Annotated in this window: 55 protein-coding genes (1 of these 55 only partly in view); 26 read left to right on the top strand and 29 right to left on the bottom strand. The window is 66.7% G+C overall.

Annotated elements, in window-relative coordinates; genetic code table 11:
* The first annotated feature begins 211 nt into the window (after nucleotides 1–211).
* A complete protein-coding gene (locus KBY96_RS07970; protein WP_315859481.1) occupies nucleotides 212–502 on the top strand; it encodes an IS1096 element passenger TnpR family protein in 291 nt (96 codons plus the stop codon).
* A 124-nt stretch (nucleotides 503–626) separates the two neighbouring features.
* Here the strand turns inward: KBY96_RS07970 and KBY96_RS07965 are convergent, their stop codons facing one another.
* From KBY96_RS07965 to KBY96_RS07955, 3 genes are all read right to left on the bottom strand, one after another.
* Complete coding sequence (locus KBY96_RS07965) at nucleotides 627–944, bottom strand: nucleotidyltransferase family protein (protein ID WP_254978824.1); 318 nt, start codon at nucleotides 942–944, stop codon at nucleotides 627–629.
* Between the two features lie 82 nt (nucleotides 945–1,026).
* A complete protein-coding gene (locus tag KBY96_RS07960; protein WP_254978823.1) occupies nucleotides 1,027–1,698 on the bottom strand; it encodes an HD domain-containing protein in 672 nt (223 codons plus the stop codon).
* 57 nt (nucleotides 1,699–1,755) lie between these two features.
* On the bottom strand, nucleotides 1,756–4,092 hold the full coding sequence (locus KBY96_RS07955) for an AAA family ATPase (protein WP_254978822.1): 2,337 nt from the start codon (nucleotides 4,090–4,092) through the stop codon (nucleotides 1,756–1,758).
* Between the two features lie 354 nt (nucleotides 4,093–4,446).
* Here KBY96_RS07955 and KBY96_RS07950 point away from each other — a divergent pair, with 354 nt between their 5' ends.
* Nucleotides 4,447–5,049: a hypothetical protein gene (locus tag KBY96_RS07950; RefSeq protein ID WP_254978821.1), complete on the top strand. Its 603-nt coding sequence runs from the start codon at nucleotides 4,447–4,449 to the stop codon at nucleotides 5,047–5,049.
* 30 nt (nucleotides 5,050–5,079) lie between these two features.
* Here the strand turns inward: KBY96_RS07950 and KBY96_RS07945 are convergent, their stop codons facing one another.
* From KBY96_RS07945 to KBY96_RS07895, 11 genes are all read right to left on the bottom strand, one after another.
* Nucleotides 5,080–5,916: a M20/M25/M40 family metallo-hydrolase gene (locus tag KBY96_RS07945; RefSeq protein WP_254978820.1), complete on the bottom strand. Its 837-nt coding sequence runs from the start codon at nucleotides 5,914–5,916 to the stop codon at nucleotides 5,080–5,082.
* A gap of 49 nt (nucleotides 5,917–5,965) precedes the next feature.
* Complete coding sequence (locus KBY96_RS07940; RefSeq protein ID WP_254978819.1) at nucleotides 5,966–7,666, bottom strand: hypothetical protein; 1,701 nt, start codon at nucleotides 7,664–7,666, stop codon at nucleotides 5,966–5,968.
* A 66-nt stretch (nucleotides 7,667–7,732) separates the two neighbouring features.
* Entirely contained in the window at nucleotides 7,733–8,305 is a 573-nt protein-coding gene (locus KBY96_RS07935) for a 3'-5' exonuclease (RefSeq protein WP_254978818.1), read from the bottom strand.
* Between the two features lie 118 nt (nucleotides 8,306–8,423).
* The gene (locus tag KBY96_RS07930; RefSeq protein WP_254978817.1) at nucleotides 8,424–8,708 is read right to left on the bottom strand and encodes a DUF4258 domain-containing protein; all 285 of its coding nucleotides are present in this window, start codon (nucleotides 8,706–8,708) and stop codon (nucleotides 8,424–8,426) included.
* Between the two features lie 82 nt (nucleotides 8,709–8,790).
* Nucleotides 8,791–9,486 carry a hypothetical protein gene (locus KBY96_RS07925; RefSeq protein ID WP_254978816.1) on the bottom strand — a complete coding sequence of 232 codons (696 nt, stop codon included), beginning with the start codon at nucleotides 9,484–9,486 and terminating at the stop codon, nucleotides 8,791–8,793.
* A gap of 171 nt (nucleotides 9,487–9,657) precedes the next feature.
* Nucleotides 9,658–10,359, bottom strand: coding sequence for a macro domain-containing protein (locus KBY96_RS07920; protein ID WP_254978815.1), 702 nt, complete (start codon nucleotides 10,357–10,359; stop codon nucleotides 9,658–9,660).
* Nucleotides 10,356–10,970 (bottom strand): DarT ssDNA thymidine ADP-ribosyltransferase family protein, encoded by a 615-nt coding sequence (locus tag KBY96_RS07915; protein WP_254978814.1) that lies wholly within the window; start codon nucleotides 10,968–10,970, stop codon nucleotides 10,356–10,358. The genes KBY96_RS07920 and KBY96_RS07915 overlap by 4 nt, the downstream gene beginning before the upstream one ends.
* Before the next feature lie 30 nt (nucleotides 10,971–11,000).
* Complete coding sequence (locus tag KBY96_RS07910) at nucleotides 11,001–11,708, bottom strand: hypothetical protein (protein WP_254978813.1); 708 nt, start codon at nucleotides 11,706–11,708, stop codon at nucleotides 11,001–11,003.
* Nucleotides 11,701–13,836 (bottom strand): CHAT domain-containing protein, encoded by a 2,136-nt coding sequence (locus KBY96_RS07905; protein ID WP_254978812.1) that lies wholly within the window; start codon nucleotides 13,834–13,836, stop codon nucleotides 11,701–11,703. Before KBY96_RS07905 ends, KBY96_RS07910 begins: the two co-directional genes overlap by 8 nt.
* A gap of 1 nt (nucleotide 13,837) precedes the next feature.
* Nucleotides 13,838–14,971, bottom strand: coding sequence for a hypothetical protein (locus tag KBY96_RS07900; RefSeq protein ID WP_254978811.1), 1,134 nt, complete (start codon nucleotides 14,969–14,971; stop codon nucleotides 13,838–13,840).
* Nucleotides 14,968–16,254 (bottom strand): hypothetical protein, encoded by a 1,287-nt coding sequence (locus KBY96_RS07895; RefSeq protein ID WP_254978810.1) that lies wholly within the window; start codon nucleotides 16,252–16,254, stop codon nucleotides 14,968–14,970. Before KBY96_RS07895 ends, KBY96_RS07900 begins: the two co-directional genes overlap by 4 nt.
* Before the next feature lie 249 nt (nucleotides 16,255–16,503).
* Between KBY96_RS07895 and KBY96_RS07890 the strand changes: the two genes are divergently transcribed.
* The 8 genes from KBY96_RS07890 (at nucleotide 16,504) to KBY96_RS07855 (ending at nucleotide 25,836) form a co-directional block, all read left to right on the top strand.
* The gene (locus KBY96_RS07890) at nucleotides 16,504–19,683 is read left to right on the top strand and encodes a CHAT domain-containing tetratricopeptide repeat protein (RefSeq protein WP_254978809.1); all 3,180 of its coding nucleotides are present in this window, start codon (nucleotides 16,504–16,506) and stop codon (nucleotides 19,681–19,683) included.
* A 73-nt stretch (nucleotides 19,684–19,756) separates the two neighbouring features.
* On the top strand, nucleotides 19,757–20,479 hold the full coding sequence (locus KBY96_RS07885; protein ID WP_254978808.1) for a hypothetical protein: 723 nt from the start codon (nucleotides 19,757–19,759) through the stop codon (nucleotides 20,477–20,479).
* Nucleotides 20,480–20,487: 8 nt separating this feature from the next.
* Nucleotides 20,488–20,694, top strand: a complete 207-nt coding sequence (locus KBY96_RS07880; RefSeq protein ID WP_254978807.1) for a hypothetical protein — start codon at nucleotides 20,488–20,490, stop codon at nucleotides 20,692–20,694.
* A gap of 210 nt (nucleotides 20,695–20,904) precedes the next feature.
* Entirely contained in the window at nucleotides 20,905–23,484 is a 2,580-nt protein-coding gene (locus KBY96_RS07875) for a CHAT domain-containing tetratricopeptide repeat protein (RefSeq protein WP_254978806.1), read from the top strand.
* Nucleotides 23,485–23,595: 111 nt separating this feature from the next.
* The gene (locus tag KBY96_RS07870; RefSeq protein WP_254978805.1) at nucleotides 23,596–23,793 is read left to right on the top strand and encodes a hypothetical protein; all 198 of its coding nucleotides are present in this window, start codon (nucleotides 23,596–23,598) and stop codon (nucleotides 23,791–23,793) included.
* A gap of 78 nt (nucleotides 23,794–23,871) precedes the next feature.
* Nucleotides 23,872–24,138 (top strand): hypothetical protein, encoded by a 267-nt coding sequence (locus tag KBY96_RS07865; RefSeq protein ID WP_254978804.1) that lies wholly within the window; start codon nucleotides 23,872–23,874, stop codon nucleotides 24,136–24,138.
* Nucleotides 24,139–24,288: 150 nt separating this feature from the next.
* Nucleotides 24,289–25,266: a hypothetical protein gene (locus tag KBY96_RS07860; protein WP_254978803.1), complete on the top strand. Its 978-nt coding sequence runs from the start codon at nucleotides 24,289–24,291 to the stop codon at nucleotides 25,264–25,266.
* A 60-nt stretch (nucleotides 25,267–25,326) separates the two neighbouring features.
* Complete coding sequence (locus KBY96_RS07855; protein ID WP_254978802.1) at nucleotides 25,327–25,836, top strand: hypothetical protein; 510 nt, start codon at nucleotides 25,327–25,329, stop codon at nucleotides 25,834–25,836.
* 42 nt (nucleotides 25,837–25,878) lie between these two features.
* On the opposite strand, the gene KBY96_RS07850 is transcribed toward KBY96_RS07855, so the two are convergent.
* Complete coding sequence (locus tag KBY96_RS07850) at nucleotides 25,879–26,202, bottom strand: hypothetical protein (protein WP_254978801.1); 324 nt, start codon at nucleotides 26,200–26,202, stop codon at nucleotides 25,879–25,881.
* Nucleotides 26,203–26,282: 80 nt separating this feature from the next.
* On the opposite strand from KBY96_RS07850, the gene KBY96_RS07845 reads away from it, so the two are divergent.
* Nucleotides 26,283–26,606: a helix-hairpin-helix domain-containing protein gene (locus tag KBY96_RS07845; RefSeq protein ID WP_254978800.1), complete on the top strand. Its 324-nt coding sequence runs from the start codon at nucleotides 26,283–26,285 to the stop codon at nucleotides 26,604–26,606.
* A 74-nt stretch (nucleotides 26,607–26,680) separates the two neighbouring features.
* Here the strand turns inward: KBY96_RS07845 and KBY96_RS07840 are convergent, their stop codons facing one another.
* The 3 genes from KBY96_RS07840 to KBY96_RS07830 form a co-directional block, all read right to left on the bottom strand.
* Nucleotides 26,681–27,046 (bottom strand): AbrB family transcriptional regulator, encoded by a 366-nt coding sequence (locus tag KBY96_RS07840; protein ID WP_254978799.1) that lies wholly within the window; start codon nucleotides 27,044–27,046, stop codon nucleotides 26,681–26,683.
* A 115-nt stretch (nucleotides 27,047–27,161) separates the two neighbouring features.
* Entirely contained in the window at nucleotides 27,162–27,833 is a 672-nt protein-coding gene (locus tag KBY96_RS07835) for a thermonuclease family protein (protein ID WP_254978798.1), read from the bottom strand.
* The gene (locus tag KBY96_RS07830) at nucleotides 27,830–28,489 is read right to left on the bottom strand and encodes a hypothetical protein (RefSeq protein ID WP_254978797.1); all 660 of its coding nucleotides are present in this window, start codon (nucleotides 28,487–28,489) and stop codon (nucleotides 27,830–27,832) included. The genes KBY96_RS07835 and KBY96_RS07830 overlap by 4 nt, the downstream gene beginning before the upstream one ends.
* Nucleotides 28,490–28,586: 97 nt before the next feature.
* On the opposite strand from KBY96_RS07830, the gene KBY96_RS07825 reads away from it, so the two are divergent.
* The 4 genes from KBY96_RS07825 (at nucleotide 28,587) to KBY96_RS07810 (ending at nucleotide 30,126) form a co-directional block, all read left to right on the top strand.
* Entirely contained in the window at nucleotides 28,587–29,117 is a 531-nt protein-coding gene (locus tag KBY96_RS07825; protein WP_254978796.1) for a DUF4236 domain-containing protein, read from the top strand.
* Nucleotides 29,118–29,419: 302 nt separating this feature from the next.
* Nucleotides 29,420–29,662, top strand: coding sequence for a hypothetical protein (locus KBY96_RS07820; RefSeq protein WP_254978795.1), 243 nt, complete (start codon nucleotides 29,420–29,422; stop codon nucleotides 29,660–29,662).
* A 46-nt stretch (nucleotides 29,663–29,708) separates the two neighbouring features.
* Complete coding sequence (locus KBY96_RS07815; RefSeq protein ID WP_254978794.1) at nucleotides 29,709–29,891, top strand: hypothetical protein; 183 nt, start codon at nucleotides 29,709–29,711, stop codon at nucleotides 29,889–29,891.
* Between the two features lie 88 nt (nucleotides 29,892–29,979).
* Nucleotides 29,980–30,126: a hypothetical protein gene (locus tag KBY96_RS07810; protein WP_254978793.1), complete on the top strand. Its 147-nt coding sequence runs from the start codon at nucleotides 29,980–29,982 to the stop codon at nucleotides 30,124–30,126.
* A 25-nt stretch (nucleotides 30,127–30,151) separates the two neighbouring features.
* Here KBY96_RS07810 and KBY96_RS07805 read toward each other — a convergent pair whose 3' ends face one another.
* The 4 genes from KBY96_RS07805 to KBY96_RS07790 form a co-directional block, all read right to left on the bottom strand.
* Nucleotides 30,152–30,388 carry a chlorophyll a/b-binding protein gene (locus KBY96_RS07805; protein WP_254978792.1) on the bottom strand — a complete coding sequence of 79 codons (237 nt, stop codon included), beginning with the start codon at nucleotides 30,386–30,388 and terminating at the stop codon, nucleotides 30,152–30,154.
* Nucleotides 30,389–30,636: 248 nt separating this feature from the next.
* Complete coding sequence (locus KBY96_RS07800; protein ID WP_254978791.1) at nucleotides 30,637–30,780, bottom strand: chlorophyll a/b-binding protein; 144 nt, start codon at nucleotides 30,778–30,780, stop codon at nucleotides 30,637–30,639.
* 117 nt (nucleotides 30,781–30,897) lie between these two features.
* Nucleotides 30,898–31,164 (bottom strand): DUF1651 domain-containing protein, encoded by a 267-nt coding sequence (locus KBY96_RS07795; protein ID WP_254978790.1) that lies wholly within the window; start codon nucleotides 31,162–31,164, stop codon nucleotides 30,898–30,900.
* Nucleotides 31,165–31,171: 7 nt separating this feature from the next.
* Nucleotides 31,172–31,447: a galactose oxidase gene (locus KBY96_RS07790; protein ID WP_254978789.1), complete on the bottom strand. Its 276-nt coding sequence runs from the start codon at nucleotides 31,445–31,447 to the stop codon at nucleotides 31,172–31,174.
* Between the two features lie 332 nt (nucleotides 31,448–31,779).
* Here KBY96_RS07790 and KBY96_RS07785 point away from each other — a divergent pair, with 332 nt between their 5' ends.
* Complete coding sequence (locus tag KBY96_RS07785) at nucleotides 31,780–32,175, top strand: hypothetical protein (RefSeq protein WP_254978788.1); 396 nt, start codon at nucleotides 31,780–31,782, stop codon at nucleotides 32,173–32,175.
* Between the two features lie 45 nt (nucleotides 32,176–32,220).
* Here KBY96_RS07785 and KBY96_RS07780 read toward each other — a convergent pair whose 3' ends face one another.
* Together KBY96_RS07780 and KBY96_RS07775 are read right to left on the bottom strand one after the other, a co-directional pair.
* On the bottom strand, nucleotides 32,221–32,436 hold the full coding sequence (locus tag KBY96_RS07780) for a hypothetical protein (RefSeq protein WP_254978787.1): 216 nt from the start codon (nucleotides 32,434–32,436) through the stop codon (nucleotides 32,221–32,223).
* 396 nt (nucleotides 32,437–32,832) lie between these two features.
* Entirely contained in the window at nucleotides 32,833–33,036 is a 204-nt protein-coding gene (locus KBY96_RS07775) for a hypothetical protein (protein WP_254978786.1), read from the bottom strand.
* Nucleotides 33,037–33,438: 402 nt separating this feature from the next.
* Between KBY96_RS07775 and KBY96_RS07770 the strand changes: the two genes are divergently transcribed.
* The 3 genes from KBY96_RS07770 to KBY96_RS07760 are packed head-to-tail and all read left to right on the top strand — an operon-like array spanning nucleotide 33,439 to nucleotide 34,257.
* Nucleotides 33,439–33,564 (top strand): hypothetical protein, encoded by a 126-nt coding sequence (locus tag KBY96_RS07770; RefSeq protein WP_254978785.1) that lies wholly within the window; start codon nucleotides 33,439–33,441, stop codon nucleotides 33,562–33,564.
* A gap of 41 nt (nucleotides 33,565–33,605) precedes the next feature.
* Nucleotides 33,606–33,902: a hypothetical protein gene (locus KBY96_RS07765; RefSeq protein ID WP_254978784.1), complete on the top strand. Its 297-nt coding sequence runs from the start codon at nucleotides 33,606–33,608 to the stop codon at nucleotides 33,900–33,902.
* Nucleotides 33,886–34,257 carry a hypothetical protein gene (locus KBY96_RS07760; protein ID WP_254978783.1) on the top strand — a complete coding sequence of 124 codons (372 nt, stop codon included), beginning with the start codon at nucleotides 33,886–33,888 and terminating at the stop codon, nucleotides 34,255–34,257. Before KBY96_RS07765 ends, KBY96_RS07760 begins: the two co-directional genes overlap by 17 nt.
* 58 nt (nucleotides 34,258–34,315) lie before the next feature.
* On the opposite strand, the gene KBY96_RS07755 is transcribed toward KBY96_RS07760, so the two are convergent.
* Nucleotides 34,316–34,894: a sigma-70 family RNA polymerase sigma factor gene (locus tag KBY96_RS07755; RefSeq protein WP_254978782.1), complete on the bottom strand. Its 579-nt coding sequence runs from the start codon at nucleotides 34,892–34,894 to the stop codon at nucleotides 34,316–34,318.
* A gap of 267 nt (nucleotides 34,895–35,161) precedes the next feature.
* Between KBY96_RS07755 and KBY96_RS07750 the strand changes: the two genes are divergently transcribed.
* On the top strand, nucleotides 35,162–35,956 hold the full coding sequence (locus KBY96_RS07750) for a hypothetical protein (protein WP_254978781.1): 795 nt from the start codon (nucleotides 35,162–35,164) through the stop codon (nucleotides 35,954–35,956).
* Here KBY96_RS07750 and KBY96_RS07745 read toward each other — a convergent pair.
* The 4 genes from KBY96_RS07745 to KBY96_RS07730 form a co-directional block, all read right to left on the bottom strand.
* Nucleotides 35,934–36,437, bottom strand: a complete 504-nt coding sequence (locus KBY96_RS07745; RefSeq protein WP_254978780.1) for a hypothetical protein — start codon at nucleotides 36,435–36,437, stop codon at nucleotides 35,934–35,936. The genes KBY96_RS07750 and KBY96_RS07745 overlap by 23 nt on opposite strands.
* Before the next feature lie 71 nt (nucleotides 36,438–36,508).
* A complete protein-coding gene (locus KBY96_RS07740) occupies nucleotides 36,509–37,243 on the bottom strand; it encodes a L,D-transpeptidase (RefSeq protein ID WP_254978779.1) in 735 nt (244 codons plus the stop codon).
* A 103-nt stretch (nucleotides 37,244–37,346) separates the two neighbouring features.
* The gene (locus KBY96_RS07735; protein ID WP_254978778.1) at nucleotides 37,347–37,544 is read right to left on the bottom strand and encodes a hypothetical protein; all 198 of its coding nucleotides are present in this window, start codon (nucleotides 37,542–37,544) and stop codon (nucleotides 37,347–37,349) included.
* Between the two features lie 182 nt (nucleotides 37,545–37,726).
* Complete coding sequence (locus KBY96_RS07730; RefSeq protein WP_254978777.1) at nucleotides 37,727–38,275, bottom strand: hypothetical protein; 549 nt, start codon at nucleotides 38,273–38,275, stop codon at nucleotides 37,727–37,729.
* 205 nt (nucleotides 38,276–38,480) lie between these two features.
* Between KBY96_RS07730 and KBY96_RS07725 the strand changes: the two genes are divergently transcribed.
* The 6 genes from KBY96_RS07725 to KBY96_RS07700 form a co-directional block, all read left to right on the top strand.
* Nucleotides 38,481–39,380, top strand: coding sequence for a major capsid protein (locus KBY96_RS07725; protein ID WP_254978776.1), 900 nt, complete (start codon nucleotides 38,481–38,483; stop codon nucleotides 39,378–39,380).
* Between the two features lie 48 nt (nucleotides 39,381–39,428).
* Nucleotides 39,429–39,848 (top strand): hypothetical protein, encoded by a 420-nt coding sequence (locus KBY96_RS07720; RefSeq protein ID WP_254978775.1) that lies wholly within the window; start codon nucleotides 39,429–39,431, stop codon nucleotides 39,846–39,848.
* 18 nt (nucleotides 39,849–39,866) lie between these two features.
* Nucleotides 39,867–40,370: a hypothetical protein gene (locus KBY96_RS07715; RefSeq protein WP_254978774.1), complete on the top strand. Its 504-nt coding sequence runs from the start codon at nucleotides 39,867–39,869 to the stop codon at nucleotides 40,368–40,370.
* A 102-nt stretch (nucleotides 40,371–40,472) separates the two neighbouring features.
* Nucleotides 40,473–41,252, top strand: coding sequence for a hypothetical protein (locus tag KBY96_RS07710; protein WP_254978773.1), 780 nt, complete (start codon nucleotides 40,473–40,475; stop codon nucleotides 41,250–41,252).
* A gap of 134 nt (nucleotides 41,253–41,386) precedes the next feature.
* Nucleotides 41,387–42,034, top strand: coding sequence for a hypothetical protein (locus KBY96_RS07705; RefSeq protein WP_254978772.1), 648 nt, complete (start codon nucleotides 41,387–41,389; stop codon nucleotides 42,032–42,034).
* 202 nt (nucleotides 42,035–42,236) lie between these two features.
* Nucleotides 42,237–42,358: the 5' portion of a hypothetical protein gene (locus KBY96_RS07700; RefSeq protein WP_254978771.1), read on the top strand. It continues 838 nt past the right edge of the window; only the first 122 of its 960 coding nucleotides appear in the window; the start codon lies at nucleotides 42,237–42,239; its stop codon lies beyond the right edge, outside the window.

Raw genomic sequence — 42,358 nt, 5'->3', positions numbered from 1 at the left:
AGGGTTCATAGTGGATAAACGGAGCTGCGCAATCAGCTTCCAGGCAGTCATCCCCTGACTGCTCCTGTTCACCCTCCGGAGAGGGTCACAGGACCTCCTGAGTTACACCACTCGGAGGGGCGCTACCCGCGTCAAGGCCCGCACCCTGCTGCCGCTGGTGCGCGATTCGGCCACCTATGAGTACGACCTGGGCGACAGCTGAGAGCACACCCTGCTGCTGGAGCGGGTGGTGCTGTTGGACCCGAGGGAACAGTGGCTGCCGTGGTGCCTCGACGGCCGCCGTGCCGCTCCCCCCGAGGATGTGGGCGGCACTGGCGGCTACGCGGAGTTTCTGGAGGCGATCAGCGATCCCAACCATGAGGACCACGTGCGCATGCTCGAGTGGGGAGGCGACGTCGATCCCGAGCGCTTCGATCGTCGGGCGGTGAATACGGCCCTGTGGTGGTGGGCCAAGGCCCGGGGCCGCCACCGCAAACTCAGGCCGGATCTGGTGGATCGGTAGGGATCAAACCCGATGGAGGGAGCTGGTCAGCGGGTCTCCCCGCTGCATTCCTCCAGGGCACGAATCGCGGCCAGAACGCCCGGTAAGGCCTCCTGGCAGATCAGCAGCACAAGCAGATCACTGATCACGCGCTGACGCCTTCCTGGAGGATCGCCTGGCGCAGGGCCGGGTTCATGTGCTCCCGCAGGCGCACCAGATCAACCGGGCGCAGCAGCAGCTCCTCCAGCTCCTGTTTGAGGTGCACCGTGGCGAAGGGTGTGAGGGGATCCAGTTCCACCCACACATCCACATCACTGCCCGCCGTGACCTGGTTGCGGGCGGTGGAACCGAACAGACCGATGCGCTGCAGCTGGTAGCGCTGCTGCCACTCGCCCCGGTGGGTTCGCAGGAGGGCGAGGATCTGCTCGAGGCCAAGTGCTGGCTGGGCGGCCGAGCTGGTCATGGAGCCGATCCAATCCGTTCAGTTTCGGCCGGATCCAGCGCCTGGGCAGGCTCGCCCCTGCACCTGCCGCCGTAGCGGCTCATCACTCAGGCGTGGCTTCCTGCCTCTCGGCGTACCCCGCAGCCCACACCGCCGGCGCGATGCCCGCCGGCACCTCCTGCCGGTAGGCCTGGCTGTCGAGCAGCTCCTGCAGGGCCTCCCCCAGCAGCTCGGTGGAACGGCTGCCGGGCAGCCGCCGCTTCAGGGTCTGGTGGATGCGCAGCTGGTACCAGGCCGTGCCGTCGATCCCGGCGTTGAACCGGCTCCAGCTCTTGGGGTCGCGGCGGGCATCGAGCATCTGGTCGCGGGCGTTGTGGGCCTTGTCGGCCGCGCTCACCCGCACGGAGTCCAGCTCCGCCACCTCCAGGTGCTTGAGGTAGCGCTGCTTGCGCACCAGCCAGGCCTCCTTCTCGCCACCTTCTGCAACGGGCCCGGCGGTGTCGGTGCAGTCGCGCACGATCCGGGCTACCCGTTCCCCGAAGCGCTCGGCGATCTGCTCTGTGCTGACCTCGCAATCCTCGATCGCGTCGTGCAGCAGGGCGGCAATCGCCTCCTCCTCGTCGCCGCCGTCTTCCCACACCAGGGCGCTGACGGCGATCAGGTGGGAGATGTAGGGCACTTCCTTCCCCTTGCGGCATTGGGTGCCGTGCAGCTGGCCCGCCCACTGCAGGGCCTCGATGTAGCGGGGGCTGTGGACTGGTGATTTGTCGCTCATGGTGCTGGATTCCTTCCTCTGATCGGCGCGCCTGAGTGGATGCTGGCCCGGCCTCGCTCAGGCGGTTGGATCGCCCAGCTGGCGCGTGGCTTGCCGCCCCACCGCCTTCTTCCTGATCCAGCTGCGGTTGAGGTCCGGCTCTGTGCCCTCACCCAGACGGCCGGCCGTCTGCCCGGCTTGGGCATAGCCCTGCAGCGCCCGGAGCAGCCAGCGCTGGTGTTCCGTCACCAGCGCTGCGGGGCCCTCGATCCGCAGCGCGGGCCCGTAGGCGAACAGCCAGCGGCGCAGTTCGGGGTCGCGCGCCAGCACCCAGCGGGGCAGGTCGATCTCCAGCGGGTAGGGATGGCGGGGGTCGCCGCTGGCCACCAGGCCCCGGCTGCCGCGCTCAGCGCGGCCCCAGCTGTCGCCCGGCAGGGCCGCTGCGAGCCGCACCGCTGCGGGCGGGAACCGATCCAGTTCCCGCCGCAGCTGGGCCATCACCGCCGCACTGCAGCGCAACCGCAGCGTCTCCATCCACTCCCGATCGAATGCCCCAGCCGTGCTGCAGAGGGCCTGCTGCGCCGCCAGCTCATGCCCGAAACACAGCCCCCCGCAACGCTGCTCAAGGATGCGTGCCCGCTCCAGGGCCTGCTGGTGGCGCTGCCCATCCCGTCCCCGCAGCCGCTCGCGCTGGAAGACATGCACCGTCTCCAGCTCCAGGCAGCGCAGCAACCCGTGGGGCTGGCCCATGGCCTCGTGCTCCACCAGCAGCCACCAGCGGCCGGCGTAGAGCACCAGCTGCAGCGGCCACAGCGGCTGGGCGCGGGGGCCCGCATCCCATCCGTTCTGCTCCGTTGGCTGCCTGCGACGGGTGGCGCGGTGCTCTGAGAGCAGCAGCCGCTGGCGTCTGGCGATGGCGGCTTCGATCAGCTCGATCTGGCGAGTACTCCCATGCCCTTCTCCAGTGCCATGGCCTGAGCCCTCCGTGGCGGCGGCCACCGGCAGCGGCGCTGCAGCCGTGATCCAACGCCGCCGCGGCGTGGGCCCGGGCTGCACACCGATTCCATCCAGCCGCTGGCGCAGCACGGTGCTGATCGCTGCCGCCTGGCCATCACCGAGCTGCTCGGCCTGTAGCTCCAGCAGTGCGCAGGCCTCCCGCAAGTCATCGAGCGACAACAGGGCGGTGCCGAGGGCGTAGCCCCGCCGGCCGCTTTGGCCCGGCAGCCGGAAGCCGTAGGGCACCAGCGTCTCGTGCAGCGCGGCATGGATCTTGCGCGCCGTCCAGGTTTCTTCTGGGGTGGCGCTGCTGCCGGCGCTGAGGCTGCGGGCCAGGTGTTCCGCCACCCGCTCGTCCGCCTGCAGGTCGTGGGGATGGAGCAGCAGATGGCGCAGCAGGGAGAAGGTGCGCACAAACACCGGCCGATCGCCCGAGCGCGGCAGACCGCTCAGGGGCCTGCCGCGCTCCGGTGGCCAGGGCGGCGGCTCGATCGGCGGCAGTTCGCCCCTGCCGCTGGCCAGCCAGCTGTGGGAGAAACCCTGCTGATCCAGCCAGCTCAGATCGGTGGCCACCGCCACCGGATCGGCATAGCAGGCGCCATGCAGACGCCCCAGCAGTGCCGCCGCCCGCTCCGCTATGCCACCAGCTGGCAGGGGAGAGAGCAGCTGAGTGAGCTCCCCATCCACTGCCCCATCGACGGCGCCATCAACGGCGCCATCCAGGGGTGAATCCGTCGTGGTCAGTTTCGGATGGCTGCTCAGCAGCCGGATCAGGTACAGGAGCCGCTCGAGATCCAGCAGGCGCGAGTAGCCATGCAGCCGGTAGGCGGCATCACGGTTGGCGCCGCGCTGCAACCGCCCCTCCAGCCGCCCCAGGGCTGCGCTGATCAGGCTGTCCAGCGGCACACCCTGGCCGGCCTGCAGCCGCACCACCAGAGCGAAACCCTCCTGGCGCTGCGGCACCTGGGCGGACTGGAGCAGCTGGGCGCAGTGCTTGCGGATCACCGCCTCAGGCAGCTGATGACCGCGCTGCCGGTTCCAGGCCAGACATTGCTCAACTGGGGTATCGAGCCACCAGCCGATCCACTGCACCGGCACCGGCAGCAGCAGCGCCTGGGTGATCGCGAGGCGAAAGGCACGGCGCACGTAACTGGCCTCGAGGATCACCGTGTCGCGCTGTGCGATCGCCGCCAGCAGCTGCTCCTCGATCACCGCCTCCACGTCCGCCCAGCGCCCGAGGACGCTGCGATCGCCATAGAGCTCCCGGCGGATCGCGCTGCTGCAGATGTAGCGCACCTGCTGCTGACTCTCCCCCTGCAGGTAGCGGGCGAGGATCCGCGCCGCGGTGCTCTTGCCGCTGCAGGCCGCACCGATCATCAGGTGGAAGCGCAGCGGCGCCTGTGAATCCTGTTGGGCCATGACGGGCAGCGGATTGAGGTTGTATCTGGAGTGTTCACACCAGCGCCTCCAGCCAACATCTGCCGTCGTTGCCTGTTTGTTGCATCCGCAGCGGTTGCGTTCTCTACACAGTGAGCGGCGCCACGTTCAGCCAGTCGAGCTGCTGTTGCCATCGACCCGCCCATCCATCCCGCCATCCCCGCAGGCACACCTCCCGGTGATGCTGCAGGAGGAGATCCACTGCGCATCGCCGGTGATCCCCTGCACCTGCCGCTGCTGCAAACCGCGCTGTCTTCAATTCCGCCCCAGCTGGCCTTCCTGCCGCCGGAGCTGTGGGCGGAGCAACTCCTCGCCGGCCGCATCGATGCGGTGCTGGTGAGCGTGGCCGGGGATGCCAGCTGGGACCCAGCGGTGCTGCGGCCGCCCTTGCAGCACCCGGGTGTGGAGGCCATCGGCCTGGGGCAGCGCGAGCTGGTGCTCCTCTACCACCCGGCGCCGTTGCAGCGGGACAGCCATCAGGTGGGGGGCTTGCCCCCTTTGGGCCGGCAGCGGATGGGCTACCTGCTGCCGCCGCCCGGGCCGATGCCGCTGCTGCATCGGGCGCTGGAGCGCGAGGGCGGGCTGCTGCTGCACAGCTGCGCCGAGCTCGACCACCGCAGCTGGCTGCAGCAGCTGCGGGGCGAACTGCTGCTGCTGCCGGCCCACCCGACGGTGCTTCACCTGCCGGGCTGGTGTGATGGGGGGCTGGTGCTGCGCCAGCCGTTGCAGCCGCTGATCGAATCGTTGTGGGTGTTGCTGCGCCGGGGCGAGGCGGAGCGGCCGGAGCTGGCCCAGCTGCTGCAGTGGTGGGGCGGCCCGCAGCTCACCCGGCCTCAGCTCGAGAAGCGGCCCCCGATCCGGCGGTGGCCAGGGCTGGGCGGGCTTTGGCGCTGGCGATGGGGCGGTGGAGGGGGGATGGGTTCAGGACCTGGCCGCTGAACTCGGGTGGTGGCTCGATGCCCTCTTGCCTCAAAGCCTGCTCAAAGCTGCATCGAGCCCCTCGGTGACAGCCGCCAGAAAGGGCAGATCGAGCGTGTCGATCGTGTCACTCATCTGGTGGTAGTGGGGATTGCGTAGGAAGGAGGTGTCGGTGACCATCACCGCGTCGTAGCCCGCATCCCAGAAGGGGCTGTGATCCGACAGCCGCACATCGGGGATGGCGCGACCGCCGTTGGGCACCGGCAGCACCTTGGTTTTGACGTGAGCGCCCAGGCCCCGCGCCAGCTTCGGCAGGGTGAGGGCAGCACCGGCGTTGCCCACCACGGCGATGAAGTCACCCACCTCGCCGTAGATCTGCCGCATCGCCGGCAGCGGGTAGTCCTGGGTGGGGCTGGTGTAACCGAGCATCTCCAGGCTCACCATCAGCCGCAGCTGCTGGCCCCCCTGGTGGAGCTCTGTGGCCAGGGCCTTGCTGCCGAGCATCCCCCACTCCTCCTGATCAAAGGCCACCAGCCACACCGGCCGCCGGGGCGGAGTAGCGCTCCAGCGCCGGGCGAGCTCCAGCAGGGCGGCCACACCGGTGGCGTTGTCATCGGCGCCGATGGAGTGCAGGGGCCCGTCGTAGTGGGCGCCGATCAGCAGCGGCTCGAGCCTGGGGTTCTGGCCGGGGAGCCTGAAGATCAGGTTGGAGCCGGCCTCACGGCCCTCGTTGAAGTGGTGCTCCTCCACCGGGCCCAGGGCGGCGAGCTGCTCATGGATGAAGGCGCGCACGCTCATCAGGCCGAGCGGGTCCCACTGGGCGTGGCGGGGCCGGGCGAGCTCGTGGAGGTTGGCGAGCAGGCGCTGCTGGAGCGGTGGTGTGGTCAAGGGATTGGGGCGCTGAGGAGTTGCGGCGGGTGGAGATGGCTGTGGAGGGTCAGCGCCCTGCAGGCGGATCGATGAAGCGGGCGGGTGCGGCCTGGACGTTGCTGGCGGATTTGAGGTTGCGCCAGAAGCCGATCACGTTGTTGTAGAGGTAGTCGTAATCGATGTCGCCACTGTCACTGGTGTCGTTGATGTAGAGGTTGATCAGGTGCTGCCAGTACTGGCGCTGGGCCTCCTGCTGAGTGGTTTCATCGCCGCGCTGCATCAAGTAGGCGAGGGTCTGGAAGTCGGGGTTGAGGTTGGAGATGTCCTCGATCGCCACCCCACTGGCGGGCGGGATGCGCTGCTCGAGGCGCTGGCGCTGCCGCTCGAGGAAGAACTGCTGCACCTCAACGGGCAGCCGGTCGCGCAGTTCGCTGAGCAACTTGAAGCGGTACTGGCCGCAGGGCACGGCAAACGACATGCGGGTGTTGTCGGCCCGCGACTGCCAGTGCAGCAGGGCGATGGCACCGGCGGAGGTGATGATCGACACGCCCATGTACACCCAGCTGAGGATCAGATCACTGCGGTGCTGGGCCGGCGGGTTCCAGAAGAACTCCCACGCCGCCCCGAAGGCCTGAACACCGTCCTTGAGCTCGATGCGGCCGTCGTCGCTGCGCAGGAACACCTGCTCGAACACCTGGGGCCGGTTGGCCGCCAGGAACTCGGCGCGGCTGGGGGCCTGCTGCACCTGGGCCTCAAGCAGCGCCAGTTCGGCGCGTTGCTGTTCGGCCTGCTGCTGCAGGGCAGCGCGCTGCTGCTCAACGCGGGGGCAGAGGGGCCACTGGGCCAGGGGCCAGTTCGCCAGTTCCCAGCGGGGGCGGTTGGAGGGGGGCACCCGGCGGTCGTCCCAGCGCCCGAAGGTCTCCACCGAGAGCTGCTGGTAGGCGGCGTTGTTGGCGCCGATCTGGCTGAGCTGGAGGCGGTTGGCGTTGCAGGCCTCCTGGTCGTTGGCGATGGCGGGATTGGCGGGATCGAGCAGGCCCTCGATGCGTTTGCGCCGCTCGCTGAGGTCGTCCTCGATCAGCACCTCGGCGCGGGCCTCCACCACCCGCGCCTGGCCGTTGAACAGGAACACACCGATGCCGGCGGTGACGGACTGGAAGATCGAGAGGGCGATGAAGATCCCCAGGGAGATGTTGGGGATCGCCTGGCCCTTGTGGCGATCGACCATCGCCCGGCCGCTCCAGTTGCCGAACAGCAGCAGCAGGGTGGAGAGCCCCAGGGTGTAGGGGAAGGGCCCAGCTGGGGCGAGGCGAAAGATGAAGCTGAACAGGCCCAGGGAGCTGATGTAGTCGATCAGCGAACTCCCCGAAAGCAGAACGGAGGCGGCGATCGAGCGCTGGCGCAGGTCTTGCGAGACCGCCTGGTGACCGTGGAGTTCATCGGCGAACACCCACAGGCCCGAAAGAGCAACGGCGCGGCGCAGCAGGTGGATGTGGGGCTGGGGTGTGGTCGGTTGATTGAAGAGATGCTGGCCGGCCTCAATGCGCAGCGAGCGGGCATTGCCGGCGCTCTCCAGCCAGCGCAGGAAGGCCATGGCGGAGCCGGTGGCGACCGGCATGGGGGCGACATCGGGGGCGGCGGTGTCATCGCCGATGACCTCGGTAGCTGAGGTGATGCTGGGGGGCTGGCCGGAGCTGGCGTCCGTGACCTGGTGTGCGCTGGAACTGGCGGCGTCGGGCTCGGGGCGGCTGTAGCGGTAGGTGGCCATGGCGGAGCGAGGGGGGTGGACTCCTCTCGTTCCAGGTGCGTGGCGGTGATTCGGCCGGCAGGTCAATCAGGCGATCACACCCCGGCGCTGCAGCTCAAAGAAGCAGCGGGCGGTGGCCTCCACATCCACCAGGGCGTTGTGGGCCGCGCCCATCCCGCGAGCAAAGAGATGGCGGTGCAGCTCATCGAGCTTGGGCCACTTGTAGCCGTAGGGACCGGGCAGTTGGCACAGCTCGGTGGAGGCGGCCATGGTGCAGAGACGCGGCAGGCTGGGGAGCGGATTGGGCAGCTGGCAGCGCAGCAGTTCGGCGCCCAGCACCTTTTCATCGAAGGCGATGTTGTGGGCGATGAGGGTGTCGGCGTGGCGCAGGTCGGCCAGGAAGCGCTGCAGTACCTGGGGCAGGGGCTGGCCCTCACGGGTGGCGCGCTCTGTGGTGATGCGGTGGACGCGGGCGGCACCGGCGGGGATCACGAAACCCTCCGGGCGGATGATCGCCTCAACGGCCTGAACCGGCCGGCCTTTGGGGTCGGTGAGCAGCCAGGCGATCTGGACGACGCGAGGCCAGTTGTCCAGATCGGTGATCGGCGCGTGGTGGGAGCGGGGCAGGCCGGAGGTTTCCGTATCGAAGAACAGCAACATGACGGGGCAAGCGGTGGTGCAGGCGGTGGCGTGGGGCTCGCCGCTCAGTGGCGGCGGAGACGGAAGTTCCACTTGCAGGTCTTGAGCTGCACCACCGCGTTGCCGTCAGCGGGATGGATCAGCCGACGGCCGACGAGTGCAGGCCGTTGAGCTCGCCAGCAAAGCGGGCGTAGGGGGAGCGGCGAAGCTGGCGCGAGAGCAGGGTCCAGCGCTCGAGCTGGTGGTGAATCTCGTGGCGGCCGTAGGCCAGGGCGATGCGGATCTTGGTGATCGAAATGCCGCGCTGCTGGCAGCGGCGCTGGGCATGGGTGGGGTCGTCCCTGGTGCCGAGCAGCAGCACCTCAGGGGTGTGCTGGAGGAACGGATCGCGGGCGGCGAGGAGATGAAGGCGTTGCTGGCTCATGGGTGGCCTGCGGAAGGACGACAACCTGTCGTTCCGGGCCCCATGCGCTGATTCGCATCCGGCTGCGGGGAGGGGGGCTGAGCTACAGAGCGCTCAATCCCTCAGCCCCCTGATAGCCCGCCAGTGGACTTAACACGAAGGTGGCGTTGTTGAGGTTGGGAGCACCGAGGAACTCGCCCAGCACCCGATCATCGCGGGTGACCAAGCTCCTGCCGCCCTGGCTGAACCATTCATAGCGGTCGTAGGCAGACGTAGGACCAGGCAGGCGAATGCGATCCTCTTTCACGTTGAAATCGGTGACGATCTGGCGCCCTCGCATGGAGAGAACAAAGGTGTCCTTGCCGCCTCCACCGGTGAGGCGGTTGACGCCACCACGGCCGATGAGCACATCATTGCCCTCGCGGCCTTTGAGCACATCGTCAAAGTTGCTGCCGATGATCTTGTCGCCACCGCGCAGAATCTGCCGCTCAATCTCCCAGGGGGTCTTTTTGACCAGGTCCTTGACGTTTAGCTGGATGTCACTGACCCGGAACGCGCCCCCTAGATCTGGGAACATCGCCCACCTCCGGACGGTTCCGGTCACGCTGTCACGTGAGTACTGGAAGTTGCCGTAGTAATAAAAGTCAGCCCTGTAGGTCTTGCCCTCGATTTTTGTGGTGCCGCGGACATAGATCCGGCGCTTGCCCAGCCGTGCATCCTCAACGCGGACAAGCGGGGCGTTGGTGCGAACACCAACGGTGAACCCGAAGGGCAGGGATGAACCGTCAATAAGTGCCATATCTGATCTGCCCACGAAAGGATTTCGGTCCACAAAGGGATCTTTCTCTCAATCTGGCAAGTGCGCTGGCAATCGCCATCCACTGTTTACACACGGTCATGCCAGTCCCGTGTAGCTAAGGGTCGCAGAAGCACAGGGATTGCTCATCCATTTCATACTCGACGAGTCTGCTCAACCGTCGCCGAGCGTCAGCAGGCTGAGCTGGGCGCTCTCCCCAAGGCGGTAGTAGTGCTGAAACAGGCGCGCATAGCTCGCCTTGCCCACGCCGCTGATGGCGGCCAGCTGGCGAAAGCGTGGGGGTGGGGATGCGGATTGGAGGGCCTGGCGGGCCTTGCCCTTGAGGAACGGCGGCAGCTCCTGGGCCTGCTGATCGCGGGCGAAGGCGTTGAGCATCACCGCCTCGGTGCCACTGGCGGGGGCGGTGTCGGCGCAGAGGTAGACGGTGAGATCGGGGATGTCTGCCAGGTGTTTCTCGATCAGGGGCTGCACCTGCTGCCACTCCAGGCCGCCCTTGTCACAGCCCAGCCGCGGCAGGGCCAGGGAGGTGATCGCTGGTGTGGCCTGGTTGTAGTGCGAAGCCACGTAGGCCAGGCCCTGCTCGATCCAGGCCAGACGGGAGGGGAAGCGCCAGTGCTGCTTGGTGGGAAAGTTGAGCACCGCCCGGTAGGGGCACCCCGACACCGGGAACAGGTACGGGCGGCCGAGCTGCACCGCGCCGGCCTGGCAGCGCAGCTGGTAGTAGGCCTCAAGATCGGGGTGGCGCAGGGCCATCTCCAGCGCCAGGCCGGCGCCCATCACCCCCTGGCAGTTGACGGTGTTGGTGATCACCGCCGCCGGGCTGTTGAAGACGCTCTGCTCGCTGAGGTGAATCATGCGTAGAAGAGATCGTTGCGCTCATCCACCTGGCAGTGGGCCAGATCGGCGGGTGTGAGCCGGCCGACCAGCGTCTTGAGGGCGGAGGGCTGCTGTACCCACACCTTGCGGATGTGCCGTGGGGCGAGGGTGCCGTTCACGAGCACTTCGGCCATGGTCTTGCGGCGCACATCGCGCGGGGCATCACCCCAGGAGGAGCAGCGGATCGACCACCAGTCGAGGGCCTGATCAGCGGCGGGATCATCGGCATGGAAGAGCTGGGTGTCGGCGCTGGAGGCGATGCCATCGGCCACCAGGCTGGCGTGCCACTGGGCCGGCTCGCCACTGACCTCCAGGATCGCCAGCTCGCCGGCGTGACCGCTCTCGCGCAGGCTGCGCAGCAGCCGGAACAGCATCGGGTTGCGTGGATTGAGGAACAGCGGCACGTAGCGGTGCAGGTCCACGCTCTGCTCGCCCACCTGGCGGTGGGTGCGGCGGGCCTGACAGGTGGGCTCGGAGAGGTCCACGTAGGGCAGGGCCTCGCTGTGGATGCGGGTGCGGCAGAGCAGCCCGCGCCGGGCGATACCGGGAACGTTGTGGAGGTGGGTGAGGTGGAAGAGCTTGCGGATCATCGACAGAGCGGGAACTCTGTCGTCCTTTCGTTAGGGCGCCGCTGGGGTGATTCCGCAGCCCTGCGCGATCAGCGCCGCGCGCAGCTCGCTGATGGCGGGCGGCGTGGGATCGAGGTGAGCAAAGAGGAGTTCAGAGGCCAGGGCGGCTCGGCCGGCACGGGCCTCGGCCTCGATGGCGGCCAGGCGAGCGGCGGAATCAGCGAGGAGGGCCTGGGCGCGTTGTTGCTCGCTGGCGCCGGCGGCGATGAGCTGGATGTCGGCGAAGTCGCTGCCGGCCGCACCGCGGGGGCGCAGGCGCAGCAGCAGGGTGTCGCCAGGGGCGAGGGGGTCGTCGAGGGGCCAGGGGATGGGCCCCTCGATCGCCTGGGTGGAGGAGGCCAGCTGCTGCCAGACGATGCGGCCATCTCTGAGCAGCCGCAGCTCGTTGAGCGGCTGGGCGGCCAGCAGGGTGGGCCGGGGCAGGGCCACCTCAGCGGTGGCAGTGCCGCCAGGGTCTTGTTGGAAGAGCGGCGTGACCAGGCAGACGCTGAGGGCAGCGCCCCCGCGGCTGCCGCCGACGGCCTGGGGCGGATTGGGACGGATCAGTTCCCGCAGCTGCTGGAGCAGGGTGCGCTGCCCCTGGGCCATGGCCTCAGGTGGCGCGGCAGCGAGGGTGAGGGCCACCAGGGCCGCCAGGGCGGTGCTGGCGGCAAGGGCCGATGGCTTGAGCAGGGTGCGGCGGAGGGAGGGATCAGTCACGGCGGATCAGGGCAGTGGTGGCAGCGGCGGTGAGGGGCAGGGCGATGGGGATCAGGATGCGGCGGCTGATGGCGACCTGCAGGCAGAGGGGAATGGTGAGCGCAGCGGTGGTGAGCAGGTAGGGGATGCGTTGACGCCGGCGGGGCACGGCGGCGGCGAGCAGCACCCCAAGGCCGGCGCTGAGGGCGGAGACCGCGGGCAGGGGGCTGGGTGTGAGCCAGTGGCCGAGGGTCATGCTCTGGGCCAGCACCGCCTGCACCAGGGCACCGGGGAGCACATCACCGGCACCGCCCCAGCTGGGCAGGTCGGGGCGAATGGCACCCGGTGCCTGGAAGAGGTCGGCCTGATCGGTGTCGATGCGGCCATCGGTGCCCACCACCAGGGCCTGGGCCTGGAGGGCCGGCAGATCCTCCACGTTGATGAGGGTGATCAGGGGCAGCCAGTCGATCGACCAGTCGATCACCGCTTCTGGCGGCAGGCGGGGATTGGAGAGGGTGGTGAGGGCAGCGGCGAAGTTGTCGGCGGTGATCGCCTCAGTGAGGCGCAGGGGCATGGGCTGGCGGTCGCGGCCGGCCGCTCCGGTGGTGCCGACGGCCAGGTTGCCGGCGAGCAGCCCGGCCTGGCTGAGCTCCCCCAGAGGCTTGGAGATGAAGCCTGGTTTGGGTGCGATGGTGTCGGCGCCGAACCAGCCGCCAACGACGCGCTGGCGCTGCTGCTGGCGAATGACATCTGCCAGCTGATCGGTGTTGGGCGCCTGCTCATCAAAGACCACATCCAGCCCCACCACCGGCACGGCCGTGGGGGATGTGCGGCGCAGCACCTCGGCCAGGGCCGCGCGCGCCACACGGCCGGGGGTGGGTGTAACGCCGAGGGCGGGATAGGCGCGGCGTTCATCGAGCAGCAGCACCGCCAGGGGCGGCCCGGTGGGGCTGCCCTGGCTGGTGGCCTGCCGCCAGAGGCGCTGGACATAGAGGCGGCGATCCAGCAGGTAGGTGCTCAGCGGGTTGCCGGGCAGCAGCTCCCCCACCGCGCCAAGGCTCACCAGGGCAGCAGCGGCGATGGCCTGGGTGCGCTTGCTGGCCGCCAGGCGCAGCCAGAAGCGCTGGCGAGCGCTGAGGGGCAGCACCAGTTCGGTGGCATTGGCGGCGCCCATGGCGCTGAGCAGGAGCTCACTGCCCACTGGGCCCGAGGCGGCCAGTGTGCGGCGCACCTGCTCGAGGGCGGCGGTGAATTCCATCCCCTGCTCCAGCTGCTCCAGCAGCGCCGTGAAGGCCAGCGATGCGGCATGGGTAGGAACGGCCTCGCGGAAGCAGAGAGCCCAGGGGATGCCGGCTGAGGTGCAGCAACGGGCCAGATCCAAGCCGGCGCAGCTGTTGAGCAGCACCAGGGAAAGGCCATGACTGCCGGCCTGCTGCAGTTCGCTCTGCAGGGCATGGCCGCCGAGCCAGCTGGCATCGCCGAGCTGGAGGCGACCGCCGCCCTGAGGGTCACCGGCGGAATGGCCGATGAACACCAGCACGTCCCAACCCTGAGGGTCATGCAGGGCCGTGCGCAGGCCGGCGAGGCTGCAGGCCTGGCCGCGCAGGCTCACCAGCTCGATGCGGCGCTGGCGGCTGAGCCGCTCCAGCTGGGCGATGTCGGCGCTGAGGTCGAGGTCGTGTTCATCGCCCACCAGCAGCAGCAGGCGGGGACGGCGCATGGTGCGCTGCGGAGCGGATGGGGCCGCTGCGGCAGGGGGGCCATCGAGGCGCCAGATCGGGCGACCCAGGGGCAGGGCCTCCCAGGGCAGCCGCTCGATCAGCGGCGCCGTGCCGCTGCAGCGCAGACGCAGGGGCAGATCGGGGAGCTGCTCGAGGGCGGTGCGCAGTGGCTGCCACTGGGGCTGCTGCAGCCAGCTGGCCATGGCAGAGCACAGGCCGTTGCCGTACTCGCGCACCGTGGCGGGAGGGATCTTGTCGCCACCAGAATCGTGGTGGGCGAGAAAGCGCCGCAGCCACACCTGGTGGAGCTGGCCCAGCTGGGCGGGCAGCGGCACAGCGAAGGCCGCGGTGCCGGCGGGGCTGATCAGGAAGGCGGTGAGCTGATCGTCAGCGTCTGCTGGCTGGAGGGTGAGATCGATGCTCTCCATCTCAGCCGGCCGGCAACTGCAGGGGAGGCAGCACCAGCGCGGGGCCACTTGGTGGGGTGAGGGTGACCTCGATCAACTGATCAGCGGCGGGAAGCACCAGCTCCAGCAGGGTGCTGTCCTCGGTCGTGACGCTCAGCCGCCGGCTCCCCTGGACCGCTTCTAGCACCAGGCCATCGGGCAACAGGTCACCGTCCAGGTCACCGAGGAGCTGAAGGGTGAGGCGCTCGGCCGTGGGCTCTGATCTGGGCTGCGCTGCCACCAAGCTGCGTGCGGCTGAGGGCGGTGCCGCGGTTGGGATGAGGCGGAGCTCAAAACGCTCGACGCACCCCTGGGCCGCCTCGCCGCTGACCAGTTCACCGCTGGCGGTGAGGCCAAGGGGAATGGCGAGGACCGCCAGGGCGTTGGGGATGGGGGCACCGGCCTGGGCCGTGGCTGCGCGGAAGGCACCGGCGGTGACGGGGCGCAGCTGGCCGCCGAGCTGCTCAAGGGCGGGGCTGAGCAGACCGGTGAGCCAATCGAGCACCAGCTCTGCTGACGGCACCAGCTGGGAGGACTGATCGGCTGGGGCCAGGCCATCACGGGGGATGGCGGCTGGATGGAGCAGCGCCACCAGGTTGAACAGCCGCTCGATGTCGCCAGGCAGAGCGGAGAGGGGCAGCGAGAGGTGATCAGCAGCCGGGTCTACGGGCGTTTCGGCGCTGACAGCGCGGATGAACTCCGGCCCAGTGAGCACCCCGGCGATGTGCACGACGGCGCTCTCGTCATCGATGGCGGCCACCACCAGCAGCTGGGGTGCACGGCCGGCCTGGCGCCAGGGGGCCAGGGGCACGTCGACGGCCTCACTCAGCAGCCCGGTGGTGAGCAGCTGCACCGCAAAGCGGTTGAGCGCGAGCAGGCGATCGGGATCGAGCAGATCGGTCTGAGGGCCGATGGGGAGATCGAGCTGCCGCTCGGCCATCGCCTGGCGCAGGGCCGCCACGCCCAGCCGGCGCAGGTCCTGCTCGGCCGTCAGCTGCGAATCGCTGCTGCTGGCACTCCCCTGGTCCGCCAGGCGGATGGCATCGGCGGGCAGGGGGAGAACGTCGAGCGCCTCAAGGGGCTCAAGCGGTGCGGGGGTGGCGGGAGAGCTGGTCATGACACGGGCAGATGCTGGTGCACCCAGCGGCGCAGGGGGGCGATGTCCTCCTCTCGTTCTGGGTGCAGGAGGTGATTCCGCAGGGCCTCCACCATCCGCTCGAGATCCTCCAGGGAGGAGGCGAGGGAGGAGAAGGCGGGATCGCGGAGCAGTTCGGTGGTGGCCTGGCGGGCGATGGTGGCGGCGTGGTGCTCGGAGCGGAGCTTTTTGCTCACAGTGCCGCGGGCGCAGCCGCAACGCTCGGCAAGGGGGGTGTTGGTGAGGCCCTCGCCAAAGCCTTGCCAGAGGCACTGGAGCTGGGGGTTGGTGCTGGCGGGGGCGAGCACGGCGGGCATGACGGCAACGGTGGCGCGATCCAGGGCCGCGTGGATCAAGGCCAACTGCTCAGCGGCTGAGGGTCCGTCGGGCTCGATGGTGCCGGTGAGGGTGGATGGATCGGCGATCTCGACCTCAGTGCCCTCGCCGTCGTCTGCTTGCGGCTGCTGCATCCACTGCCAGCGGCCGCTGCGCGCCATGCGGATGGCATCAGCGATCTGGATCAGCTGCGAGCAGGTGGATTTCGGATCGGTGGCTGGGCTGATGGAGCTCAGGAAGGCATCGTCCGGCTCCCAGCCGGAGGCCTTGCCGGTGCGACGGCGGTAGGCGGCCTTGGCCTCGCGGTAGTGGCTGCGGTAGGCGGCATGGAGCGCCAGGGCCGCCTCAACGGTGAGCGAGCCGGCGCCAAAGGTCTCCCAGGCGTGGCGCACGCGGCGTGGGGCGCTGTCGGCCAGCAGGGCCCAGTTGGAGATCAGGAGCAGACCGTGCTCAAGCAGGTAGGCCTTGAGTCCGTTGTGAGCCTGGAGCTTGGTGCGGGCCCAGTGGGGCAGGCCAGCGCCACGGCTGGCGTCGTAGCTGCAGATCGCCTGGGCGGTGAAGGGGGTGATCCTGGCTGCAGGCAGCGCTGAGAGGGCTTGATAGCTGAGGGTGCGGCCGTCGTCGTCGAGGCCGTAGCTGGCCAGCTCGATCAGATCCAGGCCGTAGGTGTCAGCAAAGCGGCGGTGCAGGTCGCGGAGCCTCTGCTCGATCGGGTGGCTGATGCGGCAGCGCAGGCAGAGGAATGCGTCGTCGTCGCCGGTGTAGCAAGCAGCGAGTAGCCGCCGGTCAGCGGCGGCCGAGGGTTCCTGGAGGCCGTGTTGGGCAGCAGCAGATGCAGCAGCAGCGGGATGAAGGCTGCCGATGGTGATGGCAGAGCGGCTCTGCGGGCTGCTTACCAGGGCGCGGAGCTGGACGTAACTGCTGCTCAAACCGCCGCCGTGTTCTATGCACAGAATGCCAGGAGATACCATTGGTAGCGGCTCGTTGCAAAACGTTGAAACGGGCGCGGTTGAATCCCGTTGGAATCAGTAGATTGAAAAAACGGTGAATTGATCTCGGTGAGCAGGAGCGACCCTGACAAATAGATCAGACAGGCTGTGGCACTGGTGACAACATGCCTTCTGAGCTCTATCTGTGTCCACGGGCACGGGGTATTGGCACTCCCTATGCAACGAAGTGTGATCGACACGGATGGCAGTCTGGCTCAAGGGCAGAACACCGTGGGAAAAACCCTAAATCACGAAGAACTTGAAACGCTAATTAAGGAAGCGGGCGCTCTCAGGGATGCCGGCAGGCTTGAAGAAGCAGCTCTAGTTCTTGAAGAATTACTTGTGCTCTTGGAAGGTGCTTATGGCTCGGATCACCCCGATATCGCCTTTTTTATCCATAGCCTAGCTAATCTCTTCAGTCAGCATGGCCTCTACAGCCAGGCCGAATCGCTCTACAAACGCGCCCTGGCGATCCGTGAGAAGGCCCTAGGCCCAGATCATCCTGATACCGCCAATAGTCTCAACAACCTGGCCTCTCTATACAGCGATCAGGGCCTCTACAGCCTGGCCAAACCGCTCCACAAACGCGCCCTGGCGATCCATGAGAAGGTCCTAGGCCCAGATCATCCCGGTACCGCCAACACTCTCAACAACCTGGCCTATCTGTACAGCAATCAGGGCCTTTACAGCCAGGCCGAACCGCTTTACAAACGCGCCCTGGCGATCCGTGAGAAGGCCCTAGGTCCAGATCATCCTTTCACCGCAGACAGCCTCAACAACCTGGCCTCTCTATACAGCAAACAAGGTCTCTACAGCCAGGCCGAACCCCTATTGCAACGTGCCCTGGTAATCCGTAGGAAGGTCCAAGGCGCAGATCATCCCGATACTGCCAACGGTCTCAACAACCTGGCCTATCTGTACAGCAATCAGGGCCTCTACAGCCAGGCCGAACCGCTTTACAAACGCGCCCTTGCAATCCATGAGAAAGCCCTGGGTCCAGATCATCCTTTCACCGCTTCCAGCCTTAACAACCTGGCCGGCCTATACAGTAATCAGGGCCTCTACAGCCGTGCCGAACCGCTCTACAAACGCGCCCTGGCGATCCGTGAGAAGGCCCTTGGCCCAGATCATCTTGATACCGCCAACAGTCTCAACAACCTGGCCTATCTGTACAGCAATCAAGGCCTCTACAGCCAGGCCGAACCGCTTTACAAACGCGCCCTTGCGATCCGTGAGAAGGCCCTGGGTCCAGATCATCCTTTCACCGCAGTCAGCCTTAACAACCTGGCTTTGCTATACACCAAACAGGGCCTCTACAGCCAGGCCGAATCGCTCTACAAACGCGCCCTTGCAATCAAGGAGAAAGCCCTGGGCCCTGATCATCCCGACACCGCGCTCAGCCTCAACAACCTGGGCATGTCGTACAGCGACCAAGGCCTCTACAGCCAGGCCGAACCGCTTTACAAACGCGCCCTTGCAATCCATGAGAAAGCCCTGGGTCCAGATCATCCTTTCACCGCAGTCAGCCTTAACAACCTGGCTTTGCTATACACTAAACAGGGCCTCTACAGCCAGGCTGAACCGCTCTACAGTCGCTCCTTGGCAATCCGAGAGCAGGCCCTAGGCCCAGATCATCCTGATACCGCGCTCAGCCTCAACAACCTGGGTTTGCTCAATCTAGATGCTGACAAGCCTGATACTGCCCTAAGGCTCCTATCACAGAGCATGAAGATCGAAGCCAGCTGGCTACTTCGTGAAGCCACACTTCAGCCACGCGTCTATCGAACTGCTCTCTACAATACTATTGGTGTTGCATGGGAGGCCACCCATTCTTTGGCCGGCCGCTCCGAGGCAGGTCCATATTTGGCCCTTTCCACACGATTGCTGCGGCACGGCCTGTTGCTGGAGATCGAGCAGGCCCAAGCATCCCTTAGCCGTGCTCCAGGCCCTACACGGGAGCTAGCCCAGCAGGTGGCTGCGTTGAACAACCGCATCAGTGATGTTCAGCTCCCGCCGGAGCGACGCATGGCGCTGCGTCAACAGCGAAATGGATTGGAATCTCATCTCTTCCGCCAGTCGCCCGATCTGCAGCTCCAGCGGATTACTCCCGAGCAGACTGCAGCTGCCCTTCCCAAAGATGGGGTGCTAGTGGAGTTTCAGCGATACCGCCCCTGGCAGAGTGGAGCTAATCGAACCAAGCGCTGGGGGCCTGAGCTCTATCTGGCCCTGACGCTCAATCCCAACGGGGCCATCCGCGCGGTTCAGCTGGGTGAAGCCAAACCGATCGATGAAGCGATCCGGCAGGCACTGAGTGCCTCTGTGCAGGGGCAGAGCGATGCAGAGGAGCGGTGGGGCGAGGTTTCCAGTCTCGTGCTGGAACCCCTGGCCCCGCATCTGGCCGGCAGTCGCCAATGGTTCTTCTCCCCCGATGGCGAACTCCACCGCGTTCCTTTTGCGGCCTTGCCGTCTCCCTCCCGTCCAGGAGTGCCCCTGGCCAGTGCTGTCCAGCTACGACTGCTTACCACCGGGCGGGATCTGGTGCGCTTCCAGAAACCTGTCCCTTCCGGGAAGCCCCCTGTGGTTCTCGCCAACCCCAACTTTGATCGCGGACGGCCTGCTCCCCCTGCCCTGATCGCCGGCACCCCTCAATCCCAACAGCGCTCCGGTGACCTGAGTAATCAACCTTGGGATTCACTGCCAGCCACTGCGCAGGAGGGGGAGCAAGTCGCCACGCTGCTCGGCGCCAACCCCCTCTCTGGTGATGCCGCCACCGTTGGCGTGTTGCAGCGCAGCATCGGCCCACGAGTGCTGCACATCGCCAGCCATGGGTTCTTTGTGGGAGATCAGGACATCCCTCTACAAGATCCCCTCACCACCTCCTTTGCGGGCGGTGGTGAGGTGGCACGCTTCCAGGGAGAAGACCCGCTGCTGCGCAGCGGCATCGTCCTGGCTGGGGCCAACAACCCGGATCTCGACCCCAATGACGATGGCCTGCTCACCGCTCTGGAGGCCACAGCCCTGCAGCTCGATGGCACCGAAATGGTGGTGCTGTCGGCCTGCTCGACCGGCAGCGGTGACATCCAGAGCGGTGAGGGCCTCTACGGATTGCAGCGCGCCCTCACGGTGGCGGGTGCCCGCTCCACGCTGCTGAGCCTCTGGAAGGTGGATGACGCCGCCACGGCCGAGTTCATGGTGCGCTTCTACCGTCGCCTCAAGGCCGGCGAGGGTCGCGCGGACGCCTTGGCGGCGGTTCAGGCGGAGTTCCGCGCAGGCGAGGTGAAGGGCCCGGCCGGTGAGGACTGGAGCGGGACTTTCTACTGGGCCGCCTGGCAGCTGGTGGGCGACTGGCGGCCGATCGAGGGGCTCTGAGCCCTGCTGAGTGAGCAGGCGGAATCACCCTTCAGAAGGCAGAACGAGAAGCAGGCAGCACCTTCGATCTGCCATGTCCTCGTCCACCCTGGTGCCTGCTCTCACCGATGTCCTCGCCACCAGCCGCTCCGCGGATGGCGGCCGTGACGCTGATGAGCAGGCCGTGATCCGCATCGAGCGCCTGCAGTTCCGCAGCCTCGATGAAGAGATGCTCATCAAGGCCGAACTCGAGGAACGGGAACGGCAACAGCAGCGCGACCGCTGGATCGGTCGTGCCATTGGTGCCGGCATCGGACTGTTCTTTGGTGGCATGGTCGACGGGTTCGATGCCGGTGACCTCACCACCGGCTTTGTGACCGGCGCCATGGGCGGCCTGGCCGCTGATGGGCTCAATCACTTCAGCGACGAGGAGCTCAAGGCCAACGGCTTCTCCTGGGCGACGGAACCCGGCAGCTTCCTGTTCCACCGCCGCCGCCACGGCCTGCCCCGCGAGCGGGTGTTGGTGATAGCCCCCGCCGGAGCGGGTGAACCATGGCTTAGCACCCAGGGGGTGCGCTTCTGCGATGGCTACATCGCTTTGTTTGCCATCGAGCCCCTGGTCGGCGACATGCCGCTGGTGAATGGCGTGCGCCACCTCAATGGCATGGGTCTGATGCCTGACCCCCATCAGGCAGCGCAACGGCTGGCCCCCTGGCCCTGCAGCGATGGCTGCCAACGCCCCCTGGAACTGGTGCCCACCGACGCCGGGAACGTGCTGGTGATGGCTGCGCCCATCCCCCACCACTCCATCTACTGAGTTTCGCCATGACAACTCCGACCACGACCACAAGTGATTTCCAGCGGCTTCAGCAGCTGATCCGCCGGGACCGGCTGCGCAAACTCATCGTCCTGCTGCTGCTCACTGGGGTGAGCGGGGCAGCGATCTACGCCCAGGCGGTGTGGGTGCTGGCGGTACTGGCGAGCGGGCTGGCTGGTGTAACGGCTTGGCAGCGAAGGAGGCTGGGAAAGTAAAGGACCGCCGATCGCGCTGGAAACTTGCCCACTCCTGAGCTGGTTGATTATATCCAGGTGTACAGAGAAGTACTCAGCATGCGGGAACTGGCTTGTATATAATTTTGCTCTCTTTGCCAGAGTAGATTCTCGCATCATAGACATAGATTTTGCGGGAGCTTAATAATGTTTGACACATGCCGCCTATCCTCCTAGAAGAATCCTGAAGGCATGGCCAGCATGGGGCGACAACTGGCTTCTTGGGCTTTGAGAAGCCGGCAATTATCTAAAGTCTTATCCCTTCTTGTGGTTGGCTTGTCGATAACTGTCAGCCCGATTCTTATCTTCGCTGCTCAGAATCAGTCTGCACGAAAATACTCTGGCCAGAAGCCCGTGGGTGCTCGCGATGGCAGCCGTCTTGACTTGTCAGGCCGTGCTGAGGCTTACGTCGAAACAAAAAACAAGGTTCAGGCACTTGCAAGTGAAGGAAACTTTATTGATGCCATTAAAAGACTAAACGAGCTATTGAATGAACACGTGGATCCCCGCGTACGTGTTTCAGCACTTAACGACCTGGGATATCTATACATAGGACTTGGGGATGTCAAGCAGGCTCGTTTGCTCTTTATGCGTGCGTATAAAGAGACTCAAAACTTGTCGAGTGATCATAGGCCGTTACTAGCACAAGTCCTGAACGGTCTCGGTCATGTGTACCGCCTGGAGGCACAGTTCGAGTCTTCGGAAGCTTCTTTTCATCAAGTGATAAGATTAACTGAAGGCATGCAGGGCCCGCTGCGAATTGCCCACGCAGAGGCTCTTCTTTCCCTTGGCACCCTCTACCTCGAAAGGCGTTCACTCGTATCAGCAAGAGAGTACCTCGAGAGAAGCCTTGAAATCCTGGAGCAGGACACACGTGGTGGTGCTAATCTCTTTGCTGCAGTAAACAATCTATACTTTGTCAACCTGCTAGAGGGAGATCTGGATGTCGCCGAACAGATGCTAGGGCGCATGCGGTCGATTGCATCAGACGTCTTTGGCGATTCCCATCCTGCTACGGCTACACTCCACTATAATACTGGAGCTTTCTATTACTATGCTCGAAATGATCCTGAGCAAACTCTAAAATATACCGAGCTTGGCTTGGCTGCACAGGCTGGATTCATTCGCGCTCAGCTACCATTTCTTTCTGACGCACGCCGATCGACTCTTCTATCAGCAGTTGCCTCGCAGGGGGAGGCGGCAAAGTGGATTTACTGGTGGACACTCGAATACCCACCAGCGACTGAGGCTGCGTTTCTCCATATTTTGAATAGCCAGGGGCAGCTTGCTGACCTCTATCGCTCGCAGATTTCTCTTGCCTCTGCAAGTGCCGGCAAGCGTGAGGATCTGGGCAGGCTTAGGGATCTCTCTCGAGAACTATCAAATGTAACTATTTCAAGTGACCAGCGCCTTTTTCTGCGTCGAGAGTACGGCCTGGTCGAGGAGCGCCTTTTTGAGCAGTTGCCTCTTCTCAATCGCTCTCGCTTGAGTATTGATAAGTTGTCTAGTACTCTTCCAGCTGGTGTGGTTTATGTCCATTTTCAGCGTTATAGCGACTTTCTCGGTGACGAGACTACGCCCGATAAGGCATGGGGGCGCCAACACTATCTCGCCTTTGTGGTCGAAGCGGGCCAGCCAGTAGTCGCTCTTCCCATTGGCAGTGCCGATGAAATTGATCAAGCAGTCGCAAAATCTATCTCTTTGTCGGCAGCTAATCTTGATGATGCACCAACCGCATGGGCTCAACTCTCCAGTTTGCTCATGCAGCCACTTGGGGAAAGAATCTCTCGGACTCATACCCTCTTCGTCACGGCCGACGGTGAACTATCGCGTGTTCCTTTCGCTGCCTTATCAACACTTTCCGCCTCATACCATCCATATGCCTCTGTCTTGAATATTCATCTCTTAACAAGCGGTCGAGACCTTCTGCGCTTTAAGGACTTGTCTCCCCCTGCTGGGCTTCCTGTGATTCTTGGCAATCCTGATTTCAGTCGTCATCCCAGTCAAATATCTCTACCCCCAAGCGCCCCTTTTGCAAAGCAGCGAACAGCCCACCCTGAAGGTGAGACCTGGAACGAATTGCCAGCAACCGACACTGAGGTTAAACAGATTGCCGCCCTCTTTAACGTACAGCCAATTACCGGACAGCAAGCCTCTGTTGGCTTTCTCGAGTCTCAAAAAGGTCCGCGTGTACTTCATATTGCTTCTCATGGATTCTTTTTGCCCCAGCAAGAGTTCGAGGCGGGTCAAGGCCCCGCTCCCGAAATGTACTACCTCGCAAACCAGTACTCAGGATCTTTCGTAAAGCAGTACCAGGCGGAGGACCCTCTCCTGCGTAGTGGCATTGTCTTGGCTGGTGCAAATCAGCCTGGTTTCGATCCAGGTGATGACGGTCTACTTACTGCTCAGGAAGTTTTGGCTCTTCAGTTGGATGGAACTGAGCTTGTTGTTCTCTCAGCTTGTTCGACAGCCCAGGGTGACTTTCGTACTGGCGAAGGACTCTACGGCCTGCAGCGCGCCCTCACGGTGGCCGGTGCCCGCAGCACTCTTCTGAGCCTCTGGAAGGTGGATGACGCCGCAACAGCGGAATTCATGGTGCGCTTTTACCGCCGGCTGAAAGCCGGCGAGGGCCGCGCTGATGCCTTGGCGGCGGTGCAGGCTGAGTTCCACAAAGGCCAGGTGCCAAGCCCATCCGGCGAGGACTGGAGCCGCCCCTACTACTGGGCGGCCTGGCAGCTGGTGGGGGACTGGCGGCCGATCGAAGGGCTCTGAGGCCTCAGCCGCTGCTGAGGGGTCGGGATGGAATCAGCCCGTAGGGGCTGGAACGAGAGGTGAGCAAGGACAGCAAGCCTGTTCCTCCCATCCCCATCGCTCCCTTTCGTCATGCTGAACCCTCAAGCCGCCCGCGAGGGCACGATGAGCTACACACAGCAAGGACTCTTTGCCCTGGGCATCGGAGTCGTTCTCGCCCCTTTCACCGGAGGGCTTTCACTGACCTATGGCGGCTGCCACCTGCTCTGCGGTGTGGCCTACGACCAGCTCAAGCTGGGCAGCCCCAAGGACCCCAAGTCCCAGAAATGATGGACTGGAATCAGTCCAGAGCAGCTGGAACGAGAGGCGATCAACGCCGGGCTCCATCCCTGCACTGCCTCTCGACCCATGCGACACCTCCTCACCACCCTGCTGCTCACCGCCCCGCTGCTGGTGGCTGCCACAGCTCCGGCGCAGGCCCAGATGTGGAACTCCACCTACCAGCGGATCGGTCCCGCTGGCTTCGGTCGGGTCACCGGACCCGGTGGCTACAGCGGCACCTATCAGCGCCAGCAGATCGGCAACTTCGGCTTCTCCAACTACCGCGACAACTACGGCTCCACCCGGTGCACCACCACCAGGATCGGCAGCTCGAGCTTCGTGAACTGCCGGTAATGGCAACTTCGGATCTGTGTCGAATCCCCCAGCCGCCCACCGGGCGGCTTTTTGCTGGGCTGCACCGCACGCAGCAGCAGAGCAGCGCGGAATCACTGTCCACTGCTCCGAACGAAGAGTCTCTGTCCCCTCCAGACCACCGCATCAGCCATGTCCTACCGCGATACCGCCAGACAAATCGCCGAGCTGCGGCGCATCGCCCGCGAATCCTTCGAGCAGGTGCCCGCCTCCGCCGCCATGCCGGCTGCCGCCGCTGCCAATGGTGTGGTGGGGGTGGAGGCCTTCCGGCGGGTGAGCTACGACGATCTGCCCTCGCACCTCAAGGAGCAGCTCCGCACCGACGGCACCCACAACGGCCCCCGTCGCTCGGATGCAGAGGCACGCGAGCTGTTCGAGCAGGGGGTCAACGCAGATGCCAGAGGCTCGATCGATGGCGTCGAGGCCGTGGTCAACGACCCGACCATCGACGCCATGCACATCAAACCCCATCACCATGGCGGCAGCAGCGATGCCAGCAACATCGTCTACGGGCCGGAGTCGCTGAACAGCCGCCTCCGGGACACCCCGATGAGCGAGGCTGACATCGGAGAAGCCGAGGCCTACACCCTCCAGGTGGCTGAGCAGGCCACACCTGGTGTCACCGGCGACCTCACCGAAGTGGTGGGCGACACGCTGGAAACCGGTGCCCTCGGTGGGGTGCTGGGCGGCGGCATCGCCGTGGCCCATCGCGTTGCCCAGGCCCAGGGGTTCCGCGATGCCGGCCGCCACGACCTGGCGGAACTGGCTGAGGCGCAGATCGCCCAGGACGCCACCAACGGCGCCATCAACGGCATGGTCCGTGGCACCTCGATGGCTGTGACCCAGGCCGTGCTGGGCGCCAATCCCCTCACCGCCGGCATCGGCCTGGTGGCCCCCGATGTGGTGATGCTGCTGAGCGAGAAGAACACGCTCAGCCAGGCCGAATACAACCAGAGGGCCGCCGGCGTTGTGGGCAAGGGCGCCCTGGCCACGGTGCTGGTGTGCGCTGGTCCGGTGGGCTGGCTGGGGCTGGCGGGGTACTCGATCGTCAGCGCCTACGGCCGGGCCAACCAGCAGGGAGCGCCGGCCCTGAACAGAGCCAACGGCTGATCTGGCCGTGCCGCTTCCATCCCCTGTTCACGTTTTCACGTTTCTCCGCATCTCTGAGCCATGAGCCGCCAGCACGATCCATTCCGCATTCCCCGTGCCGGGCTGGAAACAGCCCCGCTGGCGGGGTTGGCCTCAGTGGACATCAGCGCCGCCAGCGAAGGTTTCAGCGGTGAGTTTCTCGCCGAATCCACCCTGGGCGGGGTGATGGTCTACGCCATCTACCAAGCCCTGCTCACCAGCCTGCGCACCGAGGCCCTGCGCCGCCGCGGTGCCATCACCCGGGCGGTACAGATGCAGATGATCGCCAGCACCGTGTGGGCCTCCACCAAGCAGGGTGCGGCAGTCAGCCTTGTGCTGGCGGTGGTGCTGCTGGTGTGCCCATGGCTGGCTGGCCCCCTCTCGCTGCTGGGCTTGGTGGGAATCGGCAAGGCGTCGCTTGATCTGTTCCATGCCTTCTGGGATGGTCTCGATGAGGTGCAGCGGGCCGAGCTACTGGCCGTGGCGATGGAGGCTGGCGTCAATCTCCAGGGCCTGGTTGGCGATCAGCGCCCCAGCACTGCGGCCGCCTGATCCCGGCAGCGGCCACGGCCAGCGTGATCAGCCCAAACCTGATCACGCCTGGTCTGAGGGTTGCTTTTTGGAAGTCAAGGTCATGCCAATGGCGCCACCGACCGTGATGATGTTTGCCAGAAAAAAGCAGATCTGACCGGCCTGTCCGTTGATCCGGTGCCGTAGCTCGGCGTGGTTGCTTCCGGCCCTGAAGGCTTTGATCGTCATGTCGTACTCCGAGAGGGTCCAGCTGGCCTGAATGCCAGACCAGATCAGGCCGTAGACAAAGACCACACCGAAAAAATGCTTCATGGCAAGAGATGGCTGGCAGGGGTAAGTTAGCCACTGCCAGGAGAGTGCTTCCCAGCGCAGGCTGGCGATGTGCAAGTGATTCCGAAGTTGCCTACGGCAGTTCCGCCCTCACTTCGTTCAAGAGCAAGACCGGTGGCCCTGCCATCGGGCTTGCCATGGGCTCGATCACCCCAGCGGCGCTGACGCCCGTGAATCCACGCCGCTGCAACCGCCACCAGCTGGAGCAGCTCACCGACCTGCCCAATGTGGGCCCGGCGCTTGCCGCCGCCCTGCAGTCCCTCGGCTACCAGGTGCCGGCTGATCTGATCGGCTGCGATGCCTTCGAGCTGTACCAGCGCCTCTGCCGGCAGCGAGGCTGCCGGCAGGATCCCTGCATTTTTGATGTCTTGCTCTCGATCCAGCGCTTCCTGGCCGGCGAGGAACCGCAGCCGTGGTGGGCCTACAGCAAGGAACGCCAGCGCCGCTATCCCGAGCTCTGATCCGCCGGCAGGAACGCAACAAAAAGGCGCCCCCCACAAGGGCGCCAACAGGCTGGTGGGCGGCCTCTGCCGACTCACTCGTCCTCGTCAGGTGCACCGATGGGCATCAGCTTGATCTGCTTGCGACCGAGCTTGATCGCGAACTCATCGCCAGGCTGTAGACCCAGCTGGGCGGTATAGGCCTTGCCCACCAGCAGGTTGCCGTTGAACTGCACCTTGGTCTCATAGCTGAGCTTGCGCCCGCCCTTGCCCCGACCCTGCCCTGGTTCACCGAGGCTCACGCCCTTGGCTTCCAGCAGGGCTTCATAGAAGGCGGTGAAGTTCAACCGATCGCTGCCGTCCTTCTTGGTGCTCACATAGCCGCACTCGCGAACCAGTTCAGACTTGGTGGCGTCGCCACATTCCTTGACCTTGGCGAGCAGTTCGGGACCGGTGAGCATGGCTGTTAATCGCACTCTACATACCCTAGTGCATAGCCGGGACGGGTCAATGGAGGGCGATTGCCACATGTTCACCGTCACCGCCTTGCTATGCCGTGAAGGGGGATGACCTCAGCTATGGCCGCAGGCTCTCGCAGGCCTCACCATCCCTGTTCCCATCGAGGTAGGTGTGCCCCTGGTGCAGAAGTTCCTGGGCTCTGGCATGGGAGCTGATCTCGCTGCAGGTGTACCGGCGGCCGCCTGGAGGGGATCCGGCAGAGTTTCTTGAGGATGGTTGGCCTGACCTCCGAGTGCGCCGGAAGTCCCAGGGCTTGGTGATGCCCCCCGGCACCTGCCAGACGCCAAGGCGCCGCCTGCTGGCCCGATCTTCTGCTTCCAGGTACTCCCGCCCGTTGCACTGATCCAGGTACTGGCGGTAGGCAAAGGCCTGGCCGTCTTCCACCATGGCCAGGTTGATGTTGGTACCGGTGATCACCTCAGCCACGGTGCGGCCGTAGCGGTCGGTGGTTTTCACATCCAGCTGCACCTGGGAGCCGATCGGTACGCGCAGCTGCAGGTAGTCGCGGGCCCGTTGGCCGTGGGGGTTCTGGGCCATCTCCGGGGCGTCGATACAGGCCAGCCGCACGGTGATCTTCCGGCCGTCTTGCTGCACCCGGATGGTGTCGCCATCGCCGATCGAGATCACCGTGGTGCGTTGGGGCTGGGCTCCTGCCAGGGATGGCACCGTGAGGAGCACGCTCAGCCAGGCCATTGGCCCGAACAGCCAATGCGCCGCCTTGCGGCTCAAGGCTGCCTGGAAGCTGGCGTGGTGCGCTCCAACAGAAGCTCCAGTTGGCGGTCCTGGCGCTCCAGCACCGCCATGAACCCCGCCACGGTGATGCCGAGCACCACCAGCCAGGCCATCGAAGTCCAGGCCACCAGCTTCCAGGGGTTGGCCGCCAGTGCTGGCCGCCATGGCCTGGTGGGAGGTGAAGTGCGGCCTGCGCCGGGCTGCTCGGCCTCCAGATCCAGCAGCACCCGCAGCAAGGCTTCCGGTGTCACCGGCACCAGCGCCGAGGTCATCGGTCCGGAGGCGGTTTCCGCCTCACCAGCCTGAGCGAGGAGCAGGTCGCGGCAGTGCTGCAGCCCGCCGCCAGCCCAGAACAGACCCCAGGCCCGTCGGTCCTGCTGCAGCGCCACCCAGCGGTGGGGGCGCACGTCGTTGCGGATCAGCTGCGCCGCCTTGGCCAGGCTCCAGCTGCCCCCCGCCGCGAGTGAGGGCTGTGCCTCCAGCAGCAGCCGGCCTTGGGGATCACGGGTGTAGCCGGTGGCCACCTGCAGGGAGAACACATCGAGGATCTGCACCCGCGAGGTGGGCCTCCGCCCGGTGCCATCGGGCGACCAGAACAACAGCGCCCCGCGTTCCCGGGCGATGCAGCGCTCCATCTGCACATTCGTGGGCATGGGCCTGAACGCCTCCGATGCAGCCGACGCCATTCTGCTGGGATCTGATGTGACGGAGGTCGGCTGCACTTGGATGCTGGACGGCCTGCTGATTCCGATGAGCTTTCGCTTCCGACGTTCCGCCCGCCTCGGGCCCCTGCGCTTCAACTTCGCCAAGAGTGGGTTGAGCTCGATCTCGGTGGGCGGTCGCGGGGCGTCCTTCAACATTCCGGTGGCCCGGCCGGGCCTGGCCCGTACCACCGTTGGCATACCGGGCACCGGTCTGAGCTGCAGTGTGGAGGCCCCCGCCGGCGCGGCGGCGGGACTGCCCAATAGCCGCCGGCTGCTGCCAGGCCAGCTGGAAGCGTTCCGCAGCAGCGTGCTGGGTGTACTGCAGACGAAGGTGTTCGGGCCTGGAACACCGGGTCAGCGGCTCTGGGAGCAGGGCCTGGTGAGCCGGCTGCTGGTCGATGGCTCCCTCGGCGGCCGTCTGGCCGGGCTGCTGGCGGTGATCGAAACGCCGGAAGCGATGGCCGACTACATCAGCCGGGCCCGCAGCCAGGACGACGCGAAACGCCGGGCCCGCCGCTGCATCGAGGCGGCGGAGGAGGCCTCACGGCTGGCAGTTGGGCGGGGCTGGCTGGGCTGAGGGCACCCTTCCTTGCGCTTCCGGCCCAAACAGAGGGCCCAGATCTTCCAGGGCGGAATGCCGGAGCAGCCGTTCCTCCATCTGCCGCAGTGTGCCTCGCAGATCGGACGTGCCGCTCGTTGGTGCCTGGTGGCCGTCGTCGCGGTGAGGCGTACCGCTGGGCTGGTGTTCGACCATCTCTCGTTCCAGTGCAATGTCTGACTTCACTGTGGCGGATTGGGCGGGTTCCGCGTATCAAGCATCACCCCCGCAGAGCTTTTGGCGGCCCAAGGATGGATCCGGAACGAGAGCGATACCCCTGCATGCGTGAGGTTGTGTTCCGGGTTGTACGCGAACGCCCTGGTCAGCTGGACGCCCAGGCCGAAACCCTGCCCATCCGCATTGCGGCTCCCACCCTCGAGGAGCTGCAGCATGAGGCTCGTGAGGCCCTGATCAACCACTTCGGGCCTGCCCACTGCACCGTTCGGGTGCGCGTGCGTCGCAGCCAGAGCCCAGCGGTGAGCGTGATCCGGTCGCTCCGGCGCCTGCCTGCTTCCTGCAGCTGAAACCTCCCCAGACTGGGATCGGGCCCCAACGGGAGGGCTGATCCTCATGCCCGAGCCGACTGCCCCCACCCCTGGCTCTGAGCTGCAGGCCCTGGTGGCGGCGATGGGGATGACGGGCACGCTCGTGCTGGCGGCCGATGACCCGGTTGCGCTGGCGTCCTTCTATGGCGCCCTGCTGGAGGTGGAGCCGCAGCCGGGGTTGAGCGCCAGCCACTGGCGTGTGCTCTGACCGGCCGGTGGTTGGCTCGAGGTCTACGCGCCGTCGCAGAGCAGACCGCGGTGATCGGCAGGCGGAGTCGCGGCTCAGCGGGAGCTGGATGGCCCATCTGCTGATCAGCGGTGCGGCGCTGCTGCACAACCTGCTGATCGACACGGCTCAGAAGCCTCGCCGGATCAAGCTCAGGGAGACGAATGCCAGAGATGCGAGGCCAAGAGAAAACCCCCAGGCCGGGCCCGGAGGTTGATGGACAGTTCGCGCTGGCGGGACCGTCAGAAGCAGAAGGGCAGGAACTGGGTGCGGCAGGCGGTGTAGCCGTCCACCAGGGCTCCGAGGCCGATCTGGTGGGCGATCCCGAAGCCCGTGAGGCCTTCGACGATGACGCCGATCACCAGGCCCAGCATGGCGGCGCGGCCGTTGAACAGTTCAGCGCGCTTGAGCTGATCCATGTGGATCTGCTCGGTGGTGCGTTCCTGCAGCCACTTGTCGCTGGCGGGGGTGTTGGTCATGGATGTGATGGGTGAGTGGAGCTGGATCGTGTGTTGCGTCGTGACCCGCTCAGCTCGCGAGATCCGGCTGGAGCAGTGCGCCGACGAGCCAGGCGCCGAACAGGAGAACGGAGAGGGTGGCGATCATCGGGGCTCGTAGGGGGCGAGGTCGCTGGGGCGGGAGAGAACAAAGGCCACCAGTCCTGTGAGCAGGATGACCAGGCCGGTGACGCCGGCAATGGCGGCGGAGTAGTCGGTGCTCATGGCGATCAGCCCAGACCGATCTGGGAGAGGATGCCCTGGCCGGTGAGCAGCTCGGTGCCGAGGCCGATCACGAAGCCGAGCATGGCCAGACGGCCGTTCCAGGTTTCGGCGAAAGCGACAAAACCAAAGCGGGGAGTGGTGTCGGACATGCTTGTTACGCAGTGTTAAGAGCACTGTAACAGTATGTAACGGATCTGTCTAGGGCCTTGGGCCCAGCCCTCCATCCCCGCCGGTTCGTCCTGTTCCGCGCCTTGGGACCTGAGCTCTCACGGTGCCGGCAGCTGCCACTGCGGCGCGCACACCGTCCAGCCCTGCTCACGCTTCTGGCGCCAAAGCCGGATGGCCTCCTCCCGGGTCAGCTCCCGCCGCCTCTTGAGCAGCGGCACCGGTTCGCCCGGCAGCAGCTCGCCGGAGGTCACCTCCAGTACCTGGTTGTGGCGGGTCCAGCGGCTGGGCCGGAAGTGCAGCACCTGGCGGCCATCGCTGAGCCAGCCTTCCCGTGGCGAGAGCGGAGGACGCTTGCTGGCGGCCATGGCCGGCTCAGCCCGCTTCCGGTGCCCAGCCCCGCTGCTGGGCCATGTCGTCGGTCCAGCCCTGGCAGCGGTGGGTGAGGTGCTCGCCTTGGGCGAGGAGGCTCTGGTGCAACTGGCAGGTCAGCAGGGGGATGCAGTTGACGCCGCTGTGGTGCCTGAACCAGTGGCAGGTCATGCAGACCTTGCGGCTGCGGCTTGGCACCAGCACCTGCTGATCGAGGAAGGGCCACTCCTCAACGGGCTGATCCAGCGTCCCGGCGGCGTCCCCGGCGGCTCGTCGCAATCGGCTGCCCATCACCCTTCTCCACGCGTACACCTGTACTAGCAAAGGGTGCCGGGTCTGTCGGTGTCTTGGACGACGGCCGCCGCCCTCGCTCACCGGCTGCCTGGGGCGACCTGGGGCACAGGAACCCGTGTCTGGGCCTGGATCGCCAGCAGTCAGGCCGCCGAGATCCAGTGCTGGCGCAGCAGCTCCACAACGGCCGCAGGGCTGGCGCCGATGCGCAGGGCGTTGATGGAGAAGCGACCGAGGCGGGCGAGTGGCTTTGACGTCATGCCTGCCAAGGGCCCTGGCCAGGAAGCGCCGGTCCAGAATCAAGGCACCCACCCGCAGCCATGGCCCGCCTGGAAGCCCTGCTCGCGCCTGTCGCCGATGGCGAGGGGTTTCGGGCTGCGCTGGCGGCGCTGGCCAGGGAGATGGGCGGCACCTTCACCTGGCTGGATGGCCGCAACGCCTCGATCGCCCTGACGGCAGGCCCGCGGGCCCTTTTGGTGCAGGTATTGCTGGAGTTGCGTGCCGGTGCGGAACTGGAGCTGCTGCTGAGCAGCCGCGAGGGGATGGGCAATCGCGCACCGCTGAGCACTGCGGTGCTGGAGCAGTTGCTGGCCGGCCTGCAGGCGGCGGCACCTGGATCACGGGTGCTGTTCCGCTCCGACCGCGACGGCCCGATCCGTCAGCGCGCCAGGGCTGGAGCGGTGGAGCGTGAGCATGAATGCCTTGATACCGGCTGAGGGCTGCATTCGATCAGGGTGAAAGGGGCCCGCAGGCCCCCGGACTCAGATCACCGAGATGGTGCTGCCCTTGGCGCCCTGCAGCTTGCGGGCGATCGCGAAGGCCTTGGCGGCGGGGATGAGGCGCATCTTCTTGACGGGCTTGCCGCGGCGGCCAAAGAAGCGGACTTCGCAGGGGGAAGCGCCGCCCTTGGGGCCTTCTGGGTAGTGATGCTCGACCAGGAAGCGGACGGGGCAGGAGGGGCCTTGAGGAGCAGCCATGGCAGGAGAGGCGTGGGACACCACGACCGCGCCTCGCGGCGTCGGCGCCGGCAAGGGTGTGAGCGCAGCGAGCACTTGCGCAGCCCTTGCCAAGCCAAGTCGCGGGGCACCGTGCTGTGGCCCACTGCTGTTCCCCTCCCATCGGCTCCGGTGGCCCTGCCGTCCGGCTGCTGTGCGTTCGAGTGCCACCCCGATCCCCAGGCGGTGGTTGCCCCAAGATCCGCGACGGCACGGGTGCACAAGGAAACGAGACGCCTTGCCCCGCCAGCCCGTGATCGCCCCACTGCGGCTCCAGCTCACCATCCGATCTGATCTGAGCCGGGCCGCAGGCCCCTGCTGAAGGGGAGCGCAGCGAGAAGAGCTGTCTGAGCTGCCCCCGCCTCAGCGAGGCCCCCCTCAGCGGGCCCGCTTGATGGCGCGGATGGCCTGGAGCGCCCTCATCTCCTCGGCGGCCACCTTCGATGCCCTCTGCAGGCGGGCGTTATCCCGCCGGATTTCCTCGGCCTGCCTGAGGGTGCGCAGATCGCTTTCGGCGCGCCAGCGTGCTTCCTCCGCGGCGATCCTGCGCCGCTCGGCAGCGGAGATCCGGGGTGCGGCCATGGCCACCTCGGGCGACGCTCTGGTGGTGCCTCTCGTCCTGGTGCTGCCTGCCTTGCGGGTGCTGCTGCTCCTGCGCGTGGCCATGGCGTCTGCTGGCTGTCACCAGCTCTTGCCAGCGAGTCCTCCCGGCGCCAGGGGCCTGGTCTCCGCGTAGCGGGGAGGGCGCCCAATGTCTGGTCCCGAACCCTCAGGCTTTCTACCTTTGTCCTGTCGATCCCTATCCCCCAACGCGGTATGCCTCCTTCCACCCGCGATCTCCTGGCCTCTGTCCTGGGGGAGTTGCCGCCGAGTGCAACCGCCTGTGCCCCGATCCCTGCTGCCACTCCGCCTGCCTCCAGGCCCCTACCGAGCCCATACCCCAAGGCCAAGCAGCCAGCCGATCAGGCCCCCGGCCCCTGGCGCGTGAGCGCCAGGGTGAGCAGCGGCCAGGTGCAGATCAGCAACAACCTGGAGAGCCGGGTGGTGCCCAAGGAGCAGGTGGAGGTGTATCTGCGCGGCCACGGCCCCGCCGTGATGCCTGTTCGCTGAGTTGCTGGCAAGAGGAGGTAGAGCCCTCCGCCGCTGAGGCCATGACCGCCAGCAGGTCCACCAACACCACGCCGATCCTGGTGCTGGTGGCAGCTGAGATCAGCGTGCTGCTGGCCTTTGTGGGCATCTGCGAGGTGCGTGCAGCGAACCTGCAGACCTGCGAGCAGCGCTGGGCTTTGGTGCTGCCGTCGGTGGCGCTGGTGGGCCAGTCGGCCGCCACCTACTTCATGGACAGCGGCCGCGGTCCGAGTGGGCCGGAGCCTGCTCCAGCCCCGCGGCGCAATGCGCTGGGCCAGTACACCCGCCGCCGCCCTGGGGACGATGAGAGTTCTGATTGATGCGCTGCTCGCCTTCCTGCTGCTGGGGCTGATGGAGGCGGTGGTGAAGCCGATCGCCAAACACGTCGTTCAGCGCCGGATCCTGCGGGCGGCACCACTGGTGTTCGCCCAGCTGGACCCGTTCATGCCGGCGCTGCTGCAGCAGTGCAGCGGTGCGCAGCTCGAGCAGATCGTGCGCACCAAGCTGGAGGTGCTGACCCGCGAGAGCTGGGCGGGAGAGGACCTGAGCCTGTTCTTTCGCCTTTACGATCCGCGCCTTGCTTGCGATCACACGGCACCCGCGCACTACCTCCCTGGTGCGGCGTCTGGCAACGGTGCCGCTGTTGTGGCTGCCCCGGACCAGAGCCCGGCCTGAGGGGGCAGAGCCCCCAGGCCTGAAGCCCCCAGCGCCTGGTGCCCTGGGCCCAGGGCCCTCAGGCCTGCAGCTGCTGCCGCAGCTGGGCGAGGGCCTTGCGCTCATCGCGGCAGATGCTCATGGCACTGACGCCGAGCTGGGCGCCGACCTCCCTGCAGCTGAGGCCCTGCAGGTGCCGCAGCCGGATCACGGCCGCCTGGCGGGCCGGCAGCTGATCGAGCAGCTGCTCCAGCGCCTCGGCCTCAGCGCTGAGCGGGGCGGGCTGCGGCGCCTCATCGGCAACAAGATCGAGCAGCGTGCCCTCGCCGCTGGGCAGCGGTGCATCGAGGGAGGTGAGCACCCAGGGGTGCCTGGCCCCGGGCTTTTCCTGCTCCCGCCGCGGCACGCGGATGGCACGGCCGAGATCGCGGGCGTGATGGAGCAGGGCGCCGCGGATGGAGCGCGAGAGATAGGCGGGAGCGGAGATCGGATCCTCGATGCGCTGGCAGGCGAGCCAGAGCGCCATGCGTGCGACCTGGCGGCAATCCTCGAGCTCGATCAAGCGGCCGCCCTTGTGGTGGAAGCCCAGGGCGATGGACTCGGCGAGGGGCTGGAACTGGTGGAACAGGGCATCGGCCCTGGAGTGGGTGCGGGGCATGGCCCGTGCCGCGAAGAACGCGCGCACCCAGGCCACGAGGAACGAGTGGCCAAGCTGAGCGCAGACCGAGCCGCGGGCTGCCCCGCCCCACCCGGCCGCCCCTGATCTGCAGTCGCCCTCTGCCGAGCAGCGCTGGCAGCCGCCGCTGGTGGTGATCGAGCTGGATCCGCCGGGTTGCTGGTAATCGCTGGTGTGGCGAGCCCTGCCCGCATCGGGCCCTCTGCCCCTGCTGTCCCCGCCCTCGCGCCAGCCGTCCGCCCTGATCCGATGAGCGCTGCGATTCCCGATCCGCCTGCGGGGCAGCAAACTGCGGCGCAGCAGAGCACCGGGCTGCCTGCAGCTCCCCTCTCTGAGACCCCGGCCCGGGTGGGACCGCTGCCGATCGTGCCGAGGACGCCCGCGCCACCGGTGAACCTGACCTTTTCAGCCGATGGCCTGGTCTTCCTCGGTGTGGCTGGCTGGCTGCTGTGGCGGAAGGTGTTGCGCGGGCTGGTCATGCAGCGCGTGGGTGCGCTGCTCGGTTCAGCCCAGGACGCCCGCTACGTGGTGGAGCTGCTCGCCCAGATGGCGGTGATGACGGGTGCTCAGCGGGTGGCGCTGGGCACCTTCTACAACCCCCAGCTGGCGTCGGGTGGCTACGGCTTTACGCGGGCGACGCTCGTGAGCTGCTACGTGGCGCCAGGCCGTCTGCCGCTGGACGTTGAGGCACGGGACATGCCGATGGAGCGGATCAGGAACGACCTGGACGATCTGATCGCCAACAGTCAGGGCCACTGGCGATTTGTCAGGGCCGGTGTGCACCTGCCGACGCCCTGCCGTGACTACCTGATGCGCAATCGCATCGCCTTTCTCTACGGCCGGCTGGTGATGCTGGAGGGGCTGCCGATCGGGGTGATCAATGTTCAGTTCGACGATCCAGCGTCCTTGCCCCTGCATCACCACGAGATGCCCCACCTCGAGGAGATGGAGCACCTGTATCAGGAGCTGAGCCGGGTGGTTCGGGCGCGGATGCTGCGCCCACCGCTGTGGCGGCGGGTGTTCAATTCATGGGCCGGGCACTGAGCTGCAGCTGCCCGCCCTGGTGCAGCGCCCACAGCCGCCCGGCCTCTTGCTGTCGGCGCTGCAGGTGCGGCACCCCGGGACGGAAGTAGCCGGTGCGGGATGCTGCTGAACCAGTCCAGTAGGCCGCCGCTGCAGCCGGGTCCAGGCCCTGGGGGCGCTGCTCAAAGATGCGGGTCCAGCCGATCAGCGAGCCCTGGGGCGGATCGTGCAGCCCTGCGTATTCCTCAGCGAAATACCGCTGCTGCCAGCTGTTGCCGGTGGTGTCGATCCCGCAGGCAGCCGCCTGCTCACGGGCACGGTCATAGGCGAGACGACGCGGGCCGGTGTACTGCATGGCGCCGCGACCGCGGCGGCTGCCGGCCTCGATCACATCCAGCTGATCGAGATCGGGCCTGCCGGTCTCGACGATGACGCAGGCGATGAAGCCGCAGGCCTCGGCGGCGGTGAGCGGCCGGATGCGGCCCTTGCTGGCGGTTTCCACATCCGGACCTGTGAGGAAGGCGAACCAGCTCTGCAGGTTGGTGTGCTCGGGCCTGAGGGCTGGCCCGCTGCCTACTTTTTTTCCTGAAACACCCCGACGTAGACGGTGCCCTGCTCGTAGAGGGGCAGAACCTTGTCCCGCAGCACGATGTTGTGGACGCGGATGCAGCCCCGGGTGGGCAGGAGTTTCTGCTGCGGTGCCCAGGCCCCAGGCCAGCCGTTGGCGGTGCCGCCGCCGTGGAGCATGATCCCGGCGCGGCCGATGCTGGACTTCTGGCCCTCCAGCTCGATCATCTCAAAGCTGAACCAGCCGTAGGCCTGCAGGGTGGCGTCCCTGGGCGGGTTGGGATTGGCCTCGTAGTCCCGATAGACGGTGCCGAGCTTGTACAGGCCCGGCGGGGTGTCGGTGCCGACGTGGCGCCACTCGGTGTCGGCGCCCTGGCCGCGGGCCAACGCCGGCACCTTCCACAGGAGCTTGCCGGTGTGGTCGTAGGCCTCCATGTCCTGGTCGCGGTCGTTGACGAGCAGGTAGGAGTCACCGACCTTCACCGGCGCTTTGATGGCCGGACCTGCCATGCCGGCCTCCTCGCTGCCGCGGGGATCGAGCGGCGCGATGGTGGTGCTCGCCGGCTGCGCGGGGGTGGTGCTGAACGCGAGGGCCCAGGGCGCGTCCTCGCGCAGGATCGCCTCGCTGCCCTCCAGCTGGCTGATCGCCTGGTGGAGCAGCAGCACGCCGCGCCCCTGCTGTTCCTGGCCTTTGAAGTGAAGGAAGCGGTCGAGGAACCGCTGCGGAGACATGGTGGCCATGGGCTCTGTGGCTGCTGCTCCCTCTTGCCAGCAGGCGCGCACAAGGCCTGTCGATTGGGAGCCGCCTGGCCCGGCAGAGCCGGGCCGCTGAGGCTTGCAAGCTTCAGAAGGGCAGCTGCTCGGGCCGGATCCAGGCCGGGCAGGAGGGTGGATTGAGCAGCTGCCGCTCGAGCAGCAGCTCCTCGGCCAGCGCCGCCAGGCGCGGCAGGGGAACCAGGGCGGTGCGGCAGCAGAAGCTGAGCCGCTCCAGCGACTCGGAGCTGTGGCGGGAGAGGGAGCGGATGCGGAAAGTGGAGGCCATGGCCGGCGACGGGAAGGACGCCAGCGGATCGCGGGGTGGGGTCAAGGGCGGCGCAGCCGCTCGCGTCAGCCCTTGAGGCCACCCCGCACGCTGCAGCGGCCTGCCTGGCGCCAATCCCCTCTGCAAAACCCTGTCGGATGGGAAGGGGGCTGCGGCGCTGGCCGCAGCCCCCCCGGCAGCCCTCAGGCGACTGCCGCCTCGATGGCGCGCCTGGCCTCGGCTCGCCGCTGTGCGTAATCCAGCAGGATCCGCTCGCGCCCTGCCTGGCTGGCATGCCCGATGCGCATCAGGGGCTCGCCACTGATCTCCCGCAGCAGCCCACTCCAGCGATCACTGCATGGCTGGGTGAGCACCGGCGCATAGGCCGGCAGCACCCGCTCAGCATTGATCGCCTCCCGTTCCGTGAGGGCCCGCCAGCGACCCGGCCGCTCGAAATCGGGCCTGAGCGCGATGGCCTTGCCCCGGATCCTCAGCGTGCCCTGCAGTGGGGGCAGATCCCAGCAGAGGGATTCGAGCTCACGGCAGCGTGCCCACTCGCCGCCATGGGCCAGATGAATGGGCCCCACCCTGCTGATGCGCACGGCTTCTGGAGGGCAGAAACAGAGCCAGGCCATCTCAGGCCGGCCCAGCTCCCACTGGTGGGCGATGACGCGCTTGATGCGGGGCCAGGCGAGGTGGACGCCACCGCAGTGGGCCTCCCCTCGATCGATGAGCAGTGTGTGCGGTGCCATGGACGGCGCAGCGACGGACGCCGAACGCCGCTGCGGCGAGGGCAAGGGTCGGGGAGCGCAGCGAGCCGACTTGCGCAGCCCTTGCGCCGCCGCAGACCGTGAGGAAGGCCGCCGCCAGCCCCTTTCAGGTCTGTTACCAGTCCCCCGCTCAGCCGTGCTGGCAATAGCTGGTGACGTTGCTGGGGCTGTAGCCCCTGGAGTGAGCATGGGCCTGACCCTGATCGAGGCGATGAAGCACGAGACGCGGGTGGATCGGCTCGCTGTCACCAAGACCTTCGCTGAGGGTCAACTGCTGAGCCGGCTGCCGTTCCGCAACCTCGCCGGTGGTGCCCTGAAGTTCGCCAAGGAGGTCAAGCTCCCCCGCGTCGGTTTCCGGGCGGTGAACGAGGGCTACCGCCGGAGCGTGGGCGCGATCAAGAACGACACCGAGTTCGTGCACCTGTTCGGTGGCGATCTCGATGTGGACCGCTCGATCGTGGACCTCAACGGCCCGGAGGCCAGAGCCAGCCAGACCGAGCAGAAGGTGCGCTCGATGCGGCTGACGCTGGAGGCGGCGATCATCAACGGCGACGCGAGCTTTGACCCGCGTGCCTTCGATGGTCTGAGCAAGCGGCTGGAGCCCGGCGGCCCGCAGACCATCGACAACGGCGGCGGCACCGTCAACCTCACCCGGCTGGAGCAGTTGGTGGATTCGGTGAACGCCAACGGCGGCGAGAAGGTGCTGATCACCAGCAAGCCCGGCCGGCGCCAGATCAGCCACGCCAGCCGTGAGGCCGGCGGTGATCTGTATCAGGTGATCGACGGCCGGCACTGGTTCGAGGACACCGAGATCCTGGTGCTGGATGAGGACGCCAACGGCTACCCGGTACTCGGGTTCGGGGAGGCCGGCAGCACGACCAGCTTCTACGTCTGCGCCATGGGCGACGAGATGGTGACGGGCCTGCAGGGCCCGTTCGAGAACCGCTACGGCATCTCGGTGCGGGACTTCGGCGAAGTGCAGGACGCCCCGGTGTTCCGCACCCGGGTGGATTGGTACGTGGGCTTTGCCGTCTGCCATGACCGCTCTGTGGGGCGGCTGTTCAACATCGGCCCGGCCGTGAACTGAGGCGGGCTGACCGCCATTTCTGACCACCTTTCTGCTGAGGACATGACCATGGCCAACCGACTTCTTGACGCCACCACCACCTTGCTGGGGTGGATCAATTACACCGCCACGGACCAGGAGGAGCGGGTGATTGCTGCTGGCACCACCGTGAAACTGAGCACGCCGCTGGATGCGGCGGATGTGTTCACCTTCACGGCGTCGCACCCGGGTCACAGCGCTGCTGTGACCTTCACCCTGGAGGTGGCGCCGGAACTGAAGGACGGCACCATGGGCACCTGGGTGCCGGCGGCCGAGGTGGCGATCCCGGCCGCCGGCGGCCATGTGGAGGCGCCGATCAGCGGCTCGCTGCTGCAGGTGGCTGCTCCTGATGCGCTGAACGTGAACCCGCACTGCATGGTCTATGCGCGGGTGCTGGTGCCGGAGGTTCCTGGTGCCCCGGCTGGCGCTTACGTCGGCCTCACCTACTGATCCTGAACGGAGTAACCCATGAGCGCGATTGTGGTTCCGAGTGGGATGCTGCGGATCTCCAAGGGGGGCGAAACGGATCGGGTGGTGTATCCGGTCCATGCCGATGGCTGGCGGACTCTGGGCTGGACGGTGCACCCGCCGGTGAGGGAGCTGGAGGAGGAGGACCAGCCGCCATATCTCGGAGTGGATGGTTCCGAACTCCTGCCTGCTGCCGATGAGGCTGCAGGTGATGGGGCCGTGGTTGATGTGCTCGACTTTGAGGGCCTGACCAAGCCCGAGATCCTGGAGGCGGCCGAGCTGCACTTCGGGGTCAAGCTCGACGGCAGGAAGAACAAGGATGGGTTGCTGCGGGAGGTCGAGGCCCTGCAGGCAGAAGCCCTGGAAGCGGCCGCATTGGGTGGCCCTGCTGAACCGGACGGCTCCTCCGCTGCTGCTGTGGTCGATGGCGAGGCCGCCCTGGACGCTGAGGTGCTTGACCCTGGTGGTGCCGATCAGGCTGTGGTCCCTGATCTCCAGATCTGATCCCTGCCGCTTGTTTGCCGAGCGCCAGCCTTGGGTCTTTCGGCCTGTGGCTGGCGCTTTTGCATGGCCGCTGGCAAAGGCCAGTAGCGCGGAGTGTTGCTGATGCCCTACCCCCTGGCCCCGGGCGCGCAGCAGTACGGCGATCGGGTGCGCGTGCTTCCCCCTGTGGGTTGCCCGGGCCGTGGTGACTGGGTCGTGCCCCATGAGGTGCCGCGCTGGCTGGCGCTTGGCTTTCGGGAGGCACCGGTGCCCCAGCTCGACCTGGAGCTGTACTGGATGCCGTCACCACGGCGCTGGGACGAGCCGGCGCTGAGCCGTGGTGTGGTGCTGACGATCAACCCGCGATCGCTGCCGCCCCAGCCGATCCAGATCACCTGGGGCGATGGCAGCAGCGAGACGGTGCCGTGGTCGCCATTCGATCCACGCGTGCCCGAACCCCGGCATCTGTATCCCTTCCCCGAGGACATGATCGCCACGGTCCAGGTGGGGCTGCTGGTGGCCAGCCTCGAGGTGGCCCTGTTTGGCTGCCCGCTGCCGGTGATGGCGCCGAGGCCTGGGCAGGATGCGCCGTCGGTGGGGCCTGGCATGGCCCTGGTGCCTGGTGCGGGCCTGATCGGCAACGCCTTCGATGGCAGCCGCAACGAGCAGTGGCAGCTGCGCCTCCACCCTGAGGGCGGCCTGGCGTTGTTGCCCAGCCCGGTGGACGGCCAGCCGGCGCTGACGGTGATGCACGGCTCCGGTGCCGCCAGCCGCGGCGTGCGCTGGTACGGCGGCGATGGCGCGCCGACGCCGGAATGGCAGGCCGCCGCCCAACCGCCGCCGGCACCGGGCGACTTCTATCTGGACCGCCTCAGCGGCAGCGTCTACGAGCTGGTGGGCTGAGCAGCCCCCCCTGCTGCTGGTAACAGCCAGCAGATGGGGAAGGGCTGGGCATGGGCTGGTGGCCCCTGGGGCACTCGATCAAAGGGCCGATGGGCCCACCCGGGCCGCCCGGGCCTGCTGGCGAGGGTGGCGGTGTGCCGCAGGCCAGTTTCGATCAGCTGGAGGCCGAGGTTGTTGCGGCCCGAGGCAACCGGAGCGACCTCAATCGACGCATCAGCGCTATCTCGAACTTCGCCAGTCCCAATGCTGGTGGCGTGATCGCCGGCGAGTATTACGACAACGCCTTTCACGGCACAGCAAATGCAACGCGAGCCGGTGTCGCCAATGAGATCAACCTGGCACCTTATTACACCTCCCAACCGCTGCGGATTGACGAGATCGGTGTCTCGGTGAGCACGGCGGTCAATGGCTCAGAACTCAAGCTGGTGATCTATGGCTCCACCGACGAGGGCTGGCCTGACGAACTGCTGTTTGAGTCGCTGCCGCTCTCCTCTGCGACGGTTGGCTACAAGTTCGAGGGGCTTGATTTCACGTTTGACAGCGGGCGGCAGTACTGGCTTGGGGTGCGCCATAGCTCCACTGCCACTCTGCGCGCTCTCAATCTCTCCTCGGCGGTGAACCTCGGCTGCAATGGCAGCAACGCCGCCAACTACTTCACGGTGCTGCGCCGCACGGTGGCGTTCGCGGACCCGGCCCCGAATCCATGGGACTTCTCGGCGAACCAGCGCATTGCCAACTGGGCACCCAATTCCGTGAGGATGCGGGCTGCAGCCCTGCCCTGAGCTGTGGGCGCTCAACAGCAACAGGCGGGTCAGGCCCGTGCTGGTGGGGTTCCCAAATCATCAATGGCAATAGGGATCAGAGCGGCCCCTTGTGCTGATGAGCTGGACCAACACCGGATCGATCCGTGGACCCCAGGGCCTCCCGGGGCCTCCCGGCGGCCCCGGCGCGGACGGGCCACCGGGCCCAGCTGGTCCAGCCGGGATGGGCCTGGTTTTCCACGGCTCCGTGCCGACCTTTGCCGACCTGCCTGCTTCTGGCCAGCAGCAGGGCGACTCCTACATCGTCGCGGACGAGAACGACAAGCTCTACGTCTGGGATGCCGC

Origin of the sequence: Cyanobium sp. ATX 6A2 (assembly GCF_024346355.1) — a bacterium.
Taxonomy (GTDB): Bacteria; Cyanobacteriota; Cyanobacteriia; order PCC-6307; family Cyanobiaceae; genus NIES-981.
The sequence above is the reverse complement of the archived record's forward strand: the minus strand, read 5'-3'. Positions and strand labels throughout refer to the sequence as shown.

What these genes read in the sequence shown, in the direction of transcription:
- KBY96_RS07965 (WP_254978824.1), bottom strand. Translation starts at nt 944, where the DNA reads ATGACCAGCTCGGCCGCCCAGCCAGCACTTGGCCTCGAGCAGATCCTC.
- KBY96_RS07960 (WP_254978823.1), bottom strand. Translation starts at nt 1,698, where the DNA reads ATGAGCGACAAATCACCAGTCCACAGCCCCCGCTACATCGAGGCCCTG.
- KBY96_RS07955 (WP_254978822.1), bottom strand. Translation starts at nt 4,092, where the DNA reads ATGGCCCAACAGGATTCACAGGCGCCGCTGCGCTTCCACCTGATGATC.
- KBY96_RS07940 (WP_254978819.1), bottom strand. Translation starts at nt 7,666, where the DNA reads ATGGCCACCTACCGCTACAGCCGCCCCGAGCCCGACGCCGCCAGTTCC.
- KBY96_RS07935 (WP_254978818.1), bottom strand. Translation starts at nt 8,305, where the DNA reads ATGTTGCTGTTCTTCGATACGGAAACCTCCGGCCTGCCCCGCTCCCAC.
- KBY96_RS07930 (WP_254978817.1), bottom strand. Translation starts at nt 8,708, where the DNA reads ATGAGCCAGCAACGCCTTCATCTCCTCGCCGCCCGCGATCCGTTCCTC.
- KBY96_RS07925 (WP_254978816.1), bottom strand. Translation starts at nt 9,486, where the DNA reads ATGGCACTTATTGACGGTTCATCCCTGCCCTTCGGGTTCACCGTTGGT.
- KBY96_RS07920 (WP_254978815.1), bottom strand. Translation starts at nt 10,359, where the DNA reads ATGATTCACCTCAGCGAGCAGAGCGTCTTCAACAGCCCGGCGGCGGTG.
- KBY96_RS07915 (WP_254978814.1), bottom strand. Translation starts at nt 10,970, where the DNA reads ATGATCCGCAAGCTCTTCCACCTCACCCACCTCCACAACGTTCCCGGT.
- KBY96_RS07905 (WP_254978812.1), bottom strand. Translation starts at nt 13,836, where the DNA reads ATGGAGAGCATCGATCTCACCCTCCAGCCAGCAGACGCTGACGATCAG.
- KBY96_RS07900 (WP_254978811.1), bottom strand. Translation starts at nt 14,971, where the DNA reads ATGACCAGCTCTCCCGCCACCCCCGCACCGCTTGAGCCCCTTGAGGCG.
- KBY96_RS07885 (WP_254978808.1), top strand. Translation starts at nt 19,757, where the DNA reads ATGTCCTCGTCCACCCTGGTGCCTGCTCTCACCGATGTCCTCGCCACC.
- KBY96_RS07880 (WP_254978807.1), top strand. Translation starts at nt 20,488, where the DNA reads ATGACAACTCCGACCACGACCACAAGTGATTTCCAGCGGCTTCAGCAG.
- KBY96_RS07875 (WP_254978806.1), top strand. Translation starts at nt 20,905, where the DNA reads ATGGCCAGCATGGGGCGACAACTGGCTTCTTGGGCTTTGAGAAGCCGG.
- KBY96_RS07870 (WP_254978805.1), top strand. Translation starts at nt 23,596, where the DNA reads ATGCTGAACCCTCAAGCCGCCCGCGAGGGCACGATGAGCTACACACAG.
- KBY96_RS07865 (WP_254978804.1), top strand. Translation starts at nt 23,872, where the DNA reads ATGCGACACCTCCTCACCACCCTGCTGCTCACCGCCCCGCTGCTGGTG.
- KBY96_RS07860 (WP_254978803.1), top strand. Translation starts at nt 24,289, where the DNA reads ATGTCCTACCGCGATACCGCCAGACAAATCGCCGAGCTGCGGCGCATC.
- KBY96_RS07855 (WP_254978802.1), top strand. Translation starts at nt 25,327, where the DNA reads ATGAGCCGCCAGCACGATCCATTCCGCATTCCCCGTGCCGGGCTGGAA.
- KBY96_RS07845 (WP_254978800.1), top strand. Translation starts at nt 26,283, where the DNA reads ATGGGCTCGATCACCCCAGCGGCGCTGACGCCCGTGAATCCACGCCGC.
- KBY96_RS07840 (WP_254978799.1), bottom strand. Translation starts at nt 27,046, where the DNA reads ATGCTCACCGGTCCCGAACTGCTCGCCAAGGTCAAGGAATGTGGCGAC.
- KBY96_RS07830 (WP_254978797.1), bottom strand. Translation starts at nt 28,489, where the DNA reads ATGCCCACGAATGTGCAGATGGAGCGCTGCATCGCCCGGGAACGCGGG.
- KBY96_RS07825 (WP_254978796.1), top strand. Translation starts at nt 28,587, where the DNA reads ATGAGCTTTCGCTTCCGACGTTCCGCCCGCCTCGGGCCCCTGCGCTTC.
- KBY96_RS07820 (WP_254978795.1), top strand. Translation starts at nt 29,420, where the DNA reads ATGCGTGAGGTTGTGTTCCGGGTTGTACGCGAACGCCCTGGTCAGCTG.
- KBY96_RS07815 (WP_254978794.1), top strand. Translation starts at nt 29,709, where the DNA reads ATGCCCGAGCCGACTGCCCCCACCCCTGGCTCTGAGCTGCAGGCCCTG.
- KBY96_RS07810 (WP_254978793.1), top strand. Translation starts at nt 29,980, where the DNA reads ATGGCCCATCTGCTGATCAGCGGTGCGGCGCTGCTGCACAACCTGCTG.
- KBY96_RS07805 (WP_254978792.1), bottom strand. Translation starts at nt 30,388, where the DNA reads ATGACCAACACCCCCGCCAGCGACAAGTGGCTGCAGGAACGCACCACC.
- KBY96_RS07800 (WP_254978791.1), bottom strand. Translation starts at nt 30,780, where the DNA reads ATGTCCGACACCACTCCCCGCTTTGGTTTTGTCGCTTTCGCCGAAACC.
- KBY96_RS07795 (WP_254978790.1), bottom strand. Translation starts at nt 31,164, where the DNA reads ATGGCCGCCAGCAAGCGTCCTCCGCTCTCGCCACGGGAAGGCTGGCTC.
- KBY96_RS07785 (WP_254978788.1), top strand. Translation starts at nt 31,780, where the DNA reads ATGGCCCGCCTGGAAGCCCTGCTCGCGCCTGTCGCCGATGGCGAGGGG.
- KBY96_RS07780 (WP_254978787.1), bottom strand. Translation starts at nt 32,436, where the DNA reads ATGGCTGCTCCTCAAGGCCCCTCCTGCCCCGTCCGCTTCCTGGTCGAG.
- KBY96_RS07775 (WP_254978786.1), bottom strand. Translation starts at nt 33,036, where the DNA reads ATGGCCGCACCCCGGATCTCCGCTGCCGAGCGGCGCAGGATCGCCGCG.
- KBY96_RS07765 (WP_254978784.1), top strand. Translation starts at nt 33,606, where the DNA reads ATGACCGCCAGCAGGTCCACCAACACCACGCCGATCCTGGTGCTGGTG.
- KBY96_RS07760 (WP_254978783.1), top strand. Translation starts at nt 33,886, where the DNA reads ATGAGAGTTCTGATTGATGCGCTGCTCGCCTTCCTGCTGCTGGGGCTG.
- KBY96_RS07755 (WP_254978782.1), bottom strand. Translation starts at nt 34,894, where the DNA reads ATGCCCCGCACCCACTCCAGGGCCGATGCCCTGTTCCACCAGTTCCAG.
- KBY96_RS07750 (WP_254978781.1), top strand. Translation starts at nt 35,162, where the DNA reads ATGAGCGCTGCGATTCCCGATCCGCCTGCGGGGCAGCAAACTGCGGCG.
- KBY96_RS07740 (WP_254978779.1), bottom strand. Translation starts at nt 37,243, where the DNA reads ATGGCCACCATGTCTCCGCAGCGGTTCCTCGACCGCTTCCTTCACTTC.
- KBY96_RS07735 (WP_254978778.1), bottom strand. Translation starts at nt 37,544, where the DNA reads ATGGCCTCCACTTTCCGCATCCGCTCCCTCTCCCGCCACAGCTCCGAG.
- KBY96_RS07730 (WP_254978777.1), bottom strand. Translation starts at nt 38,275, where the DNA reads ATGGCACCGCACACACTGCTCATCGATCGAGGGGAGGCCCACTGCGGT.
- KBY96_RS07725 (WP_254978776.1), top strand. Translation starts at nt 38,481, where the DNA reads ATGGGCCTGACCCTGATCGAGGCGATGAAGCACGAGACGCGGGTGGAT.
- KBY96_RS07720 (WP_254978775.1), top strand. Translation starts at nt 39,429, where the DNA reads ATGGCCAACCGACTTCTTGACGCCACCACCACCTTGCTGGGGTGGATC.
- KBY96_RS07715 (WP_254978774.1), top strand. Translation starts at nt 39,867, where the DNA reads ATGAGCGCGATTGTGGTTCCGAGTGGGATGCTGCGGATCTCCAAGGGG.
- KBY96_RS07710 (WP_254978773.1), top strand. Translation starts at nt 40,473, where the DNA reads ATGCCCTACCCCCTGGCCCCGGGCGCGCAGCAGTACGGCGATCGGGTG.